At 56.2% G+C, this 56,784-nt stretch carries 50 protein-coding genes, 4 tRNA genes, 4 rRNA genes and 2 pseudogenes (2 of these 60 only partly in view); 40 read left to right on the top strand and 20 right to left on the bottom strand.

Annotated elements, in window-relative coordinates; genetic code table 11:
- The 3 genes in view from EA20_RS0104265 to metN are tightly spaced (at most 32 nt apart) and all read right to left on the bottom strand, a layout consistent with a single transcriptional unit that may run on beyond the window.
- A protein-coding gene (locus EA20_RS0104265) for a MetQ/NlpA family lipoprotein (protein ID WP_024965649.1) crosses the window boundary here: on the bottom strand, window positions 1–384 show its 5' end (the start). It extends 432 nt beyond the left edge of the window; the window shows 384 of its 816 coding nt (coding positions 1–384); it begins with the start codon at window positions 382–384; its stop codon lies off the left edge, out of view.
- 32 nt (window positions 385–416) lie between these two features.
- On the bottom strand, window positions 417–1,070 hold the full coding sequence (locus EA20_RS0104260; protein ID WP_024965648.1) for a methionine ABC transporter permease MetI: 654 nt from the start codon (window positions 1,068–1,070) through the stop codon (window positions 417–419).
- Window positions 1,063–2,094, bottom strand: a complete 1,032-nt coding sequence (gene metN / locus EA20_RS0104255) for a methionine ABC transporter ATP-binding protein MetN (RefSeq protein ID WP_024965647.1) — start codon at window positions 2,092–2,094, stop codon at window positions 1,063–1,065. Before metN ends, EA20_RS0104260 begins: the two co-directional genes overlap by 8 nt.
- A 181-nt stretch (window positions 2,095–2,275) precedes the next feature.
- Between metN and gmhB the strand changes: the two genes are divergently transcribed.
- From gmhB to EA20_RS0104215, 8 genes are all read left to right on the top strand, one after another.
- Entirely contained in the window at window positions 2,276–2,836 is a 561-nt protein-coding gene (gmhB, locus tag EA20_RS0104250) for a D-glycero-beta-D-manno-heptose 1,7-bisphosphate 7-phosphatase (protein WP_024965646.1), read from the top strand.
- A 409-nt stretch (window positions 2,837–3,245) separates the two neighbouring features.
- A 16S ribosomal RNA gene (locus EA20_RS0104245) occupies window positions 3,246–4,787 on the top strand.
- Between the two features lie 89 nt (window positions 4,788–4,876).
- A tRNA-Glu gene (locus tag EA20_RS0104240) sits at window positions 4,877–4,951 on the top strand.
- A gap of 218 nt (window positions 4,952–5,169) precedes the next feature.
- Window positions 5,170–8,072: ribosomal RNA gene (locus tag EA20_RS0104235) — 23S ribosomal RNA — on the top strand.
- A 211-nt stretch (window positions 8,073–8,283) separates the two neighbouring features.
- Window positions 8,284–8,399 (top strand): 5S ribosomal RNA (rrf, locus tag EA20_RS0104230).
- 51 nt (window positions 8,400–8,450) lie between these two features.
- Window positions 8,451–8,526: transfer RNA gene (locus tag EA20_RS0104225), tRNA-Thr, on the top strand.
- Between the two features lie 113 nt (window positions 8,527–8,639).
- A 5S ribosomal RNA gene (gene rrf, locus EA20_RS0104220) occupies window positions 8,640–8,755 on the top strand.
- Together the 16S, 23S and 5S rRNA genes with 3 tRNA genes alongside form the textbook arrangement of a ribosomal RNA operon.
- Before the next feature lie 100 nt (window positions 8,756–8,855).
- Window positions 8,856–8,932 (top strand) — tRNA-Asp (locus tag EA20_RS0104215).
- 102 nt (window positions 8,933–9,034) lie between these two features.
- On the opposite strand, the gene yafC is transcribed toward EA20_RS0104215, so the two are convergent.
- Window positions 9,035–9,940 (bottom strand): DNA-binding transcriptional regulator YafC, encoded by a 906-nt coding sequence (gene yafC / locus EA20_RS0104210; RefSeq protein ID WP_024965645.1) that lies wholly within the window; start codon window positions 9,938–9,940, stop codon window positions 9,035–9,037.
- A gap of 290 nt (window positions 9,941–10,230) precedes the next feature.
- On the opposite strand from yafC, the gene EA20_RS0104205 reads away from it, so the two are divergent.
- Together EA20_RS0104205 and EA20_RS0104200 are read left to right on the top strand one after the other, a co-directional pair.
- Window positions 10,231–11,034, top strand: a complete 804-nt coding sequence (locus EA20_RS0104205; RefSeq protein WP_024965644.1) for an endonuclease/exonuclease/phosphatase family protein — start codon at window positions 10,231–10,233, stop codon at window positions 11,032–11,034.
- 79 nt (window positions 11,035–11,113) lie between these two features.
- Window positions 11,114–11,881, top strand: coding sequence for a class I SAM-dependent methyltransferase (locus EA20_RS0104200; protein ID WP_024965643.1), 768 nt, complete (start codon window positions 11,114–11,116; stop codon window positions 11,879–11,881).
- Between the two features lie 89 nt (window positions 11,882–11,970).
- Here the strand turns inward: EA20_RS0104200 and mltD are convergent, their stop codons facing one another.
- Entirely contained in the window at window positions 11,971–13,335 is a 1,365-nt protein-coding gene (mltD, locus tag EA20_RS0104195) for a murein transglycosylase D (protein ID WP_024965642.1), read from the bottom strand.
- A gap of 71 nt (window positions 13,336–13,406) precedes the next feature.
- Complete coding sequence (gene gloB / locus EA20_RS0104190; RefSeq protein WP_024965641.1) at window positions 13,407–14,162, bottom strand: hydroxyacylglutathione hydrolase; 756 nt, start codon at window positions 14,160–14,162, stop codon at window positions 13,407–13,409.
- Window positions 14,163–14,206: 44 nt separating this feature from the next.
- On the opposite strand from gloB, the gene EA20_RS0104185 reads away from it, so the two are divergent.
- Window positions 14,207–14,944: a class I SAM-dependent methyltransferase gene (locus EA20_RS0104185; RefSeq protein WP_024965640.1), complete on the top strand. Its 738-nt coding sequence runs from the start codon at window positions 14,207–14,209 to the stop codon at window positions 14,942–14,944.
- On the opposite strand, the gene rnhA is transcribed toward EA20_RS0104185, so the two are convergent.
- The gene (gene rnhA / locus EA20_RS0104180) at window positions 14,929–15,396 is read right to left on the bottom strand and encodes a ribonuclease HI (RefSeq protein ID WP_024965639.1); all 468 of its coding nucleotides are present in this window, start codon (window positions 15,394–15,396) and stop codon (window positions 14,929–14,931) included. The two genes, EA20_RS0104185 and rnhA, sit on opposite strands and share 16 nt — an antisense overlap.
- 51 nt (window positions 15,397–15,447) lie before the next feature.
- On the opposite strand from rnhA, the gene dnaQ reads away from it, so the two are divergent.
- Both dnaQ and EA20_RS0104170 read left to right on the top strand, forming a co-directional pair.
- Window positions 15,448–16,182: a DNA polymerase III subunit epsilon gene (gene dnaQ, locus EA20_RS0104175; protein WP_024965638.1), complete on the top strand. Its 735-nt coding sequence runs from the start codon at window positions 15,448–15,450 to the stop codon at window positions 16,180–16,182.
- Between the two features lie 134 nt (window positions 16,183–16,316).
- Window positions 16,317–16,393 (top strand) — tRNA-Asp (locus EA20_RS0104170).
- A 121-nt stretch (window positions 16,394–16,514) separates the two neighbouring features.
- Here EA20_RS0104170 and EA20_RS0104160 read toward each other — a convergent pair.
- The gene (locus tag EA20_RS0104160) at window positions 16,515–18,005 is read right to left on the bottom strand and encodes an NCS1 family nucleobase:cation symporter-1 (RefSeq protein WP_024965637.1); all 1,491 of its coding nucleotides are present in this window, start codon (window positions 18,003–18,005) and stop codon (window positions 16,515–16,517) included.
- Between the two features lie 139 nt (window positions 18,006–18,144).
- On the opposite strand from EA20_RS0104160, the gene EA20_RS0104155 reads away from it, so the two are divergent.
- The 3 genes from EA20_RS0104155 to puuE are packed head-to-tail and all read left to right on the top strand — an operon-like array spanning window position 18,145 to window position 20,595.
- Window positions 18,145–18,864, top strand: coding sequence for a GntR family transcriptional regulator (locus EA20_RS0104155; RefSeq protein WP_024965636.1), 720 nt, complete (start codon window positions 18,145–18,147; stop codon window positions 18,862–18,864).
- A complete protein-coding gene (gene hpxA, locus EA20_RS0104150) occupies window positions 18,864–19,601 on the top strand; it encodes an allantoin racemase (RefSeq protein WP_038381524.1) in 738 nt (245 codons plus the stop codon). Before EA20_RS0104155 ends, hpxA begins: the two co-directional genes overlap by 1 nt.
- A gap of 34 nt (window positions 19,602–19,635) precedes the next feature.
- Window positions 19,636–20,595, top strand: a complete 960-nt coding sequence (gene puuE / locus EA20_RS0104145; RefSeq protein WP_024965634.1) for an allantoinase PuuE — start codon at window positions 19,636–19,638, stop codon at window positions 20,593–20,595.
- A 44-nt stretch (window positions 20,596–20,639) separates the two neighbouring features.
- On the opposite strand, the gene hpxZ is transcribed toward puuE, so the two are convergent.
- From hpxZ to EA20_RS0104125, 4 genes are read right to left on the bottom strand one after another with little or no spacing between them, the layout of a single operon-like run.
- The gene (hpxZ, locus tag EA20_RS0104140) at window positions 20,640–21,023 is read right to left on the bottom strand and encodes an oxalurate catabolism protein HpxZ (protein ID WP_024965633.1); all 384 of its coding nucleotides are present in this window, start codon (window positions 21,021–21,023) and stop codon (window positions 20,640–20,642) included.
- Window positions 21,020–22,423 (bottom strand): AtzE family amidohydrolase, encoded by a 1,404-nt coding sequence (locus tag EA20_RS0104135; protein ID WP_024965632.1) that lies wholly within the window; start codon window positions 22,421–22,423, stop codon window positions 21,020–21,022. Before EA20_RS0104135 ends, hpxZ begins: the two co-directional genes overlap by 4 nt.
- On the bottom strand, window positions 22,420–22,608 hold the full coding sequence (gene hpxX / locus EA20_RS0104130; protein WP_024965631.1) for an oxalurate catabolism protein HpxX: 189 nt from the start codon (window positions 22,606–22,608) through the stop codon (window positions 22,420–22,422). The genes EA20_RS0104135 and hpxX overlap by 4 nt, the downstream gene beginning before the upstream one ends.
- A 12-nt stretch (window positions 22,609–22,620) precedes the next feature.
- Entirely contained in the window at window positions 22,621–24,210 is a 1,590-nt protein-coding gene (locus tag EA20_RS0104125; protein WP_024965630.1) for a gamma-glutamyltransferase family protein, read from the bottom strand.
- A 204-nt stretch (window positions 24,211–24,414) separates the two neighbouring features.
- Between EA20_RS0104125 and EA20_RS0104120 the strand changes: the two genes are divergently transcribed.
- From EA20_RS0104120 to EA20_RS0104080, 10 genes and pseudogenes are all read left to right on the top strand, one after another.
- On the top strand, window positions 24,415–25,254 hold the full coding sequence (locus EA20_RS0104120; protein WP_024965629.1) for a MurR/RpiR family transcriptional regulator: 840 nt from the start codon (window positions 24,415–24,417) through the stop codon (window positions 25,252–25,254).
- A 272-nt stretch (window positions 25,255–25,526) separates the two neighbouring features.
- On the top strand, window positions 25,527–26,312 hold the full coding sequence (locus tag EA20_RS0104115) for a transporter substrate-binding domain-containing protein (RefSeq protein WP_024965628.1): 786 nt from the start codon (window positions 25,527–25,529) through the stop codon (window positions 26,310–26,312).
- A gap of 9 nt (window positions 26,313–26,321) precedes the next feature.
- Window positions 26,322–26,987 (top strand): amino acid ABC transporter permease, encoded by a 666-nt coding sequence (locus EA20_RS0104110; RefSeq protein WP_024965627.1) that lies wholly within the window; start codon window positions 26,322–26,324, stop codon window positions 26,985–26,987.
- Window positions 26,984–27,643 carry an amino acid ABC transporter permease gene (locus tag EA20_RS0104105; protein WP_304413237.1) on the top strand — a complete coding sequence of 220 codons (660 nt, stop codon included), beginning with the start codon at window positions 26,984–26,986 and terminating at the stop codon, window positions 27,641–27,643. The genes EA20_RS0104110 and EA20_RS0104105 overlap by 4 nt, the downstream gene beginning before the upstream one ends.
- Window positions 27,624–28,358, top strand: a complete 735-nt coding sequence (locus EA20_RS0104100) for an amino acid ABC transporter ATP-binding protein (protein ID WP_024965625.1) — start codon at window positions 27,624–27,626, stop codon at window positions 28,356–28,358. The genes EA20_RS0104105 and EA20_RS0104100 overlap by 20 nt, the downstream gene beginning before the upstream one ends.
- 30 nt (window positions 28,359–28,388) lie before the next feature.
- Window positions 28,389–29,627, top strand: a complete 1,239-nt coding sequence (locus EA20_RS0104095; protein ID WP_024965624.1) for an alanine--glyoxylate aminotransferase family protein — start codon at window positions 28,389–28,391, stop codon at window positions 29,625–29,627.
- Window positions 29,627–30,865: pseudogene (gene hpxK / locus EA20_RS19520) on the top strand (allantoate amidohydrolase); the annotation flags it as partial. The gene EA20_RS0104095 and the pseudogene hpxK, both read left to right, overlap by 1 nt.
- On the top strand, window positions 30,845–31,405 hold the full coding sequence (gene uraD / locus EA20_RS21065) for a 2-oxo-4-hydroxy-4-carboxy-5-ureidoimidazoline decarboxylase (protein ID WP_235192632.1): 561 nt from the start codon (window positions 30,845–30,847) through the stop codon (window positions 31,403–31,405). The pseudogene hpxK and the gene uraD, both read left to right, overlap by 21 nt.
- Entirely contained in the window at window positions 31,402–31,737 is a 336-nt protein-coding gene (gene uraH, locus EA20_RS0104085; protein ID WP_024965622.1) for a hydroxyisourate hydrolase, read from the top strand. Before uraD ends, uraH begins: the two co-directional genes overlap by 4 nt.
- A 100-nt stretch (window positions 31,738–31,837) precedes the next feature.
- A complete protein-coding gene (locus EA20_RS0104080) occupies window positions 31,838–33,166 on the top strand; it encodes a nucleobase:cation symporter-2 family protein (protein WP_024965621.1) in 1,329 nt (442 codons plus the stop codon).
- Window positions 33,167–33,215: 49 nt separating this feature from the next.
- On the opposite strand, the gene EA20_RS0104075 is transcribed toward EA20_RS0104080, so the two are convergent.
- On the bottom strand, window positions 33,216–33,989 hold the full coding sequence (locus tag EA20_RS0104075; RefSeq protein ID WP_024965620.1) for an amidohydrolase: 774 nt from the start codon (window positions 33,987–33,989) through the stop codon (window positions 33,216–33,218).
- Complete coding sequence (locus tag EA20_RS0104070) at window positions 33,977–35,137, bottom strand: pyridoxal phosphate-dependent aminotransferase (protein ID WP_024965619.1); 1,161 nt, start codon at window positions 35,135–35,137, stop codon at window positions 33,977–33,979. Before EA20_RS0104070 ends, EA20_RS0104075 begins: the two co-directional genes overlap by 13 nt.
- Before the next feature lie 169 nt (window positions 35,138–35,306).
- Between EA20_RS0104070 and EA20_RS0104065 the strand changes: the two genes are divergently transcribed.
- From EA20_RS0104065 to EA20_RS0104055, 3 genes are read left to right on the top strand one after another with little or no spacing between them, the layout of a single operon-like run.
- Window positions 35,307–35,921, top strand: coding sequence for a methylthioribulose 1-phosphate dehydratase (locus EA20_RS0104065; protein WP_024965618.1), 615 nt, complete (start codon window positions 35,307–35,309; stop codon window positions 35,919–35,921).
- The gene (gene mtnC / locus EA20_RS0104060; RefSeq protein WP_024965617.1) at window positions 35,918–36,607 is read left to right on the top strand and encodes an acireductone synthase; all 690 of its coding nucleotides are present in this window, start codon (window positions 35,918–35,920) and stop codon (window positions 36,605–36,607) included. The genes EA20_RS0104065 and mtnC overlap by 4 nt, the downstream gene beginning before the upstream one ends.
- Window positions 36,604–37,146, top strand: coding sequence for an acireductone dioxygenase (locus tag EA20_RS0104055; protein WP_024965616.1), 543 nt, complete (start codon window positions 36,604–36,606; stop codon window positions 37,144–37,146). Before mtnC ends, EA20_RS0104055 begins: the two co-directional genes overlap by 4 nt.
- Before the next feature lie 169 nt (window positions 37,147–37,315).
- On the opposite strand, the gene EA20_RS0104050 is transcribed toward EA20_RS0104055, so the two are convergent.
- Window positions 37,316–37,624 carry a PTS lactose/cellobiose transporter subunit IIA gene (locus tag EA20_RS0104050; RefSeq protein WP_024965615.1) on the bottom strand — a complete coding sequence of 103 codons (309 nt, stop codon included), beginning with the start codon at window positions 37,622–37,624 and terminating at the stop codon, window positions 37,316–37,318.
- Between the two features lie 188 nt (window positions 37,625–37,812).
- Here EA20_RS0104050 and EA20_RS0104045 point away from each other — a divergent pair, with 188 nt between their 5' ends.
- The 5 genes from EA20_RS0104045 to EA20_RS0104025 all read left to right on the top strand — a co-directional run bounded on the left by EA20_RS0104045 (window position 37,813) and on the right by EA20_RS0104025 (window position 42,260).
- Window positions 37,813–39,147 (top strand): PTS sugar transporter subunit IIC, encoded by a 1,335-nt coding sequence (locus EA20_RS0104045; RefSeq protein WP_024965614.1) that lies wholly within the window; start codon window positions 37,813–37,815, stop codon window positions 39,145–39,147.
- 9 nt (window positions 39,148–39,156) lie between these two features.
- Window positions 39,157–40,584, top strand: coding sequence for a glycoside hydrolase family 1 protein (locus EA20_RS0104040; RefSeq protein ID WP_024965613.1), 1,428 nt, complete (start codon window positions 39,157–39,159; stop codon window positions 40,582–40,584).
- 9 nt (window positions 40,585–40,593) lie between these two features.
- Window positions 40,594–40,911 carry a PTS sugar transporter subunit IIB gene (locus EA20_RS0104035; protein WP_024965612.1) on the top strand — a complete coding sequence of 106 codons (318 nt, stop codon included), beginning with the start codon at window positions 40,594–40,596 and terminating at the stop codon, window positions 40,909–40,911.
- A 117-nt stretch (window positions 40,912–41,028) separates the two neighbouring features.
- Entirely contained in the window at window positions 41,029–41,802 is a 774-nt protein-coding gene (locus tag EA20_RS0104030; RefSeq protein ID WP_024965611.1) for an FCD domain-containing protein, read from the top strand.
- Window positions 41,803–41,807: 5 nt separating this feature from the next.
- Complete coding sequence (locus EA20_RS0104025) at window positions 41,808–42,260, top strand: GNAT family N-acetyltransferase (RefSeq protein WP_024965610.1); 453 nt, start codon at window positions 41,808–41,810, stop codon at window positions 42,258–42,260.
- A gap of 12 nt (window positions 42,261–42,272) precedes the next feature.
- On the opposite strand, the gene galR is transcribed toward EA20_RS0104025, so the two are convergent.
- Entirely contained in the window at window positions 42,273–43,274 is a 1,002-nt protein-coding gene (gene galR, locus EA20_RS0104020) for an HTH-type transcriptional regulator GalR (RefSeq protein ID WP_024965609.1), read from the bottom strand.
- 225 nt (window positions 43,275–43,499) lie between these two features.
- On the opposite strand from galR, the gene EA20_RS0104010 reads away from it, so the two are divergent.
- The 4 genes from EA20_RS0104010 (at window position 43,500) to lplT (ending at window position 51,267) form a co-directional block, all read left to right on the top strand.
- Complete coding sequence (locus EA20_RS0104010; RefSeq protein ID WP_024965608.1) at window positions 43,500–45,779, top strand: molybdopterin guanine dinucleotide-containing S/N-oxide reductase; 2,280 nt, start codon at window positions 43,500–43,502, stop codon at window positions 45,777–45,779.
- Between the two features lie 265 nt (window positions 45,780–46,044).
- Window positions 46,045–47,766: a penicillin-binding transpeptidase domain-containing protein gene (locus tag EA20_RS0104005; RefSeq protein ID WP_024965607.1), complete on the top strand. Its 1,722-nt coding sequence runs from the start codon at window positions 46,045–46,047 to the stop codon at window positions 47,764–47,766.
- Window positions 47,767–47,909: 143 nt separating this feature from the next.
- Entirely contained in the window at window positions 47,910–50,069 is a 2,160-nt protein-coding gene (aas, locus tag EA20_RS0104000; RefSeq protein ID WP_024965606.1) for a bifunctional acyl-ACP--phospholipid O-acyltransferase/long-chain-fatty-acid--ACP ligase, read from the top strand.
- Window positions 50,062–51,267, top strand: coding sequence for a lysophospholipid transporter LplT (lplT, locus tag EA20_RS0103995; protein WP_024965605.1), 1,206 nt, complete (start codon window positions 50,062–50,064; stop codon window positions 51,265–51,267). Before aas ends, lplT begins: the two co-directional genes overlap by 8 nt.
- Before the next feature lie 147 nt (window positions 51,268–51,414).
- Here the strand turns inward: lplT and EA20_RS0103990 are convergent, their stop codons facing one another.
- From EA20_RS0103990 to mutH, 4 genes and pseudogenes are all read right to left on the bottom strand, one after another.
- A complete protein-coding gene (locus EA20_RS0103990) occupies window positions 51,415–52,455 on the bottom strand; it encodes an NADP(H)-dependent aldo-keto reductase (RefSeq protein ID WP_024965604.1) in 1,041 nt (346 codons plus the stop codon).
- A 193-nt stretch (window positions 52,456–52,648) separates the two neighbouring features.
- Window positions 52,649–52,864 (bottom strand): YgdI/YgdR family lipoprotein, encoded by a 216-nt coding sequence (locus EA20_RS0103985; protein ID WP_024965603.1) that lies wholly within the window; start codon window positions 52,862–52,864, stop codon window positions 52,649–52,651.
- Between the two features lie 161 nt (window positions 52,865–53,025).
- Window positions 53,026–53,365: pseudogene (locus EA20_RS0103980) on the bottom strand (hypothetical protein).
- Window positions 53,366–53,427: 62 nt separating this feature from the next.
- Window positions 53,428–54,114 (bottom strand): DNA mismatch repair endonuclease MutH, encoded by a 687-nt coding sequence (mutH, locus tag EA20_RS0103975; RefSeq protein WP_024965601.1) that lies wholly within the window; start codon window positions 54,112–54,114, stop codon window positions 53,428–53,430.
- Window positions 54,115–54,799: 685 nt separating this feature from the next.
- On the opposite strand from mutH, the gene rppH reads away from it, so the two are divergent.
- Both rppH and ptsP read left to right on the top strand, forming a co-directional pair.
- The gene (gene rppH, locus EA20_RS0103970; protein ID WP_024965600.1) at window positions 54,800–55,324 is read left to right on the top strand and encodes an RNA pyrophosphohydrolase; all 525 of its coding nucleotides are present in this window, start codon (window positions 54,800–54,802) and stop codon (window positions 55,322–55,324) included.
- Between the two features lie 12 nt (window positions 55,325–55,336).
- On the top strand, window positions 55,337–56,784 hold the 5' portion of the coding sequence (gene ptsP / locus EA20_RS0103965; RefSeq protein ID WP_024965599.1) for a phosphoenolpyruvate--protein phosphotransferase. It continues 799 nt past the right edge of the window; the window shows 1,448 of its 2,247 coding nt (coding positions 1–1,448); it begins with the start codon at window positions 55,337–55,339; its stop codon lies off the right edge, out of view.

Raw genomic sequence — 56,784 nt, 5'->3', positions numbered from 1 at the left:
TTGCAGTTCGTCCAGCGATTTGATTTTTTTAGAATAGCCCGCAATAGGATAGACGAAAGTATTCGCTACCGAGACCAGCTTGTAGCCTCGGTCTTTGATCTGCTGATCAAGATAAGGTTTATGCTGGAAAGCATTCAGGTCGATATCGCCTTTGCTTAACGCTTCATTCGGCAGGACATAATCGTTGAAGGTAACCAGTTCAACATCCAGACCATATTTGTCTTTAGCAACCTGTTTAGCAACTTCTGCAACCTGCTGTTCAGCACCCACAATGACGCCAACCTTAATATGGTTTGGATCCTTTTCTTTCTGATCGCATCCAACCAGCGCTAATGTACCAATCAGCGCACCCACAGCGGCAAATGTTTTAAAGTTAAAAGACATATCCCTTCCTTAATGTTCTTAACGAGCAGTAATTACCTGTGAGTTACCGCGCGTACGATGCGGTCGCCACAGAATTGAATTAAATAGACCAAAACTACTAACAGGATCAGTACAGTATTCATTACGGTCGCGTTATAGCCAATGTAGCCGTATTGAATGCCGATCTGACCAAGACCGCCAGCACCAACGGCGCCGCCCATTGCAGAATAGCCGACCAGCGTAATCAACGTAATTGTCGCAGCATTAATCAGCCCCGGCAGCGCTTCCGGTAGCAGAACCTTTTTCACAATCTGTAGCGGGGTGGCACCCATCGCGCGCGAGGCCTCGATCAGGCCATGCGGCAGTTCCATCAAGGTATTCTCGACCATGCGCGCAATAAAGGGTGCGGCGCCAATCGTCAGCGGCACTATTGCCGCCTGCAAGCCTATAGAGGTGCCGACGATCATCCGCGTGAACGGAATCATCCAGACCAGCAGGATAATAAAAGGAATGGCGCGGAAGATATTCACCAGCGCTGATAAAAAACGATACAGCGCACGATTCTCAACAATCTGTCCGGGACGCGTCACATAAAGCAGTACGCCCAGCGGCAGCCCAAGTACAAAACCAAAGAAACCGGAGACGAAGGTCATCACCAGGGTTTCCCATACGCCGCGGGCCAGTAACCACATCATTGCCTCAGACATAACCCAATACCTCCACCTTTACATGATGCTCCTTCAAAAACGTGATGGCGGCCTGCGTGTCAGCGTCGGTACCGTGCATCTCGGTCAGCATGATGCCGAATTTCACTCCACCGGCGTAATCCATCTGCGCGCTGATAATATTGTTATTCACGTTAAAGCGACGGGCCGACTCGGACAGCAGCGGCGCATCGACCGACTGGCCTGTGAATTCCAGCTGCAGCAGTGGAACCTGCTCAGGCTGCCTTTCTGGCGACAGTCGTGAAGCGTAATCCTCAGGAATATCCAGATGCAGCGTCGACTGAATAAATTGTTGAGCCAGCGGCGTCTTTGGATGCGAGAACACTTCGCTCACTTTATCTTGCTCAATCAGCTCACCCTGACTGATCACCGCCACCTGGTCGCAGATGCGCTTAACAACATCCATCTCATGAGTGATCAGCAATATCGTAATGCCCAACCGACGGTTAATGTCCTTCAGTAAGGCCAGAATCGAGCGGGTGGTTGCCGGATCCAGCGCGCTGGTGGCCTCATCACAGAGCAGAACTTTCGGGTTACTCGCCAGTGCACGGGCGATAGCGACACGCTGTTTCTGACCGCCAGAAAGATTGGCCGGCCAGGCGTCATGCTTATCTCCCAAACCAACCAGCTCCAGCAGTTCGCTGACACGTTGGTTAATTTCGCTGCGGGAAAGTTTACCCAGCTCAAGCGGCAGCGCCACATTGCCGGCGACGGTGCGGGAATTCATCAAGTTAAAATGCTGGAAAATCATGCCGATTTGACGACGGGCCAGTGTCAGATCACCCTCAGAAAGCTGCGTCAGCTCTTGATTATCGACCAGTACATTACCTGAAGTGGGGCGCTCAAGAAGATTCACACAGCGGATCAGGGTGCTTTTACCCGCGCCCGATGCGCCAATCACGCCGTAGATTTGCCCGGCAGGCACATGCAGGCTGACATCTTTCAGCGCTGTAATGGTGCGTGTACCTTGCTGGAACACTTTGGTGATATTTGAAAGTTTTATCATTTTATTGTCGTGAAGCAATTATCCGTGGCGTGTAATTTAGCGCGCCTAACAGCGCGTGAGTTGCGAGTGGATGTTAAGGCATCCAGACGTCTAAATCAATGAGAGTCATGTAATCTGACATTCTCGCTGTCACCCTAATCATGCGATACTCTAAGGCAACATAAGTAGCAGGAGTCTCTACGTGACTGATAAAGTCCCCGCAATTTTTCTGGATCGTGATGGCACGATGAACGTCGATAAAGGTTATGTCCATGAAATCGACAACTTTCAGTTTATTGATGGCGTCATTGATGCCATGAGAGAACTGAAGGAAATGGGCTATGCATTGGTGATGGTAACCAATCAGTCCGGTATCGCCCGTGGCCTTTATACGGAAGATACCTTTATGCAGCTGACCGAATGGATGGACTGGTCGCTGGCAGATCGCGATGTCGATTTGGATGGCATCTATTTTTGTCCTCATCATCCTGAAGCCGTCGTTGAAGAGTATCGTCAGGCGTGCAACTGCCGTAAGCCGCAGCCAGGTATGCTGCTTCAGGCAAAGGACGAACTGAACATTGATATGTCGGCGTCTTATATGGTTGGTGACAAAATTGACGATATGCTGGCGGGAAAAGCGGCGGGCGTGGGTAAAACAGTCCTGGTCCGTAGCGGCAAGCCCGTAACAGAGGAGGGCGAAAAAGCCGCAGATTGGGTAATAGATAGCCTGGCTAACCTGCCTGCCCGCCTTAAGGCGCAGTAAAAAACAGCGTTATGGGTGAAGTTTCGCCGAACGATAAAAAAGTTCATCTTTCTGCTTGCCTTCCCCCGGCGCATCCCTATAATGCGCCTCCATCGACACGGAACAACGGCTTACATGCCGCCGGGTTGAGAGGTTCAGGAAGCTGAGCCGCCAGAGAAAAACTTCTGAAAAAGAGGTTGACTCTGAAGGAGGAAAACGTAAGATACGCCACCTCGCAGTAAGTCGCCAAGGCGCTTACCGCAACGCTCTTTAACAATTTATCAGACAATCTGTGTGGGCACTCGCAGGATTGATATCAGCGTCTCCGGACGCAAAAAATATCAAGTCTTAAGAGTGAACACATAATGAAATTCATTATGAGTGTTTTACACTTGAGCATCGCTTAACGTGTTTAAGCAAATCAAGCTTTTAATTGAAGAGTTTGATCATGGCTCAGATTGAACGCTGGCGGCAGGCCTAACACATGCAAGTCGGACGGTAGCACAGAGGAGCTTGCTCCTTGGGTGACGAGTGGCGGACGGGTGAGTAATGTCTGGGAAACTGCCCGATAGAGGGGGATAACTACTGGAAACGGTAGCTAATACCGCATAACCTCGCAAGAGCAAAGTGGGGGACCTTCGGGCCTCACGCTATCGGATGTGCCCAGATGGGATTAGCTAGTAGGTGGGGTAATGGCTCACCTAGGCAACGATCCCTAGCTGGTCTGAGAGGATGACCAGCCACACTGGAACTGAGACACGGTCCAGACTCCTACGGGAGGCAGCAGTGGGGAATATTGCACAATGGGCGCAAGCCTGATGCAGCCATGCCGCGTGTATGAAGAAGGCCTTCGGGTTGTAAAGTACTTTCAGCGGGGAGGAAGGCGGTGAGGTTAATAACCTTACCGATTGACGTTACCCGCAGAAGAAGCACCGGCTAACTCCGTGCCAGCAGCCGCGGTAATACGGAGGGTGCAAGCGTTAATCGGAATTACTGGGCGTAAAGCGCACGCAGGCGGTCTGTCAAGTCAGATGTGAAATCCCCGGGCTTAACCTGGGAACTGCATTTGAAACTGGCAGGCTAGAGTCTTGTAGAGGGGGGTAGAATTCCAGGTGTAGCGGTGAAATGCGTAGAGATCTGGAGGAATACCGGTGGCGAAGGCGGCCCCCTGGACAAAGACTGACGCTCAGGTGCGAAAGCGTGGGGAGCAAACAGGATTAGATACCCTGGTAGTCCACGCCGTAAACGATGTCGACTTGGAGGCTGTTCCCCTGAGGAGTGGCTTCCGGAGCTAACGCGTTAAGTCGACCGCCTGGGGAGTACGGCCGCAAGGTTAAAACTCAAATGAATTGACGGGGGCCCGCACAAGCGGTGGAGCATGTGGTTTAATTCGATGCAACGCGAAGAACCTTACCTACTCTTGACATCCACGGAATTTAGCAGAGATGCTTTAGTGCCTTCGGGAACCGTGAGACAGGTGCTGCATGGCTGTCGTCAGCTCGTGTTGTGAAATGTTGGGTTAAGTCCCGCAACGAGCGCAACCCTTATCCTTTGTTGCCAGCGATTCGGTCGGGAACTCAAAGGAGACTGCCGGTGATAAACCGGAGGAAGGTGGGGATGACGTCAAGTCATCATGGCCCTTACGAGTAGGGCTACACACGTGCTACAATGGCGCATACAAAGAGAAGCGACCTCGCGAGAGCAAGCGGACCTCACAAAGTGCGTCGTAGTCCGGATCGGAGTCTGCAACTCGACTCCGTGAAGTCGGAATCGCTAGTAATCGTGGATCAGAATGCCACGGTGAATACGTTCCCGGGCCTTGTACACACCGCCCGTCACACCATGGGAGTGGGTTGCAAAAGAAGTAGGTAGCTTAACCTTCGGGAGGGCGCTTACCACTTTGTGATTCATGACTGGGGTGAAGTCGTAACAAGGTAACCGTAGGGGAACCTGCGGTTGGATCACCTCCTTACCTGAAGATACTTTCCCGCGTAGTGTCCACAACAGATTGTCTGATAGAAACGTTAGAGCAAGACGGCTGCGAAGTCGTGACACTTCTGTGTCCCCTTCGTCTAGCGGTTAGGACTCCGCCCTTTCACGGCGGCAACAGGGGTTCGAATCCCCTAGGGGACGCCACTTGCTTGGTGACAGGTGAAAGGTGTCTCCACGAAATATCTCAAAACTGGCTTACGAGCCATGTCTGAGATATTTGCTCTTTAACAATCCGGAACAAGCTGAAAATTGAAACGACACACTGCGTTTATCCTCCGTAATAAGGATAAACAGACCGGTGTGTTCGAGTCTCTCAAATGCTTACAGCACACAGTATCCTGCGGGACGCTTGTGGGTTGTGAGGTTAAGTGACTAAGCGTACACGGTGGATGCCCTGGCAGTCAGAGGCGATGAAGGGCGTGCTAATCTGCGATAAGCGTCGGTAAGGTGATATGAACCGCAACAACCGACGATACCCGAATGGGGAAACCCGGTGCATTTATGCATCATCGCAACATGAATACATAGTGTTGCGAGGCGAACCTGGGGAACTGAAACATCTAAGTACCCAGAGGAAAAGAAATCAACCGAGATTCCCCCAGTAGCGGCGAGCGAACGGGGAACAGCCCAGAACCTGAATCAGTTTGTGCATCAGTGGAAGCGTCTGGAAAGTCGCAGGGTACAGGGTGATACTCCCGTACACGAAGATGTGCTTACTGTGAGTTCGATGAGTAGGGCGGGACACGTGATATCCTGTCTGAATATGGGGGGACCATCCTCCAAGGCTAAATACTCCTGACTGACCGATAGTGAACCAGTACCGTGAGGGAAAGGCGAAAAGAACCCCGGCGAGGGGAGTGAAACAGAACCTGAAACCGTGTACGTACAAGCAGTGGGAGCCTCTTTTATGGGGTGACTGCGTACCTTTTGTATAATGGGTCAGCGACTTATATTCTGTAGCAAGGTTAACCGTATAGGGGAGCCGCAGGGAAACCGAGTCTTAACTGGGCGTTAAGTTGCAGGGTATAGACCCGAAACCCGGTGATCTAGCCATGGGCAGGTTGAAGGTTGGGTAACACTAACTGGAGGACCGAACCGACTAATGTTGAAAAATTAGCGGATGACTTGTGGCTGGGGGTGAAAGGCCAATCAAACCGGGAGATAGCTGGTTCTCCCCGAAAGCTATTTAGGTAGCGCCTCGTGAACTCATCTCCGGGGGTAGAGCACTGTTTCGGCTAGGGGGCCATCCCGGCTTACCAACCCGATGCAAACTGCGAATACCGGAGAATGTTATCACGGGAGACACACGGCGGGTGCTAACGTCCGTCGTGAAGAGGGAAACAACCCAGACCGCCAGCTAAGGTCCCAAAGTCATGGTTAAGTGGGAAACGATGTGGGAAGGCACAGACAGCCAGGATGTTGGCTTAGAAGCAGCCATCATTTAAAGAAAGCGTAATAGCTCACTGGTCGAGTCGGCCTGCGCGGAAGATGTAACGGGGCTAAACCATGCACCGAAGCTGCGGCAGCGACACTTATGTGTTGTTGGGTAGGGGAGCGTTCTGTAAGCCGTCGAAGGTGGACTGTGAGGTCTGCTGGAGGTATCAGAAGTGCGAATGCTGACATGAGTAACGATAAAGCGGGTGAAAAGCCCGCTCGCCGGAAGACCAAGGGTTCCTGTCCAACGTTAATCGGGGCAGGGTGAGTCGACCCCTAAGGCGAGGCCGAAAGGCGTAGTCGATGGGAAACAGGTTAATATTCCTGTACTTGGTGTTACTGCGAAGGGGGGACGGAGAAGGCTATGTTGGCCGGGCGACGGTTGTCCCGGTTTAAGCGTGTAGGCTTGTGTTCCAGGCAAATCCGGAACACTTAAGGCTGAGGCGTGATGACGAGTCACCACGGTGATGAAGCAACAAATGCCCTGCTTCCAGGAAAAGCCTCTAAGCATCAGGTAACACGAAATCGTACCCCAAACCGACACAGGTGGTCAGGTAGAGAATACCAAGGCGCTTGAGAGAACTCGGGTGAAGGAACTAGGCAAAATGGTGCCGTAACTTCGGGAGAAGGCACGCTGGCGCGTAGGTGAAGGGACTTGCTCCCGGAGCTGAAGCCAGTCGAAGATACCAGCTGGCTGCAACTGTTTATTAAAAACACAGCACTGTGCAAACACGAAAGTGGACGTATACGGTGTGACGCCTGCCCGGTGCCGGAAGGTTAATTGATGGGGTTATCGCAAGAGAAGCTCCTGATCGAAGCCCCGGTAAACGGCGGCCGTAACTATAACGGTCCTAAGGTAGCGAAATTCCTTGTCGGGTAAGTTCCGACCTGCACGAATGGCGTAATGATGGCCAGGCTGTCTCCACCCGAGACTCAGTGAAATTGAACTCGCTGTGAAGATGCAGTGTACCCGCGGCAAGACGGAAAGACCCCGTGAACCTTTACTACAGCTTGACACTGAACATTGAGCCTTGATGTGTAGGATAGGTGGGAGGCTTTGAAGCGTGGACGCCAGTCTGCGTGGAGCCAACCTTGAAATACCACCCTTTAACGTTTGATGTTCTAACCTGGCGCCGTAATCCGGCGTGGGGACAGTGTCTGGTGGGTAGTTTGACTGGGGCGGTCTCCTCCTAAAGAGTAACGGAGGAGCACGAAGGTCAGCTAATCACGGTCGGACATCGTGAGGTTAGTGCAATGGCATAAGCTGGCTTGACTGCGAGAGTGACGGCTCGAGCAGGTGCGAAAGCAGGTCATAGTGATCCGGTGGTTCTGAATGGAAGGGCCATCGCTCAACGGATAAAAGGTACTCCGGGGATAACAGGCTGATACCGCCCAAGAGTTCATATCGACGGCGGTGTTTGGCACCTCGATGTCGGCTCATCACATCCTGGGGCTGAAGTAGGTCCCAAGGGTACGGCTGTTCGCCGTTTAAAGTGGTACGCGAGCTGGGTTTAGAACGTCGTGAGACAGTTCGGTCCCTATCTGCCGTGGGCGCTGGAAGATTGAGAGGGGTTGCTCCTAGTACGAGAGGACCGGAGTGAACGCACCACTGGTGTTCGGGTTGTCATGCCAATGGCATTGCCCGGTAGCTAAGTGCGGAAGAGATAAGCGCTGAAAGCATCTAAGCGCGAAACTTGCCTCGAGATGAATCTTCCCTGAGACTATAAGTCTCCTGAAGGGACGTTGAAGACGACGACGTTGATAGGCCGGGTGTGTAAGCGCAGCGATGCGTTGAGCTAACCGGTACTAATGACCCGTGAGGCTTAACCTTACAACACCAGAAGCGTTCTGGTGAGCGTTATGAGAGACGCAACAATTTTCAGCCTGTACCGGATAGAGAATTAGCGGAAACGAAAGATTTTGCGCTGAGGCAAGGCGGCAAGCGCCGGAAAGGAAGGAGCATACTCAGGTATGTGACTGACTTTGCAAGCGCAGGCAACGCGGCATCAGTGAAAAAGATTCGTTTCGTGCACCAAGATTTGCCTGGCGGCTGTAGCGCGGTGGTCCCACCTGACCCCATGCCGAACTCAGAAGTGAAACGCCGTAGCGCCGATGGTAGTGTGGGGTCTCCCCATGCGAGAGTAGGGAACTGCCAGGCATCAATTTAGACAATAAGCGTGTCTTTTCCGCTTGTTGTAAGTAACAAAGTGCTGATATGGCTCAGTTGGTAGAGCGCACCCTTGGTAAGGGTGAGGTCCCCAGTTCGACTCTGGGTATCAGCACCACTAATTAACTTGTATCAAGTTAAGATTTAGCGGGAACAGAAAATTTGCACTGTAAAGGCGAGAACGCCTGATAAGTATCAGTCCAAAGGCTTTGTTTCATGCAGCAAGATTTGTCTGGCGGCTGTAGCGCGGTGGTCCCACCTGACCCCATGCCGAACTCAGAAGTGAAACGCCGTAGCGCCGATGGTAGTGTGGGGTCTCCCCATGCGAGAGTAGGGAACTGCCAGACATCAATTCAGACCAGCCTCTGGTCATGACCTTCCAGTGACGTGGAAAGGGCGAAACACCTGATATCAGAAGCAACATTCTGAATTCAGTACAGAATCGGTGGAGCGGTAGTTCAGTTGGTTAGAATACCTGCCTGTCACGCAGGGGGTCGCGGGTTCGAGCCCCGTCCGTTCCGCCACTTAAACAGTGAGCCCTGAGTCATAAGACTCAGGGCTTTTTTGTGATCTGGTTTTGGCTTAGTCGCGCATATCCCGCTTACGCTGGTTCTTTCTTCTATTCTTCAATCCTGCCGGCGCTGCTCCGTTTTTATCCACTCACTCATAAAATCAATAAATGCCCGGATGCGCGTACTGACTGCGCGATCGCTGTAATAGACCGCATTGAAAGGCATTTCAACCGGTAGCCGTTGCTCTGTCAGCAGCTCGATCAATCTGCCAGATTCAATATCCTGGTCAATCATATAATCGGAAAGGCAGGCTATGCCATTCCCGGTCAGGCAAAGCTGTCTGAGCGTTTCACCGCTGTTTGAGGTGACAGCCGGATTTATTTCATAAAGTTGCCCATCTTTCTGCGATACCGGCCAGCGATTCAGACTTTGAGGTTCCACAAAGCCCAGGCAGTGATGAACGTTTAGTTCCTCAGCCTGTTGAGGTACACCATGTCGTTGAAGATAGGCGGGGCTGGCCACGATTTTCCTGTAGCTGGTAAAAAGATGACGGGCACGCAGGCTGGAATCCGTCAGGTTACCGGCACGGATGGCGATATCAACTTTGCGTTCAATCAGATTGATGAAAGTCTCTGAAGAAACCAGCGACAGCCTGACGTCAGGATAGCGTTCGCGGAAAGCATTCACCATCGGCATCACCAGGTGTAGTACAACCGGCGTAGCGGCATCAATGCGCAAAAGCCCCTGCGGCATGTTTCGACTTTCCATTAACTCATTTTCTGCGGCGGCCATCTCCTGCAGAATATGCTGTACTCGCCGGAAGTACGTTTCTCCTTCCTGGGTAAGCTTAACTTGTCTGGTGGTACGGGTGAGAAGCTCCACGCCAAGCTTCGTTTCCAGTTTTTTTACCGCACGACTTACCGCGGAATTCGCCATTTTAAGCTGCTCTGCCGCCCGGCTGAAACTACCGCTTTCCACCACGGCAACAAAAATTTGCAGTTCTTCTGACGTCGCCCGCATGATCACTCCTTTCGCAAAATCCCAGCTGCACAGTTTTTGGTTTTGCTATTTAAACATGCACTCACAGATAGCACCATTGCTGGCGGTAAAGTCGCACCGGCTTTGCAAATCGTCGTAAACAGGATGGTTTATCTCAGCGTAAAAGCAGGCAGTTTTACCAGGCCTGTTTGCATTTGCTTACCAGTCACTCTGACGTTAATTAGCAGGCTCTGATTGAAACTCCGCCTTAAAGCCCCTATAACTGAATGACTAAGCGTGATCGTTAGCGGTAACAATAGCCAGGCGGTAAAGTGCGTAAAAAGACCTATGCCATGAGATATGTAGCGGGGCAGCCAGCGGAACGGATATTTCCGCCTGGTGCGATGCTGCACGTTGGGCAGGCCCTGCCTCCAGGCGAACCTTTAACAACAGAGTCGGCGTTGCGCGTGCTGGTATGGAACATTTTTAAGCAACAGCGTGCAGACTGGCTCTCTGTATTACAGAACTTTGGCAAAGATGCGCATCTGGTGTTGCTACAGGAAGCGCAGACCACGCCGGAACTGGTTAAATTTGCTACCAGCAACTACCTTGCGGCCGATCAGGTTCCTGCGTTTGTGCTGCCTCAGCATCCCTCAGGCGTTATGACGCTCGCCTCTGCACACCCTGTTTATTGCTATCCGCTGCGTGAGCGTGAGCCGCTCCTGCGGTTAGCGAAATCCGCGCTGGTGACTGCTTATCCGCTTCCCAGCAATGAGATGCTGATGGTCGTGAACATCCATGCCGTCAATTTTAGTCTGGGCATTGACGTCTACAGCAAACAGTTGGGACCTATCGGTGAGCAGATCATCCATCATCAGGGGCCGGTGATTATGGCCGGGGATTTCAATGCCTGGAGTCGTCAGCGAATCAACGCGCTCTACAACTTCGCCCGCGACATGGGGCTTGAAGAGGTAGGGTTCACCGACGACCACCGCCGTAAAGCGTTTGGCAGACCTCTCGATTTCGTTTTCTATCGCGGTATGGGCGTAGCCAAAGCGTCCGTTCTGGTGACGCGCGCCTCCGATCACAATCCGCTACTTGTCGAATTCCATCCCGGCAAGCCTTCGCTCCTCTGAGGAAATGCTGGCCTGCCTCCATGGGCAGATCGGCAATATAGTCTGCCCACCACTGAAAACCGTAATAAGGGAATTAACGATGGCAATGGGGCATCATGAGCATGTTAATAACCAGTTCGGCGCCCAGGCAGACGCCTATCTGAACAGCGCTGTACATGCCGGTGGGCGCGATCTCATACGACTGGGCGAACGTCTTGCGGAAGAGAAGGCGGCCAGCGTGCTGGACCTGGGCTGTGGCGGAGGGCATGCCAGCTACGTTGCCGCTCAGCACGTTAGCAGCGTTGTGGCTTATGATCTTTCGTATGAAATGTTAGAGGTGGTCAGGGCAGAGGCAAAAAAGCGGGGTTATACACACTTAACCACCACGCAGGGTTACGCTGAGAAATTGCCTTTTACAGATGAACAGTTTGATATCGTTATCAGCCGCTATTCTGCGCATCACTGGCATGACGTAGGCAGCGCCCTGCGTGAGGTTAAACGTGTACTTAAACCACGAGGGCGGGTTATTTTTATGGATGTCAGCTCGCCGGGACATCCACTGCTTGATATCTGGTTACAGACGGTTGAAGCGCTACGGGATACCTCCCACGTCCGGGATTATTCGCCCGGCGAATGGCTGTCGATGCTGACAGACGCCGGGCTGGCAATCAGCGCGGTCAGTCAGGACCGGCTGGCATTAGCGTTTCCGGAGTGGATTGAACGGATGCGTACGCCAGCGGTAATGGTCGAAGCGATCAGAGCCTTGCAGCAAGCAGCGTCTGAAGAGGTACAGCGTTATTACTCCCTTCAGCCAGATGGCAGTTTTAGTGCCGATACGATCTTTATCGAGGCGGTAAAAACAGCCTGACAATTCCGTAAGCGCGGTAATACCACGACAGGATCGTGAAGCATAAAAAAAGCCAATCCGGAGATTGGCTTTTTTAACAGGCTAACCTGTTAACTTTGAGGTGTGCTGCTGTTGGTCACAAACAGCGTCAGCTTATCGCCAGGACGGATATTCTCCGATCCTCCACTGTTCCAGCGCATCACATCCTTCAGGTTTACCCCATGACGTTTAGCGATGCTGGCCAGAGAATCACCTTTACGGACTTTATAGGTGATGCTGTTGCCATTATCGGCCAGGGTGGTGGCGCTGCCGCCGCCCAGACTCAACGTTTGTCCTGGTTTAATAACCGCGCCACGCAGGTTATTCGCCTGCTGTAACGCTTTAACGGAGACGTTATTACGCTGCGCAATGCTGGACAGGGTGTCACCGTTACGGACCTTGTAGGTCTTGCCGCCACCGTTTTTCGCCAGCGCAACCGGCTGCACCGCTAAAATATCACCGCTCGCCAGAGAGTTGCGTAACTTCGCAACGTTCGACTTCGGCACCATAATATAGTGAGGCCCGTTCGGTGCTGTTCTGCCGCGCTTGTAACCCGCGTTATAATTTTTCAGCTTGCTGACCGACATACCGGCCATCTCGGCCGCCTGCGTCAGTTCAATCGGCTGACCCACTTCAACACGCGCCAGAGCACGGGTCTTATTGGGGGTCGGTAAACGGATGCCGTAACGCTTGTTGTGCTTGAGAATATCGCCCAGCGCCAACATCTTCGGTACGTAAATTGTCGTTTCTTTCGGCAGCGAGAGCGACCAGAAGTCCGTCGGCTTACCGCGGGCTTTATTCGCTTTCATGGCTTTGAGCACCCGACCTTCTCCGCTGTTATAGGCGGCGATGGTCAGTAACCAGTCACCATCGAACATGCGGTTCATGCGCTGCATAATATCCAGCGCTGCGCGGGTCGAGGCGACAACATCACGACGCCCGTCATACCACTGGGTCTGTTTCAGACCATAATTTCGCCCCGTCTGCGGCACTATCTGCCAGATGCCGGCAGCATTGGCGGAAGAAGTGGCATGGGGATCAAAAGCGCTCTCCACTATGGGTAGTAGTACCAGTTCCATCGGCATATTACGTTGCTTAATCTGCTCGACTATCCAGTACATATACGGCTCTGCCCGTAATGTTACATCGTGGAGATAGCTCTTGTGTCTCAAATACTTCTGTTTCTGTTCGCGTACCCGTGCATTATCCGGGACCTTCATCTTCAGCTCGTCACCAATGAAATTCCACAGGTTTTTATCCTGCGTCAGGCTCGTTCCATCATCCTGCCAACGCGGTGATAACAACCGATCCGTGTCTTTCTCATTACTCGCTGAAGACAAGCTCTGTGCATGCTGTTCGGGCTGAGTGGCATCATGCTGAGATGCCTGGCACCCGGCCAGCAAGACTGAGGCGAGTAATATCGCTTTAGCCTTCATGTGTGTATCAATTTGTCGCTTAAAAGACGAGCAACTATACGTGCTCGTCTTGCCCAACACAACCTGAAAAATCAAAAATGGTCTTTCTTCTGACGTAAGGCTGAAAATATCTCCCACTCATCCCTTTGCAGAGAGTCTTCGAAAGAAACAGCCTGTATATCAGCCTCTTGTGTTCTCAGGAAAACGTTAATCTGCCGCTCAAGCGACAGCGTTGTCGGTAATGTAACCTGCTTTTTTGCCCGTAACTCTTTAATTTTAAGATAATACGCCGATATCCCGGCATCCTGGGGTAAAAGCGTCGCAGCAAACTTCATATTTGATAAGGTATATTCATGCGCACAGCAAACCAGCGTCTCTGCGGGAAGTTGATTAATCTTTTGAAAAGATGAGAACATTTGTTTAGCCGTGCCCTCAAATAACCGTCCACAGCCGCCAGAAAAGAGCGTGTCGCCACAGAAAAGATAAGGCGCGCTGTAATATGAGATATGTCCTAAAGTATGGCCGGGCGTCGCCATCACACGAAACTCAAGATCCAAAATTTTGATATGGTCATCTTCCTTTACCACTGCGGTGGTCCCCTTGTTTACCGTCTCTTCAGGGCCATAGACAGTCAGTTCAGGAAAATGAGACAGCAGCTCTTTCACGCCGCCAACGTGATCGTGATGATGATGGGTAAGGAGAACAGCTACGGGCTGCCAGCGATTTTTTTTCAGCATCGCCAGTACTGGTGCCGCTTCGCCTGGATCGACAATCAGACACTGACCATCCTCGTTATTTAATGTCCAGATGTAGTTATCATCGAGTGCCGGAATACTGGTAAGATTCATCATCGCCTCACTGAATGGTCGAAATGGAAAGAAGATGGTAAAGCATGAAGCCTGCTAAAACACGCCAAATTCGTCATGTGCCGTACGCCTGGGGGGAGATGCCCTGGGGGGAGTTTTACCGTGATGCGCTGACCCGGCATCTGCAACCCTGTCTGGCTAAGATATATGGCTTCCATCTTCTGAAGATTGGCCCTCTCAGTGCGGAAATCGATACTGAGGCCTGTGCAATATCCCATCAGGTCAACGTGGGGCTGCGCGGCGACAATCTGCAGGTCATTGCCGATCCGATGAGCCTGCCTTTTGAATCCAAATCGGTTGACGCCTGCCTGCTGGCCCACTGTCTCGCCTGGAGCAGCGATCCGCACCACATTCTGCGTGAGGTGGATAGAGTACTGATAGACAATGGCTGGATGATTATCAGCGGATTTAATCCCTTCAGCGTGCTGGGGATTGGCAAACTTATTCCCGGTCTTCACCGGCGTGTTCCCTGGAACAGCAGAATGTTTACGCAGATGCGGCTAATGGACTGGCTGGGCCTGCTGAATTATGAAGTCGTGCAGCGCACCCGTTTTCAGGTGCTGCCCTGGAATCAGCAGGGCGGGAAAGTGATCAGTACGCATTTTCCGGCGCTGGGATGCCTGAGCATTATTGTGGCACGTAAGCGCACCTTCCCGCTGACGATGAATCCGGCTAAAAAGAAGGTCGCGAAGAACCGGATCAGAGCGGCGGTGGGCGCGACCAGTCAGTATCACGCCCGGCAACGCGATCAGGAAGCGGACTGATAGCCGATATCTTCAAAGGCCGGACTACCGGCCGCCGCGCGGGCCAGCTCGTCACAGCGTTCGTTCTCTTCATGGCCGGCGTGGCCTTTAACCCACTCCCAGCGGATCTGATGATGGCTGAGCGCGGTATCGAGGCGCTTCCATAAATCGACATTCTTCACCGGCTTCTTATCTGCCGTTTTCCAGCCGCGCTTTTTCCAGTTATGGATCCAACTGGTGATCCCCTGACGGACGTACTGACTGTCTGTGCTGATGACGACATCGCATTGCTGCGTTAAGGCTTCAAGTGCCACAATTGCGGCCATCAGCTCCATGCGGTTATTGGTCGTCAGAAAATAGCCGGCGCTGAAGGTTTTTTCATGCTGACCATAGCGTAAAATGGCACCGTAACCGCCCGGGCCAGGATTGCCAAGGCACGAACCATCGGTGAATATTTCTACCTGCTTAGGCATCTCTGGTAGACTCCCTGCTGAAAAATGCCAAGTCTGACATAAACGGGTCCTATGAGCACAGTAAATACAACGCGTCAGATCGTTCTCGATACTGAAACCACCGGTATGAACATGATAGGCGTGCACTATGAAGGGCATCGTATCATCGAAATTGGTGCCGTTGAGGTCGTGAACCGCCGCCTGACGGGCAATAACTACCACGTTTATCTGAAACCCGATCGGCTGGTCGATCCCGAAGCCTTTGGCGTCCACGGTATTGCCGATGAATTTCTGGCCGACAAGCCCACCTTTGCGGATATTGCCGATGAGTTCCTCGCCTACATCAGCGGGGCGGAATTAGTCATCCATAACGCGCCCTTTGATATCGGCTTTATGGACTATGAATTTGCCAAACTCAATCGCGATATCCCCAAAACCGAGACCTTCTGCAAGATTACTGACAGCCTGGCGATGGCGAGAAAGCTCTATCCGGGCAAGCGAAACAGTCTGGATGCGCTCTGCTCGCGCTATGAGATAGATAACAGTAAGCGAACGCTACACGGCGCGCTGCTTGACTCCGAAATCCTGGCCGAAGTTTTCCTGACCATGACCGGCGGACAGACTTCACTCGCCTTCTCTATGGAAGGCGATCGTCAGCAGCAGAGCAATGGCGATACCGTTTACCGTGTTGCGCGCCCGGCGTCAGGCCTGCGGGTGGTCGCCGCCAGCGCAGAAGAGATCGCTGCCCATGAATCGCGCCTGGATTTGGTAATGAAAAAAGGCGGAAGCTGCCTCTGGCGGGCTTAAATGCGCGAAGCACAGAAGAAAATGTGTCATTGGGTGAAAAAACAGGCAGTCGGTCAGAGAGTGGAATAAAAAGCGTTGACGCCCGAATCGCCTCACCGTAATATTCGCCCCGTTCCCGACGGGGAACAAAGCGCGGAGCGGTAGTTCAGTTGGTTAGAATACCTGCCTGTCACGCAGGGGGTCGCGGGTTCGAGCCCCGTCCGTTCCGCCAAGTATCCAGAAAGCCTGATGCAGCAATGCGTCAGGCTTTCGTCGTTTCTGCGCCGTATAAAACTGCCATCGCCCGCAGAAACGACAAAGCCCGCCGCTATTTTTATGGGTGAAGCTATCCATCACTTCTCAACGGCCACCTTACCTGCATAGGCAGTGGTGCTGACCAGACGTTCTTCGCGCGCAATCCAGCGATAGCAACCTGCTGAAAGCGCCGCGCCGATAAACCAGCTGAAGTTGGCGATCGCGTGAAGGGAAGGGATAAAGCTGAGAGTCAGGCCAATCAGCACGGCAGGCACCAGCGCCGCGATGGCTTTGGGATTAAAGCCGCCCCGATACCAGTATTGACCTGCCGGCGTAGCGTTAAAGAGATCGTCTACCGACACCTTCCCACCTTTAATCAGATAGAAATCACACAGCAAAATCCCAAACAGCGGACCGATAAAAGCGCCCAGCACGTCGAGCGTATAATGGATCAGTTCCGGTGACTGAAACAGATTCCATGGGGTCAGCAGGACGGAGCCCACAGCCGCGATCATTCCACCGGTACGAAAGCTGATCCTCTGCGGTGAGCAGTTCGAAAAGTCGAAAGCCGGAGAGACAAAGTTGGCGACAATATTAATGCCGATAGTGGCGATAATCATGGTCAGCAGACCAATAGCGACCGCCACATCGCTGCCCACCAGACTGACGGTCTCAATCGGATCGGTGATCATTCGGCCAAACAGGGATTGCGTACCGGAGACGATAACCACGGTGACCACGGAAAACAGCAGGAAATTAAACGGCAGGCCCCAGCGGTTGCCACGCCGGATATCGCTCATGCTTTTACCATAGCGGGAGAAGTCACCAAAATTCAGCAGCGGGCCGGAAAAGTAGGAGACGACCAGCGCGGTTGCGGTAAGCATCTGCCAAGCCTGTTCGCTGCCGGAAAGTGACTTGCTGGCCAGCGTCAGCGAGATACCCTCAAAGCCGGTCTTGTATACAATCCATCCCGCCAGCGCCACCATCACGACATACACAGCCGGCCCGGCAACATCAATAAAGCGCTTAATGGCGTTCATCCCATGCCAGAACACCATCGCCTGGGCAAACCACATAATGCCAAAGCAGATCCAACCGAGCTGCGACAGGCCCAGCCAGGCGCTCTGAGTCATCGGGGCGAGCGCAGGCCAGAACTTCAGGGAGACAAGCATCAGGGCATTGGCAGCAAGATAGGTCTGTATCCCGTACCAGGCGAAGGCGATCAGGCCACGGATTATCGCCGGGATGTTTGCGCCAAACACGCCAAATGCCTGACGGCAGATAACCGCATAAGGTACACCCGCCATCTGACTTGGTTTCGCCACCAGGTTCGCGCAAATCTGAACGATGCAAATTCCGGCCAGCAGGCAGAGCAGCACCTGCCAGCTGGCCAGCCCCAGCGTGAAGAAGCTGGCGGCGACCACATAGCCGCCCATGCTGTGCACATCAGACATCCAGAACGAGAAAATATTATACCAGCCCCAGCTTTGATGGCGCGTCGGGGCCAGATCTTCATTGCACAGTCTTGGGCTGTAGTGGGCGCGGGCTTCAGCCGACGCCGCCGGTGAGACATTTTGATTATTTGGCATGAAACCTGCTCCATATGATCACCCCCAGTTGGGCTGGGGAGAACATTGCAGGATTCAGGCCAGAGATGATTTCTTGTATACAAAAAGTGCACTGAATGTACAGGAGCGGTGACGAAATTGATCGCTAGCGGAGTGAATGATGATAGCTGAAACCGGCCACAAAACGGCCTCAGACCTGATGGGAAAGGATGAAGCGATCTATCAGGCGCTGCTGTCAGCCATGGTTGAACATCAGCTGCCGCCCGGGAGCCGGCTGCCCGAAGAGGCGCTCTCAGAAGTCTTTGGCGTCAGCCGCACCGGCATTCGCAAAGTGCTCCAGCGCCTTGCGGTAGTGCAAATGGTGGTTTTACTGCCCAGACGCGGTGCGCAGGTTGCCACGCCCTCCGTTGAGGAAGCACAGGAAATCCTCCAGACCCGCTCGCTTATCGAGTGCGCCAATCTGCCTCAGGTGCTGGCCCGCTGTCAGCCGACGCACCTGGCCGCGCTGAAAAAGGTGATTCAACAAGAGCAGCAGGCGCATACCAATCGTGACGGCCCCGCCGCCATCCGTTACTCAGCGGCCTTTCATATTCAGCTCCAGGCTATCGCGGGCAACCAAGTTCTCACGGAGATGGTGGCGCGCCTGACGCAGCGCTCATCGCTGGTGATTGCGGCCTGGGGCGCGCCCTGGCAGCAGGGATGTCGCTGTCACGATCATGAAAAGCTGACCACCCTGATTGCAGAAAAAGCGTGCGGTCCGCTTACGGACGCAATGCAGCAACATTTCACGCATATTCTGGCAAGCCTGCGTTTTGAACGCGGGGGTGAAACTGTGCCGGACTTTGCCCGCTTATTCGCAGGAACAGGAGCAAACGAATGATGTCAAAACAGATTATTCAGGTGATCAATCCCAACACCAGCGTGGCCATGACTGCCACTATTGGCGCGGCTGCCCGTGCCGTGGCCGGGGCGCAAACGGAAATTATTGCGGTGAATCCTGCGCAGGGCGTGCCGTCGATTGAAGGGCATTTTGATGAGGCGGTTGCAGCGATAGGTGTCCTGGAACAGATAAAAGCGGGGCGGGCGCAGGGTGCCAGCGGCCACATCATCGCCTGTTTCGGCGATCCCGGTCTGCTGGCCGCCCGTGAACTGGCGCAAGGGCCGGTCATCGGTATCGCTGAGGCGGCGATGCATATGGCGACGATGGTGGCGACGCGCTTTTCCATCATCACCACGCTGCCCAGGACGCTGATCATCGCCCGGCACCTGCTGCGACAATATGGTTTTGAACACCACTGCGCCGCGCTTCACGCGATCGATCTACCGGTTCTGGCACTGGAAGATGGCAGCGGCCTCGCTCAGCAGAAAGTGCGGGAAGGCTGCCTGAAAGCGAAAAGGGAAGATGGCAGCGGCGCCATTGTGCTGGGCTGCGGCGGTATGGCAACGCTTGCCGCGGAGCTGACGCGTGAACTGGGGATCCCGGTTATCGACGGCGTCGGTGCGGCGGTGAAAATGGTGGAATCCCTTGTGGCGCTTGGGCTATCGACCAGCAAGCATGGCGATTTAGACTTTCCCGTACGAAAAAGCCTGTCGGGTCAGTTTGAACGCCTAAACTAAAATTAAGAAACGGCCCGACAACAGGACCCTCCCGATGACAGAAGCGAACGAAAAAAAAGAGTACAGCTTTAATAAAGGCTATCCGCGCGACCTGCGGGGCTATGCAGGTAATCCGCCCGATGCAGCCTGGCCGGGCCAGGCGCGGATCGCCGTGCAATTTGTGCTGAATTACGAAGAGGGCGCGGAAAACAGCGTGCTGCATGGCGATACCGGTTCTGAACAGTTCCTGTCAGATATTATTGGCGCGGCAAGTTACCCCGATCGTCATATGTCGATGGAGTCATTATATGAATATGGCTCGCGGGCGGGATTCTGGCGCATCCATAACGAATTTCGCCGGCGCGACCTTCCGCTGTCAATTTTTGGCGTGGCGATGGCGCTGGCCAGACACCCCGATGTTGTGGAGGCGATTAAACAGGCTGACTACGATGTGGTCAGTCACGGCTGGCGCTGGCTGCACTATCAGGCGATGGATGCCAAAACGGAGCGCCAGCATATCCAGCTGGCGGTAGACACGCTAACCGATCTCTTTGGCAAGGCGCCAACGGGCTGGTATACAGGGCGCGACAGCCCGAACACCCGCCGGCTGGTGGTGGAGCAGGGCAGTTTCAGCTACGACAGCGATTATTACGGCGACGATCTGCCGTTCTGGATGCCGGTCACCTGTCAGGATGGAACGGTGAAATCACATCTGATTATCCCCTATGCCCTTGATACAAATGATATGCGCTTCGCCACGCCGCAGGGCTTCAACTCGGCCGAACAGTTTTACACTTACCTGAAGGACAGTTTTGACGTGCTCTATCAGGAAGGTGAAACCTCGCCTAAGATGCTCTCGATTGGCATGCACTGCCGTCTGCTCGGCAGGCCCGGACGCTTCAGGGCACTACAGCGCTTTCTGGACTATCTCCAGCAGCACGATAATGTCTGGATCTGTACGCGTCAGCAGATTGCGGAACACTGGATGGCGAAGCACCCGGCTCCGCAGAGTTGAACGGATAACTGCCGCGCTGCCGCTTACTGGCGGCAGTGTCTGGCTCAGTTCATCAGGCTGACCTGAGCGGCAACTATCCGCCAGCCGTCGGGCAGCCTGACCCAGGTCTGCTGCTGACGGCCCGTTTTTTCACTACCTTCCCGCGTAAACTCCGTGCTGCATACGGCGTAATCCTCGCCGAAAGTGACAATGGTGGTATTGCTTAACTGCCGTATCAGTCCGGCCGAAGGGCGGGAGGCGCGAAACGCCCTGATCGCCTCAATACCGTACAGATTTTCTCCGGCACCGAGCCGTACGGTTCGTTCATCATGCCAGAACAGCTCATCGAGCACTGTCGTATCGTTGCTGACCAGCGCCGCCTCATAGCGGTAAAAGGCGGCAGTGACCTCTGCCACCGTCGCCGGAAGATTTATCGCCATTTTGCTCAACTTGTTGCCTCCAGAGTAGCGGGGATCGCCTTTGCGATGCCCATTTGTTCCAGCGTCCAGGCTGCCCGCAGGCAGACTTCCTCTCTGAAAGGCGCAGCGATCAGTTGCAAGCCGATCGGCAGGCCGCCAGGCGTTTGTAGCGGAACGGTGGTCACCGGCAGGCCCAGAAAGGAAATCGGCTGCGTCAGCATGCCCATACTGGCGCGGATCGGCAGATCGCTATGATTAATACGCATGGTTTCCTGACCCACCAGCGTGGCGCTTTGCGGCGTGGCGGGCGCGATAAGCAGATCAAACTCATCGAACAGCGGCATGACCTGCTGCCTGAAATAGTGGCGAAAACGCTGCGCCTGCACGTACCAGGCGGCAGGGATCATCGCGCCCGCCAGCAGTCGCTCACGCGATAGCGGCTCAAATCGTTCCGGCATCTGCCGTAGCGCCGGAAGATAGTGATTGCCCCCTTCGGAAGCGGAAATAATAAACGCAGCGGTACGTGCCAGCGCGGCGTCAGGGAACGTAACTTCATCCTGCACGTTAAGCGCCTTTGCCGCCACCGCAACGGCGACCCGCGCCTCATCGCTGCACCAGGTCTGAAAGTATCCGCCGAGAACGGCGCAGCGCAGCCCTTCACCACCCTGAGCGAGCCGTGGCTGGACCGCATTAACTGGTGTTTCAGCCTGAAAGCCATCCAGCGGATCGCGACCCTGTAGCGCATCATAAACCGAGGCGAGATCGTCAGCTGTGCGGGCAAAAGGGCCGATATGATCAAGGCTGGCGACAAAAGGGTGGGTACCGCTGCGGGAAAGGCGGCCAAAGGTTGGCTTGAGGCCAAAAATGCCGCAGAGCGACGCAGGAACCCGGATAGAACCGTTGGTATCTGAGCCGAGTGAAAAATGGACCAGCCTGGCCGCCACCGCTGCCGCCGAACCGCCCGACGATCCGCCCGCTACCCGGTTCAGATCGTGCGGATTTCGCGTGGCACCGTAATGGCTGTTTTCAGTAGTAAAACCATAGGCATAGGCGTCCATATTCAGCATGCCGGAGAGCAGGCCGCCCGCTTGCCGTAATTTATGCACCGCCCAGCTGTCAACCGCAGCGGCAGGACGGTCGCTGAATAAACGGGCGCCAGCCAGCGTTGTCTCCCCGGCGACGTCAAACAGGTTCTTAACCGCATAAGGAATACCCGACAGCGGGGGCAGCGGCCCGCCCGCCTGGCGCAGACGATCTATATGATCGGCCTCACTGAGCATGCGATCCCGGGTAATCTGCGTCCAGGCGTTTACTGCCGGATTATGTTTCTCGATCTCAGTAAGCGTCTGCCGGGCGATCTCATGTGCGCTGATTTCGCCGTGACTTAATGCGGAGCGCAGCCCGGCAATGGAAAAAGCGGCAAGGTTCATGCTTTGTAGACTCCCGCGATTTCCTGGCGCTCATCGAGCGGAAACGCCATCAGCGGTTCTGCCATGGCGGCGATGCGGGTAAACTGAATATAGAGTTCAGCGCGTCGCTCATCATTTAACGTAACGCCCATTACCTGCTCCATATGCAGCAGCCAGGCGGCCCAGTCGGGCGAAGTATCGTTCATCTCTTTCTCCTGTTAAAAACCGGCAGCGCTGCCGTTGCTGCGGGGATCGTATGCGCCTTCCAGCATGCCGTTGGCATGGCGGACAATGGCGCCCGCATGGCCTACGGCCTCGCTGAAGTCGGGTAATTTCTCCACCTCATGACCCAGCGCCCGAAGCCTGTCGAAGGTTTCCTGTGAAAAACGCCCCTCCAGCTTCAGCGAGTCGGAGGCCTGTCCCCAGGTACGACCCAGCAGCCAGCGTGGCGCGCTGACGCACTGTTGCAGCGGCAGCCCCTGGACCACATGGCGGGTAAAAATGGCGGCCTGCGTCTGTGGCTGGCCGTCGCCGCCCATGGAGCCATAGACCATGGTGCGTCCGTCATGCAGACGGGCCGCCGCCGGGTTCAGGGTATGAAAAGGCTGTTTGCCGGGCGCGAGCGCCAGTAAATGCTCAGGATCGAGGCTGAAAGCCGCGCCACGGTTCTGCCAGGTGACGCCGGTGCCGCGCAGCACCACGCCGCTACCGAACTCATGGTAGATGCTCTGGATAAAGGAGACGGCCAGGCCGCTGCTGTCCACCACGCCCATCCATACCGTATCGCCCGGCCCCTTACCGGCTCCCCAGGGCGCGGCCCGGTTCTCGTCAATTTTGGCCGCCATCGTCGCCAGCACGTCAGAATCGAGCAGCGTCTGCATCTCTTCCTGCATATGCAGCGGATCGGTGATATAGCGATCGCGTAGGCTGAACGCTAACTTGGTGGCTTCGACAATACGGTGAATCGTCTGCGCCTCATCGGCCTCTTTCATATTCAGGTGGCGGGTAATGCCGAGAATTGCCAGGGAAACCACCCCCTGCGTTGGCGGCGTCATATTAAAGACCTCGCCATGCTCATGCTGGATCCGCAGCGGCGTGCGGCGCCGGGCACGATGCTGGTTAAGATCCTCAAGCGTGACGGGCATACCCAGGCGGGCCATCTCCGCAGCAAACCGTTCAGCCAGCGGTCCACGGTAAAAGCTGTCCAGCCCCTGGGCGCTCAGTTCGCCGAGGGTGGCGGCCAGGTCTGGCTGGGTGAAGCGGCTGCCGGCTCGCGGGATTTCACCGCCGGGCATAAATGTAGCGGCAAAGCCGGGTTGATCGATAAGCTCATGGAATTTGCTGGTGGTCGCGTCAGCCTGGGACTGGGTAACCGGAATTCCTTCCGCCGCGTAGCGGGTGGCATCGTCGAGCAGGCGGGAGAGCGGCAGCGTCGGGCTGCCGTACCACTGTTTCGACACCGTAAGTGCTTCTGCCCAGCCGCTAACGGTTCCCGCTACGGTCAGTGCGGATGCCGGCCCGCGATGGGGGATCTGCTTCGCGCCGCCGTAAAAGGCAAAATCGGCCAGCGAGCCAGCCGCGCCGCTGGCGTCAATGGCGACAGGATCGCCTTCTGGCGGCACAATCAGCCAGAAACCGTCGCCGCCCAGGCCGTTCATGTGCGGATAGACCACCGCAATCGTCGCCGCAGCGGCCACCATGGCCTCAATGGCGTTACCGCCTTCTCGCAGTATTGCCAGCGCGCTCTGGCTGGCCAGATGATGAGGCGCTACGGCCATGCCGAGCGGCGCGATATGACTCTGAATCATTCCAGTCTCTTTTTGCCGGGGAAAAAGAATGAGTAAAGCAAGAGCTGTTCCAGTTTGCCTGGATAAGGGCGTTCAGCTTCGTAAAAAAGGCGGACAAAATAAAAAGCTCAGCACCTGGCCGTTGCCCGCCGCGTTTTTTTAGCCACCAGGCACGTTATTTGTATATGCTGACTCTTCTGAAACAAAAGTTACAAGGCCAGCGTAATGAAGCAGCTTGATGAGCGTCTGAAAAGCCATTATCCGCAGCTCTCCCCGCAGGAGCAGCGCGTTGCCGACTTTATCTTCGACCACTTCAACGATCTGATCAGCTATAACAGCGCTGAACTGGCGCGGCTTAGTGGCGTATCAAAAGCCACGGTCAGCCGGCTGTTTAAACATCTCGGTTATGAGAAATATAAAGAGATGCGCGACGAACTGCGCACGCTGCGTCAGAGCGGCATGCCGCTTACCGACAACCGTGACGCCGTACAGGGCAACACGCTGCTTGCCAGGCATTATAAGCAGGAGATGGCCAACCTGACCCGCTGGGTGAACGATCTGGATGCGGCGCAGTTTAACGATGTGGTAAGGCAGCTCGCGGTCAGTAAACGCATATTTATTATCGGGATGCGTAATTCCTACCCGCTTGCGCTACATCTCCGGCAGCAGCTGCTTCAGGCAAGGGGTAACGTTCAGCTTCTGCCTCAGCCGGGACAAACGTTATCGGAAGAGCTGGTGGAGCTCACGCCTGAAGATACGGTCGTGGTGCTGGCCTTTCGCCGCCGTCCGCGCCTGATCAAACCGCTGCTGCTGCATCTGCAACAGGCGGGCATTCCTTCGCTGCTGATTTGCGAACCCGGTGCGCAAAGCGTGATGGCGCTGGCCCACTGGCAGCTCTGCGCACCGCTGGACAGCGTCTCGGCCTTTGACAGCTATGGTCCGGCCAACAGCCTGATTAATCTGCTGGCGAACGCGCTGCTGCATCAGTTATTAAGCGAAGGGCGCCAGCGTATTCACCAGATTGCGGCGCTGTATGGTCATCTGGATGAGCTGGAACAACGCTGATGGGGCACCATTTTGGTGCCTTGCTTCTTTTTGGTTACTGGAAAATTTCCCCGTCAGGGCGGAGGCGCTTCGTTATGATGCGATCTGCTGAGAAACGTCTGTTCGGGGAGAATGCCTGCTCTCCTCGTTAACACTCCGTTTACTCTCCTCTTTTCTGCCCGATAGTAAGCCCGATGATAAATTCCATCATTTGCATGCTTCGCTGGCACATTAGTTGCAAATGCTTATTTCAGGGATCTTTCGTTTCACGTTAAGTCACCGGGGAAGAGAAAATGAAAAAAGCATTACTGGCAATTGTAGGTGCGGCGCTGATGTTCTCTCAGTTATCCGCTGCGCGGGCAGACGCGTTACAGGATATTGAGAAGCGCGGCGTATTGCGGGTTGCGATTCCGCAGGACTTCCCGCCATTCGGCTCGGTGGGCACCGATCTACAGCCGCAGGGCTATGACATCGACATGGCAAAATACCTGGCGCAGAAGATGAAACTTAAGTTACAGCTGGTGCCGGTAACCAGCGCAAACCGCGTGCCTTATCTGCAAACGGATAAAGTGGATCTGGTTATCTCCAGCCTCGGTAAAAATCCGGAGCGGGAAAAAGTCATCGCCTTCAGCCGCCCCTATGCGCCGTTCTTTCTCGGCGTATTTGGGCCAAAAGAGGCTACGCTGACATCTGCCGCAGATCTGAACGGTAAGTCGGTTGGCGTAACGCGCGGCGCGGTGGAAGACATGGTGCTGAGCAAAGTGGCACCGGCGGGAACCGAACTGAAGCGTTATGAAGATAACAACACTACGCTCTCAGCCTGGCTCTCTGGCCAGGTAGAGTATGTTGCTACCGGTAACCTGGTGGTGGCGGCGATCGCCCGCCAGAATCAGGAAAAAGCGCCGGTGGCGAAATTCATGCTGAAGGACTCTCCCTGCTTTATCGGCATGCGTAAGGGAGAGCCGGCCCTGAAGGCGAAGGTGGATGCGCTGATTGAACAGGCGATGGCGGATAAAACGCTCAATGCCCTCTCTGAAAAATGGCTGAAAGCGCCACTGCCTGCCAGCCTCGGCGCATAAGGGCGGGCGATAATGGATCAACTCGATTTTACCGCACTCTGGCCCTACTGGCCGGAACTGCTGGCCGGCCTCTGGATCACCGTCCAGCTTACCGTGCTGGCGACGCTTGGCGGCGTGGCGCTGGGGATACTGGGCGCAGCGTTGCGCAGCGGCCGCCCCTCGCTGGTCAGCCGCCTGTGGGGAGGTTACGTTGAGCTGATCCGCAATACGCCGTTCGTGGTTCAGCTCTTTTTTATCGTCTTCGGCCTGCCGAATCTTGGGCTGAAGCTGACGGCAGGCGAGGCTGCGCTGCTGGCGATGCTGATAAACCTGGGGGCTTACAGCACCGAGATCATCCGGGCAGGCATCCAGGTGACGCCAAAAGGGCAGTGGGAAGCGGGGCGCGTGCTCGGCCTGACGCGCAGCCAGACGTTTCTGCGCGTGGTGCTGCCACCTGCGCTAAAACGGATTTATCCGGCACTGGTCAGCCAGTGCATTATCGTGATGCTGGGTTCGTCAGTGGTATCTCAGGTTTCTTATGAGGAGCTGACTTTTGCCGCAAACCTGATCCAGTCGCGCACTTTCTTAAGCTTTGAAGTCTATCTGGTAACCACGCTTATCTACCTTCTGCTGTCGGTGATGCTGCGACAGCTGCTGATGGCGGCGGGCCGCAAATGGCTGGGAGTGTCCTCATGATGACCACCTTTACCGACTGGGACATTCTGCGCAACCTGCTGCTGGCGGCACGCTGGACGATGTTGCTGTCACTGACCGCTTTTGTGGGCGGAACGCTGGTGGCGCTGCCGCTGGTGATGCTGCGCCTGAGCGGGCGACGCGGGCCGCGTTGGCTGATCCGTGGCTACACCGAACTCTTCCAGGGCACCCCGCTGCTGATGCAGCTCTTCCTCGCTTTCTTCGGCGTGGCCCTGTTCGGTATTAACGTTTCGCCGTGGACAGCGGCGTCGCTGGCGCTGACGTTTTATACCAGCGCCTTTCTGACGGACATCTGGTACGGCAGCATCAACGCCCTGCCGAAAGGACAGTGGGAGGCGTCGCGCTGCCTGGGTCTTAATGCCGGCCAGACGCTCTGGCGCGTTATTCTGCCGCAGGCGCTACGTATTGGCATTGCGCCCACGGTGGGTTTTGCCGTTCAGGTGGTCAAGGGCACCGCGCTGGCCTCTATTATCGGTTTTGTCGAGCTGACCAAAGCGGGCACCATTCTCAACAATGTGACTTATCAACCTTTTAAGGTGTTCGGGCTGGTGGCGCTGGGCTACTTCCTGATCTGTTATCCGCTGTCCCGTTACAGCCAGTACCTGGAGAAAAAATTCAATGCCGCTCATCACCATTAATCAGGTACAGAAGTACTACGGTGACAATCACGTGCTGAAAGGCGTGGATCTCGATGTGGATATGGGCGAGGTCATCTCGATCATTGGCCGCAGCGGTTCAGGAAAAAGTACGCTGCTGCGCTGCATGAATGGCCTGGAGGGCTATCAGGAGGGCAGCATCAAACTGGGCGGCATGACCATTACCCATCGTGATTCACAGGCGCGTGACATCAGCCGTTCCATCGGCATGGTGTTCCAGAATTTCAATCTGTTCCCGCATATGACCGCGCTGGAAAATGTCATGCTGGCACCAAGGCGCGTATTGAAAATGAAAGAAGCCGAATGCCGATCGCTGGCCGTGCGGATGCTGGAAAAAGTGGGGCTTGGTGACAGAATGGACTATTCCCCGGCAAATCTCTCCGGCGGTCAGCAGCAGCGGGTGGCGATTGCCCGCGCGCTGGCGATGAACCCCAAAGTCCTGCTGTGTGATGAAATCACCTCGGCGCTCGATCCCGAGCTGGTCGGTGAAGTGCTTAAGGTGCTGGAACAGTTAGCAAAGGAGGGCATGACCCTCATTCTGGTGACCCACGAAATGAATTTTGCCCGCGAGGTGGGCGACCGCGTGGTGTTTATGCATCAGGGACGCGTCTGGGAGCAGGGCGACAGCAAAACGCTTTTTGCCCGGCCGCAGACGCAGGAACTGAAACAATTTATCTCGTCGGTGCGTTTTAACTGAGCGCCGGAGCGACAAAAGAAGGAGTAACAGATGGACGTAACCCGCCTTTCCCAGATCAACCCTCCGCCACGGCTGCTGATGGGGCCAGGTCCTATCAATGCGGATCCCAGGGTGCTGCGCGCCATGTCCAGCCAGCTGATTGGTCAGTACGATCCGGCGATGACGCACTACATGAACGAAGTGATGGCGCTCTACCGTGGCGTGTTTCGCACCGGAAACCGCTGGACGATGCTGGTTGACGGCACCTCTCGCGCGGGAATTGAAGCGGTGCTGCTTTCGGCGATCCGTCCCGGCGACAAAGTTCTCGTGCCGGTATTTGGCCGCTTCGGTCATCTGCTGTGCGAAATTGCCCGTCGTTGCCGCGCCGAGGTTCACACGATAGAAGTGCCCTGGGGCCAGGTGTTCACCCCTGATCGCATTGAAGATGCGATCAAATCGGTGCGTCCGCGCCTGCTGTTGACGGTGCAGGGCGATACCTCCACCACCATGCTACAGCCGCTGGAAAATCTGGGGGCAATTTGTAAAAAATATGGCGTGCTGTTCTATACCGATGCTACCGCCTCGCTGGCCGGGAATGCGCTGGAAACGGATGCCTGGGGGCTGGATGCCGTTTCTGCCGGTATGCAGAAATGTCTGGGCGGCCCGTCCGGGACCTCACCTGTCACGCTCAGCCCGCAGATGGAGGAGGCGATCCGCCGCCGGAAATGCGTGGAAGAGGGGATCCGCACGGCGGCTCATCAGGATGGCGATGAGGAGATGATCTACTCCAACTATTTCGATCTCGGTATGATCATGGATTACTGGGGACCAGAGCGGCTTAACCATCACACAGAAGCCACCACCGCGCTTTTTGGCGCCCGGGAGTGTGCCCGGTTGATCCTCGAAGAAGGGCTGGATGAAGGGATTGCCCGCCACAAACTGCACGGTGATGCCATGCTGAAAGGCATTCAGGCGATGGGGCTGGAAACGTTTGGTGACCTGAAGCACAAGATGAATAACGTGCTGGGCGTGGTCATTCCACAGAACATCAATGGCGATCGGGTCCGTCAGCGGATGCTGGAAGATTTCGGCATCGAAATCGGCACCTCTTTCGGGCCGCTGCATGGCAAAGTCTGGCGCATCGGCACCATGGGGTATAACGCGCGTAAAGACTGCGTCATGGTTACCCTCAGCGCGCTGGAATCGGTCCTGAACGGTCTCGGCTTCAGGACGCCGCAGGGCGCGGCGATGCAGGCCGCCTGGGACCATTACGGCAGCGGGGCGCGCTGATGAAGGCGGCAGAGGTCCGCGAGGCCGCAGCCCGCGTGATGGCCCGCTGCGACGCGCTGGCTGGCATTAGCGAAACGCCGGGAAGCCTGACGCGCGTTTACCTCTCTCCGGAACATCTGCGCGCCAATGCGCTGGTAGGGGAATGGATGGCGGCGGCGGGGATGACGGTCTGGCAGGACAGCGTCGGCAATATCTGTGGCCGCTATGAGGGGCGACAATCCGGCGCAACGGCGCTGCTGCTCGGTTCTCACCTGGATACCGTCCGTAACGCGGGCCGCTACGACGGCATGCTCGGCGTGCTGACAGCGATTGAAACCGTTCAGGCGCTGCACCAGCGGGGCGAGCGACTGCCGATGGCCATCGAAATTATCGGTTTCGGTGACGAGGAGGGAACGCGGTTTGGCATTACCCTGCTAGGCAGCCGCGGCATAACGGGCAGCTGGCCGGAAAGCTGGCTCAGCCATCCTGACGGTAACAGTATTACCGTGGCGCAGGCGATGGCGGACGCCGGGCTTCGCAGTGAAGCGGTACACCAGGCGGCGCGCAGGATGGAGGAGATCGCGGCCTATCTGGAACTGCATATTGAGCAGGGGCCGTGCCTGGAGCAGGAAGGGCTGGCACTGGGTGTGGTGACCGCAATCAACGGCGCCCGTCGCCTTAACTGCCGGTTTACCGGTGAAGCGGGCCACGCCGGAACGGTGCCGATGGCGCAGCGCAAAGATGCGCTTGCCGCCGCCGCAGAATGGATGCTCTTTACGGAGCAGGCGACACCAAAGCATCACCCACAGCTGGTGGCGACGGTGGGCACGCTATCCTGTTCGCCCGGCGCGGTGAACGTTATTCCCGGCGAGGTGACGCTCTCGCTGGACGTACGGGGGCCTGAGGATCGTGCGCTGGCTGAACTGCTCTCAGAATTGCTGACCCAGGCGGAAGCTATAGCACTGCGCCGGGGATTGCGCTTCACCGCCGATGAGTATTACCAGATCCCTGCCACAGGCTGCGATATAAAGCTGCAGCAGGCGCTGACCCGCGCGGTTACTGAGGTGCAGGGCCGCAGCCTGTCACTGCCAAGCGGTGCCGGTCACGACGCCATTGCGATCGCAGAGCGCTGGCCGGTGGGGATGCTGTTTGTCCGCTGCGCAGGAGGGATCAGCCATCATCCCGCCGAATCGGTTAGGGAAAAGGATGTCGCCCTGGCGATTCAGGCTTATCTGAAAGTGGTGTGTGAGGTTGCCGGCGCTGACCATTTTCCGCAGGAAAAGCCCCTCAATGTTCACGTCAGCGCCACGCTGACCGCCTTCAATCAGGCCACTGTGGAGGATGCCCGTCATCAGATTGCCCACTGCGTGGCGCTCAGCGACTGGCGTAACGCCATGGTGGCTGGCCGGCCCTATGCGTCGCTGGAGTCCCTGCTGCTGACGGCTGATGAGCTGGCCCGGACGTGGGACGGCGAGGCGCTGAGTCAGGCGCTCTCGGCCCATCCACGGATCGGTGAAAAGCCGCCAGGAGCGGGGAAAGAAGCCGATTTGTCGAGACGCGAGCAGTCCAGCGTCAGCGACACGGATTCCGCGCTGAATCAGGCGTTGCGGGCAGGTAATCTCGCCTATGAGCAGCGGTTCGGCCAGGTTTTTTTAATTCGTGCCAGCGGCCGCAGCGGCGAAGAGATCCTTGACGCACTGGAACGACGTCTTGCCAACGATGCACAACAGGAGCAGCGGGAAGCGCTAAACCAGCTGCGTGAAATCACCTTGCTACGCCTGAAGGAGACGTTTCAATGAGCACTGTCAGTACGCATATTCTGGACACGGCGCTGGGCATCCCTGCGGCTGGCGTGGCGGTTTCGCTGGCGCGCAAGCGCAATGCAGGCTGGCTGCCGGTGGCGCAGGGCTGTACCGATGCTAACGGGCGAATCGCAGGACTGACGCCGGAAGCCCTGCCGCCGGGTCTCTATTGCCTGACGGCGGAGATCGGTGACTATTTTGCCGCCAGCGAGCGCGAGGCGCTCTACGTCAGCGCCCGGATTGATTTTAAGCTGCCCGAATCCGGCGGTCATTACCACCTGCCTTTTCTGATATCGCCCTGGTCATGGTCGACCTATCGCGGCAGTTAATAGTCAGCATTTCTCTCCCCGTTCGGCGGCGATTGGGACGGTGCTGAACGGAAGGTATCCTTAATGCCTGCGGCAGCAGGCCACGCAGAAAGGTGACATGATGAGCGTCAGGCCAGAAGATACGCGTTATCCGGCAGGGAAAACCTTTGCCTGGGGATTGCAGCACGTGCTGACCATGTATGGTGGCATCATCGCCCCGCCGCTGATTATTGGTTCTGCGGCGGGACTGGAGACGGAGGCGCTGGCGATGCTGGTCACCGCTGCGCTTTTCGTCAGCGGATTTGCCACGCTGCTTCAGGCGCTTGGGCTGCCCGGCTTCGGCGCGCGACTGCCGCTGGTACAGGGCGTTTCCTTTGCTGGCGTCGCCACCATGGTCACGCTGGTGACCACTGGCGGGGGGCTGCCGGTGGTATTTGGTGCCGTCATGGCATCTTCTCTGATTGGACTCCTGATCGCGCCGTTATTCGCGCACATTATCCGTTTTTTCCCTCCCGTCGTCACCGGAACGGTAATTACGGTGATTGGCCTGTCGCTGATGCCGGTTGCCGCCCGCTGGGCGATGGGTGGCCAGCCCGGCGCGGCGGACTGGGGTGCGCCTTCCAATATCGGCCTTGCCGCGCTGACGCTGGGGATGGTACTGCTGCTGAACCGGGTGGGCAGCAGCGCGATCAAACGGCTCGCCGTCTTGCTGGCGATAGTCTCCGGCACGCTCTATGCGGTCATCAGCGGTAAAGCGCACTTTGCCACGGTATTGCAGGGTGACAGCGTGGCGCTGCCGGGCATACTCACTTTTGGCCTGCCGGTATTCGACGGGGTTGCCATACTTTCAATGACCCTGATTGTGCTGGTTCTGCTGACGGAAACCACCGCCGGGCTGATCGCCATCGGCGAAATTGTGGAAACCGACGTGGACGGTAAACGCATTGCCCGTGGGCTGCGCGCCGATATGCTGACCAGCGCGCTGGCGCCCTTTTTTAACTCTTTTCCACAGAGCGCCTTCGCGCAGAATATCGGGCTGGTGGCGATAACCGGTATCAAGAGCCGCTACGTGGTGGCCGCAGGTGGGGTGATCCTTGTGCTGCTCGGCTGCCTGCCGGTGCTGGGACGTATCGTGGCGGCAGTGCCTTTGCCAGTGCTCGGCGGGGCGGGCGTGGTGTTGTTTGGCACCGTGGCAGCCAGCGGTATTCGCACGCTGGCGAAGGTGGAGTACCGGGAGAATATGAATCTGGTGATTGTGGCGACCTCGATCGCGTTCGGCATGATCCCGATCGTCATGCCTGCCTTTTACGATCGGTTTCCCGGCTGGGTTCACACCCTTTTTCATTCCGGCATCAGCGCCGCCTGTCTGGTCGCCGTCACGCTGAATCTTCTGTTTAATCGTGTAGATAAACGCGTTGTCAGTACCGGCGCGCCTCAGGAACGAACCTGACGGCGTGGCGCCGTTTTCTGGGGCAGAACACGGCGCTTATGCAGGAGAATCAATCGTTCAGGCTGAACGCATCCGCATCGCGCCAGGCGGGGAAGCGTTCGCGGTAGTCACACAGCGCATCCAGCGACAGTTCGGCGTTCAGCACAGCGGGCTGATGCGGTTCGCCTGCCGCCAGTATCTCGCCCTGAGGGGTAATAATCCGGCTGTCGCCGCTGTAGTGATGCTGATTCCCGTCGCTGCCGACGCGGTTACAGCCCGCCACATAAGCCTGATTCTCAATCGCTCTGGCGAGCAGCAGCGCCTGCCAGTGAGCGGCGCGCGGTGCAGGCCAGTTGGCGACATACAGCGCCAAATCGTAATCACCACGGCTGCGGGAAAAGATCGGAAAGCGCAGGTCGTAACAGATTTGCGGCAGGATCCGCCAGCCGCGCCACGCGATAATTTCCCGACGATCGCCGGCCAGATAGTGATGGTGCTCATCCGCCATGCGGAACAGATGCCGCTTGTCGTAGCGATACACCTCACCTTCCGGCGTCACCAGCAGAAAACGGTTAACCGCACCCTGTTCCGTCTGGATTGCTGCACTGCCGCCGACCATAGCATCAGCGGCCTGCGCTTTTTCGTGCAGCCATGCAATCACGCGCGCTTCAGGCAGCGAGCTTTTCGCCGCCTCCATCGCAAAGCCGGAGGTAAACATTTCCGGCAGGACGATCAGATCGCGATCGATAAGGCCGCTCAGGAGGTTATCAAAAAAACGCAGGTTCGCTTCGCCGTCCATCCAGACCAGCGGCTGCTGTAACAGAGTAAGTTTCAAAGTTGACACAGGCGCTCCGCGGCAGCGTCCAGCGTGGCTTCCTGTTTGGCGAAGCACAGGCGGATCAGTTTATGAGGGAAGGGATCGGCGCAGAATACCGACAGCGGAATCGCCGCCACGCCCGCTTCTTTTGTCAGCCACTGACAAAAGGCGACATCGTCCAGATCGGAGATAGCGCTGTAGTCCGCCAGCAGAAAATAGGTGCCTTCACAGGGCAGGATTTCAAAGCGGCTGTTCGCCAGTGCCTGAACAAAGCGGTCACGCCGCGCCCGGTAAAACGTAGGCAGCGTCTGATAATGCTCCGGTTCAGCGTTCAGCATATCCGCCAGCGCCAGCTGTGCCGGGGTGTTCACCGAAAACGTCAGATACTGATGGACCTTACGCACTTCTGACGTCAGCGCCGCCGGGGCGACGCAGTAACCCACCTTCCAGCCGGTCATATGAAATGTTTTGCCGAAGGAGGAAACGGCGATGGCGCGTTCGCGCAGTTCAGCATGCGCCAGCACGCTTGCATGGCCCGCGTCGGCAAAGCAGATATGTTCGTAAACCTCATCACTCAGCACGTAAATTTCCTGCGCACGGACCGCCTGCCACAGCGCATCAATATCGCTTTTCTGCCAGACGGTAGCGGAGGGATTATGTGGCGTATTGAGGATCACCAGACGGGTCCGTGAAGAGAGCTGGGCGGCGAAGGCCTGCCAGTCGACGCGAAAAGCGGGTGGCTGCAGAGCGATGCGTTTCATCACGCCACCGGCCAGGGTTACGGCAGGCGCATAGCTGTCGTAGCTGGGATCAAAACAGATCACCTCATCGCCCGGACGCACCAGCGCGGTAATCGCCGCATAGAGCGCTTCTGTCGCGCCAGCGGTCACCGTCACGTCGCTGTTGCTGTCCGGCAGATGGCCGTAAAGGGCGGCGGTTTTCGCCGCAATCGCTTCGCGCAGCGGAGCCACGCCGGTCATCGGCGCATACTGATTTGCGCCTTCGCTGACATGATGTGCCAGGCGGGATTTCAGGTAGGTGGGGCCGTCAAAATCGGGAAATCCCTGGGAGAGGTTGATGGCGTTGTGCTGCTGCGCCAGGGCACTCATCTGCGTAAATATCGTCGTGCCAAGCGCAGGCAGTTTGCTCTCTGGCACCAATGACGTCTGGCTCATGGTTAACTCACCTTGCGAAACGTTATCTGAATTCGCCACTGTTGAGTGGGAATGGTTAAAGCTCTGTTGCTGCCACTATAGCGTCGATGCTAGTATTTGGCAATCAAGACGCTTAGACGTCTAAATGCAGTCGCGAGGCGGGGCTAAGCCGGTGACGATAAGGAGTTTTATGAGCCTGAACAGAGAATTGGAGCAACTGGTCGCCGCCTGCCACTGGATAGGCGGGAAAGGCTGGGCGCCCGCTACCGGCGGCAATATGTCGATACGGCAGGGTGAGGACTTCTGCCTGCTGAGCGAATCCGGTAAAGATAAAGGCGCACTGACCTGTGACGATTTTATTCAGGTGGAAATCGCCACCAATCGTGTGCCGTCGGGTCGCAAACCTTCGGCGGAAACCGGCCTGCATACGCTGATTTACCGGCTGTTTCCCGATGCGGGCGCGGTGCTGCATACCCACACGGTCAACGCCACGGTGCTCTCTCGCGTTGAGAAAAGCCCCGCACTGCTTCTGCAAGGCTACGAAATGCAGAAAACGCTCGCCGGGCAAAGCTCGCATCTTGATGCTGTTTCTGTTGCGATCTTCGATAACGATCAGGATATTGAGGCGCTGGCAGCGCGTATTGCCCGCTTTGCGGCGCAGTCGCCGTTACGCTACGGGTTTCTGCTGCGCGGCCACGGACTGACCTGCTGGGGCAGGGATGTGAACGAGGCCAGACGCCATCTTGAGGGGCTGGAATTTCTCTTCCAGTGCGAATTACAACGTCGTGTGCTGGAGGCAAAATGATCCGCGCGATTGTCACCGATATAGAGGGAACGACCAGCGATATCCGCTTCGTTCATAACGTGCTTTTCCCTTACGCCCGTGAAAATCTGGCGGCGTTTGTGGCGGGTTTCCAGCACCGTGACGATGTGGCTGGTGCGCTCGCCGATTTACGCGATGAGCTGGGTCAGCCGGAGGCGAGCGTGGAGGATCTGATCAGCGCGCTGTTCAGCTTTATGGACGAAGATCGCAAATCCACTGCGCTGAAGGCCCTGCAGGGCATGATCTGGCGCGATGGCTATCTGAGCGGACGCTTTACCGGCCACCTTTATCCTGACGTGCTGCCTGCGTTAAAAGCCTGGCAGCAGCAGGGCATCGATCTCTATGTTTACTCTTCCGGATCGGTCGCCGCGCAGAAGCTGCTGTTTGGCTACAGCGACGAAGGGGATATCACCGCGCTGTTCAGCGGCTATTTCGATACGCACGTGGGAGCCAAGCGCGAAACAGGCTCCTACCGGACTATCGCTGCCGAAACCGGACTGGCGCCCGACGCGCTGCTGTTTCTGTCGGATATTCGTCAGGAGCTGGATGCCGCCCGCGAGGCCGGCTGGCATACCTTACAGCTGCTGCGTGGCGAAGCGGACAGCGCAAGCCGCCACCGGCAGGTAAACTCATTTGATCAGATCAACCTGGAGGCGTTTTCCCAATGAGTGCACTGACTATTTTTACCGACAGCGAAGCAACCACGCCCGTCTGGCAGAGCAGTGACGCCGACGCGATCCGCCAGAAGCTGAACGGCAAAGGCGTACGCTTTGAACGCTGGGAAGCCGATCGCGATCTGGGTGCCGATCCCACGCCGGAAAAGGTGATTGCAGCGTACCAGCACGCCATCGACCGGCTGGTGGCGGAAAAGGGCTACCAGAGCTGGGATGTGATCAGCATGCGCGCTGACAACCCTCAGAAAGAGACGCTGCGCACTAAATTCCTTTCTGAACACACTCATGGCGAAGATGAAGTGCGCTTTTTTGTCGAGGGCGCGGGGCTGTTCTGCCTTCATCTTGATGGCCATATTTATCAGATTTTGTGTGAAAAGAACGATTTGATCTCCGTTCCGGCCGGTACGCCGCACTGGTTTGATATGGGATCGGCCCCCCACTTTACGGCGATACGTATCTTCGACAATCAGGAAGGCTGGATCGCCAGGTTTACCGGCGATACGATTGCCGATGCTTATCCGCGCCTTCCCTGACAGCATGCCGCTTTCAGCCTTAACGCTCTTGAGGCGTTAAGGCCTGAATTTCCTGCCTGCCGATCGTTCAGGCGTCAGGTCAGCGGTAGCGCGTGGGATAATAACGTTGCCTCCGCTCACCTGAAGCCCGATCGCCGTTTTATCCGTACGTTGCATGTCGGGCGCGCTGTCAGCTAAACATCTCTTTACGCAGCAAAACGATCTCCTCCGCCAGATCGCGGCAGAGCATCGCGTTCATCAGATGATCCTGCGCATGCACCAGGATCAGCGTCACCGGCACTTTGCCACACCCTTCATCCGCACCAATCAGCTGGGTCTGAATATGATGCGCGCCTTTTGATGCCTCGAGCGAGGCGGCGAGCGCGTCGTCAGCCTGTTGCCACTCCCGCCTGCGTGCGCACTGGATTGCATTCATCGCATGTGAACGCGCCTCGCCCGCATTTATCAACAGCTCCATCATCGTTTGCTCAAAATCCATCACCGCCTCCGCTTATTGGCATGCCAAATATTGGTATAACATCCTATCGGAATACCAATATTCGCTTCTGCGTGTTCAGTCACAGAAAATTAAGTGGGTTTGTTTACTTTTGGTATGCCACGAGAACAAAATTTCGCCAGCGTATAAAACACTGGGATGCCCGATCACTTACTTCTGAGGTACGACGCATGTCTTTACAGAATCGACTTATCGACTCTCTGGGAAGTTTTGCCACCAAATTCAATAGTTACCGTTACATCATGGCGATAAAAGCCTCCTTTATCACCCTGATGCCGGTGATCATCGTTGGCGCGTTCTCGGTACTGATGTCCAATATGGTGCTGGACAGTAAAAACGGCCTGGCAAGCTTTCAGGCGCTCAGCTTTCTGGCCGAGCTGAAGCCGATCACCACCAGCATTAACTACGCCACGCTGAGCTTCCTCAATATCGGCGCCGTTTTTCTGATCGGCATTGAGCTTGGGAAAATTAACGGCATTAAAACGCTTTTTCCCGGTCTGCTGGCCATCATCTGTTTTATCGCCGTCACCCCGACCACATTGACGATGCTGGTTGAAGGGCAGATGCAGGTTGTGACCGACGTGCTGGCGAAGCAGTTCTCGGACACCAAAAGCCTGTTCCTCGGCATGTTTATTGCCATTCTCTCAGTTGAAATTTACTGCCGTCTGGAAAATGTCGATAAGTTGAAAATCAAAATGCCGGATACGGTCCCGCCCAATGTTGCGGCCTCTTTTTCGGCGCTGATCCCGGCAATTATCACCGTCACCGCCATCGCCACGTTCGGCTTTATCTTCCATCGCGTTACCGGCATGTATCTCTACGATGCCGTTTACAAAGTGGTACAGGAGCCGCTGGAATCGGTCGTACAGAGCCTGTGGGGTATCCTGCTGCTGATGTTTGTCGCCCAGCTGTTCTGGGTTATCGGGATTCATGGTAACCAGATGGTGAAACCGATCCGCGAGCCGCTGCTGCTGGGCGCGATCCTGGTCAATATGAATGCGTTTGAGCAGGGCCTCGAAGCGCCAAATATCATCACCATGCCATTCTGGGATGTCTATATGAGCATTGGCGGCTCCGGTCTGACCATCGGCCTGCTCAGCGCGGTCATGCTGGCCACCAAACGCAAAGAGATGCGGGAAATCGCCAAGCTTTCCTTCGGTCCCGGCCTGTTTAACATCAATGAACCGGTCATCTTCGGTATGCCGATTATGCTCAACCCGATCCTGGCGATCCCTTTCATCATCACGCCGCTGGTTACCGGCACCATTGGCTACTTCGCCACGGTGATGGGATTTGCCGGTAAGGCCGTGGTAATGGTGCCCTGGACCACACCGCCGATTATCAACGCCTGGCTTTCCACTGCGGGATCGATGGGTGCCGTGGTGACACAAATTATCTGCATACTGGTTTCCATTCTGATCTATCTGCCGTTCGTCAAGATCGCCGCACGTCGTGCAGAAGCAGCAGAAGCGAAAGCGATGCAGCCCGAAATGGTTCAGAACTGAGGAGGAAGGATGAGCAAGCAGACGATAACTATTCCTGATGACTTTATTCTGGGCGCTGCTGCATCGGCGTGGCAGACCGAAGGCTGGAGCGGGAAGAAGGCGGGGCAGGATTCTTATCTGGATGCCTGGTATAAAAACGATCGCCACGTCTGGCATAACGGCTACGGCCCGGCGGTCGCCACCGATTTTATCAACCGTTATAAAGAAGATGTGGCGCTGATGAAGGCGGCGGGATTAACGCACTACCGCACCTCGATCAACTGGGCGCGCTTTCTGACCGACTATGAAAATGTCGTGGTGGATGAAGACTATGCCGCTTATTACGATCGGCTGATCGATGAGCTTCAGGCGCAGGGAATTGAACCGATGCTCTGCCTTGAACATTACGAACTGCCTGCGGCACTGCTGGAAAAATATGACGGCTGGGGTTCCAAAAAAGTCGTGGAGCTTTACGTTCGCTACGCGGAAAAAGTGTTTGAGCGTTATGCCAGCAAAGTGACGCGCTGGTTTACCTTTAATGAGCCGATTGTGGTGCAGACCCGCGTCTATCTGGATGCGTTACGCTGGCCTTATGAACAAAACACCGATAAATGGATGCAGTGGAATCACCATAAGAACCTTGCAACGGCCAAAGTGGTCAAGCTGTTCCGTGACAAAGGGTACAGCGGTACGGTAGGCACGATCCTTAATCCAGAAGTCACCTATCCCCGCTCCAGCGCGCCCCACGACGTGAAAGCCGCTGAAATTTACGATCTGTTTTTTAACCGCGTCTTTCTCGACCCGGCGATCAAAGGCGAGTATCCCGCAGAACTGCTGGCGCTGCTGGCGAAGCATCAGGTGCGCTGGGAATACGACGACGAGGAGCTGTCGCTGATCGCTGGCAATCGGGTCGATGAAGTGGGCATTAACCTCTACTATCCGCACCGGGTAAAAGCGCCTTCACGCGCCTGGAACCCGGAAACGCCGTTCCATCCAGCCTTTTATTATGAACATTTTGACCTGCCGGGCCGCAGGATGAATAAGTCGCGCGGCTGGGAAATTCAGCCCCGTATTATTTACGACATGGCGATGCGGTTAAAAAATGAGTATGACAATATTCCCTGGTTTGTGGCCGAAAACGGCATGGGTATCGAGGATGAAGCGCAGTTCAAAAATGCGGAAGGCCAGATTCAGGATGATTACCGCATCACCTTTATCGGCGAGCATTTACACCAGGCGTTAAAGGCGCGGGCTGATGGGGCGAACTGTCAGGGCTATATGCTCTGGGCCTTTACTGACAACGTTTCGCCAATGAACGCTTTTAAGAACCGCTATGGCCTTATCGAGATCGATCTGGAGAACCAGCGCCAGCGCCGGATGAAAAAGTCGGCACACTGGTACCGGCAGCTTCGCGACACGCACCAGCTGACCATTAACATTGATGATGAAGAGAAATAGGGAGTCGCAATGAAACGTATCGTACTGGCCTGCGCGGCAGGCATGTCCACCTCCATGGTGGTGACCCGGATGGAAAAAGAAGCAGCGGCGCGTGGGCTGGAGTATCAGATCTACGCTATTCCTGAGCAAAATCTGCGTGATGAACTGCAAAGCTGTGGCGCTGATGTCGTTGTGGTGCTGCTGGGGCCGCAGGTTCGCTTCAAGCTGGATGAGAATCGCAAGCTCACCGACAGCTATCAAATCCCGATCGCGGTGATCGATTCCGTAGCTTATGGCACGCTCAACGGTGCAAAAGTCCTCGATCAGGCGCTGGCTTTGGTAAACTAGGGCGGTAAACCCGTTTGTGGCGGGCCGGAGAGCATCTGGCCCGTCAAAAGAAGGCCAGGTAATGCGGCGCTGCGCGGCGGGATAGTGATTGTCGTCAACGAGTTAAAGGTGGATGAAGTGGAAAAGGGCGCGCCGGGACAGGACAAAAAGCAGTATCAGGAAATTGGGCAACATCTGCGCCAGCAAATTATCGACGGAGACTATCCCGTCGGGTCGCGGTTGCCTCCCGAACGGCATATTGCCGAAAGCTGGGGCGTGAGCCGGACAATCGTGCGTGAGGCGCTGCTGATGCTGGAACTGGAAGGCACCGTCGATATTCGTCAGAGTTCCGGCGTTTACGTGATGCGTATTCCTTCAGAAAGCAGCGATGAAGAAGAGGCGTTTTTCCGCAGCGACGTGGGGCCGTTCGAGATGCTCCAGGCGCGTCAGCTGCTGGAGAGCAACATCGCCGCCTTTGCTGCCAAAATGGCAACCAAAGCCGATATTGAAAACCTTAAGCGCATTCTTGAGCAGGAACAAAGGGCGATTGCCGTTAACGATGAAAGCCAGGATAACGACAAGATGTTTCATCTGTTACTGGCAGGCGCGACACAAAACCAGATGCTGCTGGACACGGTGACCAGTATCTGGCGCCATCATGAAAACAGCCCATTGTGGCAGCAGCTTCGCAGCCATATCGAAACCCGCGCTTATCGCCTGAAATGGCTGGGCGAGCATCAGACCATTCTGGCGGCACTACGCCGCCGTGACGTGCTTGGCTCCTGGCAGGCGATGTGGCAGCACCTTGAAAACGTTAAAAATTCCCTGCTGGAGCTGTCGGATGCGGATGCGCCCGATTTCGACGGCTATCTGTTTGAATCTGTCCCTATTTTCCAGGGCAAGCTGGTGTGACTGCACTGACCATCGTGCCGCTGAGCGAGGCGCTCGCGCACCAGGAACAGATCACTGACTGGCTCTACACGGCATTTGGTGCCGCTAACAACCGGGATTTTTTTGCCAGCATCCTGCAAAGCAGCCTCAGTGGATACGATCTTCCGCTCACTTTCGTCGCCCTTGATGGCGATCGCGCGGTGGGAACGGTGGGATTGTGGCGCTGCGATCTGATCAGCCGTCAGGATCTTTTTCCCTGGCTGGCAGCGCTCTACATTGATGAAAGCTACCGTGGGCGTGGGCTAAGCGGGCAGCTTCAGCAGCACGTGATGGCTGAAAGCCGTCAGCGCGGCTACCGGGATCTCTATCTCTATTCCGCCTGTGCAGACTATTACGAACGCTTTGGCTGGCGATATATCGGCGATGCGCTGGATTATCCGGACACTCAGGTTCGCCTCTATCATCATTCTCTGCGGTAACGCACCCGGCCATCAGCCAGGCGAGCCGACGGAGTGGCGTCGTACCAGGGTTGGGCTGAACATATTGGTCACCTCCGGCAGCGGCTGTCCGTTTGCCAGCGCCAGCGCCAGTTCGGCCGCCTGCTGCGCCATGGTGACAATGGGATAACGCACCGTTGTGAGCCGTGGACGCACGTAGCGCGAGACCAGCACATCATCAAAGCCAATCAGCGACATCTCTTCCGGTACCCGCACCGCATTATCGCTCAGCACCGCCAGCGCGCCCGCCGCCATGGAATCGTTATAGCAGGCGACGGCAGTGAAGTTTTTTCCCCGGCCAAGCAGTTCGGTAATCGCCTGCTCACCGCCGACCTCATCAGGTTCTCCCAGCGCTACCAGGCGATCGTTGCAGGGCAGATTATGCTCCTTCAGCGCATCGTAATAGCCTTGCAGGCGCTCTTCGGCATCGGAAATAGCATGGTTGGAACTGATCCAGGCGATATTCGTATGGCCCAGCTGGATCAGATGACGGGTAGCCAGCCATGCGCCGTAACGATCGTCCAGCGCAATACAGCGATCTTCAAAGCCCGGCACCGTGCGGTTAAGCAATACCATGCCGGGGATCTGCTTCATTAAGCCAATCAGTTCTGCGTCAGGGATCTTTTTAGCATGGACGATCAGCGCACCGCAGCGGTGACGGATCAATTGTTCAATCGCCTGCCGCTCTTTTTGCTCATTATGGTAACCGTTACCAATCAGCAGAAAGTTTCCGGTTCCATAGGCGACTTCTTCCACCGCTTTGACCAGCGCACCGAAAAAGGGATCCGAAACATCGCCCACGACCAGCCCCATCGTTTCGGTCGACTGTTGGGCCAGGGCGCGCGCGTTGGCGTTCGGATGGTAATGCAGCGCTTCCATCGCCTCGGTTACAGCCAGCCTTGAGGCTTCGCTCGCCTTAGGAGAATGGTTAATCACTCGGGAAACGGTGGCGACGGAAACGCCGGCAAGTCTGGCAACATCCTTAATGGTAGCCATAGGGTAAGGGGCCTTCCTGGGTAAGCGTTTACATGGCGGTAAGTGTTGCGGAAATTCCGGACGACTTCAAGCAGACAGAATGCCAGCGCTGTCGCAAAGCTGAAAATTCTCCCGGCCTGGCGGAGGACGGCGGCAAGCGGGACGCTCAGCGGCTAAAGGCGCAGGACGCTGAAAAAATGGTATTCTGATTTTCCTGTAAAAAGTTAACGCCTGCCGGACACGCACATGACTCTGAAAAAAATACCGCATCTCGCCCACTGGGGCGCCTTTAACGCCGTGGTGGACGCGGACAAACTGCTGCGCTGTGAACCCTTCTTCGCCGATCAGGATCCTTCTCCGATGCTGAATACTATTCCGGAGCTGGTCTATTCCGATAAGCGTATTCGTCAGCCTATGGTGCGGCGTTCCTGGCTTAAATCGCGTGAGAAGAGCGACAGAACGCTGCGCGGGCGTGAAGACTTTGTCGCGGTGGACTGGGAAACCGCGCTGGATTTGGTGGCGGAAGAGAACCGCCGCGTGCGCGATCGCTACGGTGCCGCCGGCATTTTTAATGGCTCTTACGGCTGGTCCTCCGCCGGTCGCGTCAACCACGCCCGTACCCTGGTACGCCGCTTCTATTTTCAGGGTGGCGGCGGTATCGATCAGCAGGGAAACTATAGCTGGGGAGCCGCACAGTTCTTTTTGCCTTATGTGATCGGCACTTATATGCCGCTGACCGGCCGCGTCACCGACTGGCCGCAGGTGATTGAACACTGTGAGATTTTTATCGCCTTCGGCGGCCTGGCGCTGAAAAATGGTCAGGTCGCCTCGGGAGGGGCAGGGCAGCACAGCCTGAAGCCCGCGCTGCTTCAGCTGGCGGCAAAGGGCACCAAAGTGATCAATATCAGCCCGATGCGGGATGATTGCCCTGAGTTCGTTAACGCGGAATGGATCCCGATCCGTCCGAATACTGACGTGGCGCTGATGCTGGCGATGGGGTATGAAATTGAACGCGCTGGCGCCGCAGACAATGCGTTTCTGGAGACGCACTGCGTCGGTTACCCTCAGCTCCGTCGTTATCTGCTCGGCGAAGAGGATGGCACGCCAAAAACCCCGCAGTGGGCAAGCGAGATCACCGGCATTCCTGCCTTACGCATTGAACAGCTGGCGAAACAGCTTATGGGTAAGCGCAGTTTTATCACCTGTTCCTATGCCGTGCAGCGGGCACATCGCGGCGAGCAGCCTTACTGGATGATGATCGCCCTCTCCGCTATGCTGGGCCAGCCAGGCCTGCCGGGCGCCGGTTTCTCCTTCGGTCACGGCTCAATGAATAGCGTGGGGAACCCCCGTATTGAAGGACCGGCGCCAATGATGTCGACCGGCGTCAACCCGATTGCCGATCGGGCCATTCCCGTCGCCCGCATCAGCGATATGTTGCTCAACCCTGGCGCGCCGTACAGCTTCCAGGGAGAGACGCATCACTATCCCGATATTCACCTGATCCACTGGGCGGGCGGCAATCCTTTCCACCACCATCAGCAGCTTAACCGGCTGGTCGAGGGCTGGCAGCGGCCAGATACGGTCATCGTTCAGGATATCGTCTGGACGCCAGCAGCACAGATGGCGGATATCGTGCTGCCGGTTACCACCTCGCTTGAGCGTAACGACATCGGCGGTTCCTCCCGCGATCGCTTTGTGCTGGCGATGCATCAGGCGATCAAGCCGCAGCATCAGGCCCGTAACGACTTCGATATCTTTGCCGACCTGGCGGAACGGCTGGGCTACCGGGAGACCTTTACCGAAAACCGCAACGAAGCGCAGTGGATCGAGCATCTCTATCAGCAGTGCGCCGCCGCTCACGAGCGTAAGGGCTTACGCTGGCCTGATTTCCAGAGCTTTTGGGATCAGGGGTACGTGGAAGTGCCTGAAGGTGAAAAACCGTTCATCTTTATGGAGAACTTCAGACAGGACCCGGTGGCGCATCCCATCAACACTGCCAGCGGTAAAATCGAACTTTTCAGCGAGACGATCGCAGGCTATCAGCTTGAGGATTTTGCGCCGCACCCGGAATGGCAGCCGCCGAAAGAGTGGCTGGGCGCTGACCTCAGCGAACGCTTCCCGCTGCATATGATCTCCATTCAACCTGCCGACCGGCTGCACAGTCAGATGGACGCCACGCCATCGGTACAGGCGGCCAAAACGGCCGGACATGAGACGCTGTGGATGCATCATAATGATGCCGCGCCGCGTGGTATTGCGGATGGCGATGAAATTGAAGTGACAAACAGCCGTGGCCGTATGCTGGCCGGTGTCAGGCTGACCGATGGCGTTACGCCGGGCGTGGTGCTGATCGCCACCGGCGCCTGGTTCGATCCGGGATTTGGTCAGGCCTGGCAGCCTTACGATCGCGCCGGCAATCCCAATGTGCTGACGCTGGATATCGGTACCTCGTCGCTGACCCAGGGACCCAATGCGATGAGCTGCCTGGTGGAGATACAGAAAGCCAAAATGTGCAAAAGTGTATAAGAATCACACGCCTGGTTACACTTTGCGGACAACTGTTGCGAATGCTGGCTGGCGAAGCGGTAAGCCGGATTGCTACAGTTTCAGTCCCAGAGGTATTGATGGGTGAACATCAAAACAGTTTTCAGACTTTGTTTCACCAACCTGCGCAGATGCGCAGGTTTTTTTTGCCCATAATCACGATCGGAAACAGGGTTTTCCCGTTTTCTCTGGCGCATTATGGATCTCGATCTTTGCCCATAACTCAGCCAACCACAGCAGAAAAATCATGTCGCGCGTAAAAAAATCAGGTGCAAAAGGTGCCGCCAGCTCGCCGTTTAATCTTATCCGGTTCCGTATCATCTGTCTGGGCGTCGTCGGTTGTATGCTCCTGCTGCTGGGCTGGGTGGCTGATTTACAGCTTATTAATCATCCGATGCTGGAAAAAGAGGCGGACCAGCGGTCGCTGCGTATCGTCACGCTGCCCACCAACCGGGGAACGCTGCTGGACCGTAACGGAGAAGCGCTCGCACTGAGCGTGCCGTCCCGGGATATCATTGCCGACCCGAAGCGCGTACTGGAAGCCAAACCTGATTTCAGTAACGCCAAGTGGCTTTATCTTGCTAACGCGCTTGAGCAACGCCCTGAACAGATCGCCCGGCAAATCGAAGCGAATCCACGGCGGCGCTTCCTTTATCTGGGCCGAAAAATTGAGCTGGGGATTGCCAAAGATATTGCTCAGCTTCATCTTCCCGGCATCAGCTCACAATATGATGACAGCCGCTTCTATCCGATGAGCGATGCCACGGCACCGCTGTTAGGCATTGTCGGTGCTGATAATAAGGGGCTGAACGGGCTGGAAAAAAGCTTTGATAAGGTGCTGGTTGGGACGCCTGGCGTGGAGAAGTACCGTCAGGATGCGGATGGCAATATCGTCGCCATGCTTGACTACCAGCCTCCCCGCCAGGCACCAACGGTGCAGCTCAGCATTGATAAGTTCGATCAGTACACTATGTATACGGCCCTGCGCAACGGAGTACTGCTCAACAAGGCGGATTCCGGCGCGGCGGTGATGATCAAAATCGATACCGGCGAAATTCTGGGGATGGCTTCTTACCCTTCTTTCAATCCTAATAATTTCGTCGATGTTTCTCCCGCCCAGATGCGCAATGTGGCGATCAATGACAGTTTTGAACCCGGCTCTACCGTGAAACCGCTGGTGGTCATGGAAGGGCTGGCGCGTAAACTGGTGCGGCCCGACTCGGTGCTGGACACCACGCCTTATCGCGTTAATGGTCATCTGATCCGCGACGTCGGACACTGGCCGCGTCTGACCATGACCGGCATACTACAAAAATCGAGCGATATCGGTGTCTCCCATATTGCGCTCGCCATGCCGGCAGAAGCGCTGGTAAAAACCTACCAGGCATTTGGCCTGGGCAAGCCAACCGGACTGGGGCTGACCGGCGAGAGCGTGGGCTACTTCCCGCTGCACCGCGAGCGCTGGGCTGATATTGAGCGGGCGACCTTTTCCTTTGGCTATGGTCTGCGCGTTACGCCGTTACAGATTGCCCGCGAATACGCCACCCTGGGCGCTTTTGGTCTCTACCGCCCCCTCTCGATCACGAAAGTCACCCCGCCGGTAATGGCCAAACGCGTGGCCGATGAGCAGACGGTACGCGCGGTTGTGCATATGATGGAAAGCGATGCGTTGCCGGGCGGAAGCGGGGTACGTGCCGCCGTGCCGGGCTACCGTCTGGCGATCAAAACCGGTACGGCTGAAAAGATGGGGGAGAGCGGTAAATATGATGGCGGTTATATTAACTATACCGCTGGCGTGGCACCCGCCAGCCATCCGGAGGTGGCGCTGGTGGTGGTGGTCAATCATCCTGGCGGAAATGAGCACTTTGGCGGCACGGTCGCCGCGCCGATATTTGGTAATATCATCGGGCCGGTGCTCAAACATATGAATATCGCGCCCGATGCGCTTTATGCCCGACACAGCGGCTGATACGTTGAAGTAACAGGCGATTCGCCGTGTAGCAATGCGGCGAATGCTTTTTAAACATCCTGCAAATATTCCCCTCCGAACATTGAGTTGTTTTCCCCAATCCGGCATGGTTATAGCCACCATTGTGCTGCTATGGAGCTGGCATGCTTTTCTCTTTCCTCCGTCTGGTCTTCAGCCTGCTTTACCGCACGCGACTGAAGGGCGATCTTTCCCCGCTCTCACGCGAGAAAGTGCTGATTGTTCCAAACCATATGTCGTTTCTTGACGGCGCGCTGCTGGCGGCTTTTCTGCCGGTAAAACCGACATTTGCGATCTACGGCTCGATAAGCGATCGCTGGTATATGCGGCTGGTACGCAAATATGTGGATATTGTCCCGCTCGACCCCACCAGGCCGATGTCGGTTAAGCGGCTGATTAAAGAGATAAACCAGGGACGCCCCGTGGTGATATTTCCGGAAGGGCGTATCACCGTTACCGGTTCCCTGATGAAAATTTATGATGGCGCCGGCTTTGTCGCCGCCAGAACCCAGGCAACTCTGGTGCCGGTACGCATTGAAGGCGCTGAGTTCACGCCGTTTGGCCGCCTGGCAGGGGTATTTAAGCGCCGCCTCTTTCCGCATATCAGCCTGACCCTGTTGCCCGCCACGCAGATCCCGATGCCGGAGGCGCCAAAAGCACGCGAGCGCCGCAAGCTTGCCGGTGAGCATTTGCATCACATTATGATGGAAGCCCGCATGGCGGTGCGGCCACGCGAAACGCTGTATGAAGCGTTTCTGGCTGCCCGCACGCGTTACGGCCTGTTTAAGCCCTGCATTGAAGATATCAATTTCAGAGCGGACAGCTACACCGGGCTGCTGAAAAAAGCGCTCGGCGTGGGACGTATTCTGGAGCGCTATACCGCACCAGGCGAATATATCGGTCTGCTGCTGCCTAACGCGACGGTATCCGCCGCCGCTATCCTGGGCGCCTCCATGCGGGGCCGCGTGCCCGCGATGCTGAACTATACCGCTGGCGTCAAAGGCCTCAGCAGCGCGCTGACCGCATCTAAGGTGAAAACGGTCTTCACTTCTCGGCAATTTCTGGATAAGGGAAAGCTCTGGCATCTGCCGGAAGAAGTGACGCAGGTGCGCTGGATCTATCTTGAAGATCTGAAAGATACCGTCACTTTCCAGGATAAGCTCTGGATAGTGAGCCGCCTGTTGCTGCCCCGTCTGGCGGCAGTCAGCCAGCAGCCGGAAGAGGCGGCAATGGTACTTTTCACCTCAGGTTCAGAAGGGCATCCCAAAGGCGTGGTGCATTCGCATAAAAGCCTGCTGGCAAACGTGGAGCAGATCCGTACCGTGGCGGATTTTACTCCTCGCGATCGCTTTATGTCAGCGTTGCCGCTGTTTCACGCTTTTGGCCTGACCGTCGGGCTGTTCACGCCGCTGATGACCGGGGCGCAGGTCTTTCTCTATCCCAGCCCGCTGCATTATCGCGTGGTGCCGGAACTGGTGTATGACCGCAACTGTACCGTTCTCTTTGGGACTTCCACCTTCCTGGGTAACTATGCCCGATTCGCCAACCCTTATGATTTCGCCCGCCTGCGCTATGTGGTTGCCGGGGCGGAAAAGCTTCAGGAAGCCACGCGCCAGACCTGGATGGATAAATTCGGCATCCGCATTCTGGAGGGCTACGGCGTGACGGAATGTGCGCCAGTAGTGGCTATCAACGTGCCCATGGCGGCAAAAAACCATACCGTGGGGCGCATTTTACCGGGCATGGATTCGCGGCTGATCTCGGTGCCGGGCATTGAGCAGGGCGGACTGCTGCAGCTACGCGGGCCAAATATCATGAAAGGTTATCTGCGCGTCGAGCATCCCGGTGTACTGGAAACGCCACGGGCGGATAACGGCGAAGGCCAGCTGGAGGAGGGCTGGTACGATACGGGTGACGTCGTCAGCTTTGATGAACAGGGCTTCTGCCAGATTGAGGGACGCGTAAAACGCTTCGCCAAGATCGCCGGTGAGATGGTTTCGCTGGAAACAGTCGAGCAGATTGCGCTCAAAGCCTCAGCGGATAAGCAGCATGCGGCCTCAATGAAGCCAGACGGCAGCCGGGGCGAAGCGCTGGTGCTTTTCACCACTGACAGTGAACTTAACCGGGAGCAGCTTCTGCGCGCCGCACGTGAGCTGGGGGCGCCGGAGCTGGCGGTGCCGCGTGATATCCGCTTCCTGACGCAGCTTCCCCTCCTCGGCAGCGGCAAGCCCGATTTCGTCACCCTGCGCAGCATGGCGGAGCAGCCGGAGAAAACCGATGCGTGAACCCCACTCTGATGGACTGTTTTCACGGGGAATGCTGGCGGTGATTGCCGCCCAGTTTCTCTCGGCATTTGGTGATAATGCCCTGCTTTTCGCCACGCTGGCGGTCCTGAAACAGCAGCTCTATCCCGACTGGAGCCAGCCGGTGTTGCAGATGGTGTTTGTAGCCACTTACATCCTGCTTGCACCCTTTGTCGGCCAGGTGGCGGACAGCTTTCCCAAAGGGCGCGTGATGATGTTTGCCAACGCCCTGAAGCTGCTGGGGGCGCTAACCATCTGCTTTGGTTTCGATCCTTTTATCGGCTACGGTCTGGTCGGCATCGGCGCAGCGGCCTATTCTCCGGCGAAGTATGGCATCCTGGGTGAAATTACCAGCGGTGATAAGCTGGTGAAGGCAAACGGCCTGATGGAGTCGTCAACCATTGCCGCCATTCTGCTGGGGTCTATCGCTGGCGGCATTCTGGCGGACTGGCATCTGCTGGGCGCGCTGATCGCCTGCGTGGTGGCTTACGGGCTGGCGGTTGCGGCCAATATGCTGATACCGGTGCTCGCTGCGGCCAGGCCGGGGCAGGCGTGGCATCCCGGTAAAATGTCCATCAGCTTTTTCAGCGCCTGCCGGACGCTCTGGCGGGATGGTGAAACGCGCTTTTCGCTGGTCGGCACCAGCCTGTTCTGGGGCGCGGGCGTGACGCTGCGTTTTCTGCTGGTGCTGTGGGTGCCGGTGGCGCTCGGCATTACCGACAATAAAACGCCTACCTTACTGAATGCGATGGTGGCGATAGGCATCGTGGCCGGCGCGGTGGCGGCAGCGAAGCTGGTGACGCTGAAAACGGTTGGACGCTGTATGCCTGCCGGGGTGCTGATCGGCGTGGCGGTTATCTGTTTTTCATTACAGCATACCAGCGCGGGCGCTTATGGACTGCTCATCGTTATCGGTATGCTGGGCGGTTTTTTTGTGGTGCCGCTTAATGCGCTGCTGCAAATGCGGGGGAGGGAGAGCGTGGGCGCTGGGAATGCTATCGCGGTACAGAACCTGGGTGAAAACGGCGCGATGCTGCTGATGCTGGGATGCTATTCACTGGCGGTGAAGCTGGGTGCGCCGCCGGTGGCGACTGGCGTGGGTTTTGGCGCGCTGTTTGCGCTGGCGATTGCGGTCCTCTGGGGCTGGCAGCTGGCGCAGAAGCGCACAAAAAGCGTCTGACAAACGGCCGGAGCGGCGCAACGTTCTGCGGCGCTTCCGCTATGGAGATAACCCACGCTTACCGATGTTTCCCGCGCCCGAGGCGCGGGATGCATTACGCTTTAACGACGCTCGATATGCTCAGGCCACCGGTCCGGATTGTGGCGATCAGGGCGCGGGGAACGGATAACGCTGGTGAATCGCCTCTAATGCCTGCATCACTTCACTGTCCAGCGTCAGGTTATAGCTGTCGATATTGGTCTGTAGCTGCGCCAGCGTGGTGGCGCCCAGCAGGGTGCTCGCCACAAAAGGCTGCTGACGGACAAAGGCGAGTGCCATCTGGCAGGGATCGATACCGTGCTGCTTAGCCAGCGCCACATATTCCGCGGTGGCCAGCTGCGCCTGCTCGCCGCTGTAGCGGGTAAAACGGCTGAACAGCGTATTGCGCGCCCCGGCGGGTTTCGCGCCATTCAGGTATTTTCCGCTCAGCGTGCCGAAGGCCAGACAGGAGTAAGCCAGCAGTTCCACGCCTTCATGCTGGCTGATTTCCGCCAGCCCGACCTCGAAACTGCGGTTAAGCAGGCTGTAGGGGTTCTGAATGCTGACCATGCGGGGAAGCTCATGTTTTTCCGCCAGTTGCAGATAGCGCATCACGCCCCACGGCGTTTCGTTCGAGACGCCGATATAGCGGATTTTTCCGGCCCGAACCTGCTCGTTCAGCGCTTCAAGCGTTTCCAGCAGGGTTACGGTGCTGGTCGCATCATTATATTGATAGTTCAGCTTGCCAAAATAGTTGGCGGGGCGTTGCGGCCAATGCAGCTGATAAAGGTCAAGATAGTCGGTATTCAGGCGCTTCAGGCTGGCATCCAGCGCTTCGCGGATGTTTTTGCGGTCCAGCGCCTGATTGGGACGGATGGTGGCGTCACTGCCTCTGCCCGGCCCGGACACCTTAGACGCCAGCACAATCTTGCCACGGTTGCCCCGTGACTTCAGCCAGCTGCCAACATACTTCTCAGTTAAGCCCTGGGTTTCCGGCCGCGGAGGCACCGGATACATCTCTGCGACATCAATCAGGTTTATGCCTGAACGCATCGCCAAATCTAACTGCGCATGGGCATCGGCTTCGCTGTTCTGCTCACCAAACGTCATGGTGCCCAGCCCCAGACGACTGACTTCCAGAGTGCTGTGGGGGATACGGTGATAGTGCATTTGCCGGCTTCCTTTTTTCATTATTAAACGTGGAACCTGAGCACCATGCATAACTTACCTGCCGTAACGTCGCGGCACATGCTCAGATCCGGCTATCGACTATAACCGCCGTAGGCAGCAGGGGGAAGGGGGGAATTATCGGGAAGTGCGTGCTTCGCCACCTGAGCAAAAAGGGCAGGTGGCGAAGGGCAATTTAGCGTTCAACGATGGAGGAAATTTCATCCCCATTGATTTGCAGTTCGTGTCCCGTTCCGTCGGTATATTTTACCAGGCCGGTTTCTTCATCAATTTCAGGTTTGCCCTGCGTCATAATCATTTTGCCTTCCTTAGTCGCCATGACGTAATCGCTGCTGCACCCGCTGACCAGCATACTCAGTGCCAGTGCCGCCGCGCCAAACATATATCTCATTCTCTGCTCCTGAAGATGGTTGCAATAGCCTAGTAATAACGTATTTAAGCCGCCAGCGTAACCTCATAACTCTGAAAACAGGCCGCAAGCACGCCACGCCATTGACATTTTTCGTAAAGTGATATTACAAGCGTAAAGCGCAGCGCCCGGCCTGGCTACTATCAGCCGCTACGCTTTTTACTTCGCCTGAGATTGAGGAACTCCACCGCCACAGAGAAGAACATGGCGAAACAGAGCCAGGCTTTGGGCACCTGCACATGAAAGCTTGCAAGGATTAACGTAAATCCCACCAGCATCAGAAATGAGAGTGCCACTATCTTGATAGTCGGGTGACGTTCAACGAATTCGCCGATGCGACGGGCGGCGTTTTGTTGATGTGCCGGCAGTCTGGCCATCACCAGCGTGAGGGAAAATAATATTATCCATACCGAGAACGATCTCCAGGCTAGACAGCGTTCCCAGCGCCAGCCAGGCATTGGGATCGGCTATCCAGTCAAACATAACTCCTGCGTCCTTAGAAAAAGCGAAAAAAGAACGCATCCTGTCGTTAAGCCGCTAAGTGCCTACAGTAAAAAATGGCGTGCCAGCAGGGGACCGGTGAAGCTCTTCTTAAGATAAAAGCCGCGCGGCAGCGTCATCACAGGCTGGCCGTTTTCGCCGATCCCTTCGGTCAGCGCACGACTGTTGGCGGCCTTGGGCCGGATTTGCAGCACTTCGCCATGACGGGCGGTGATCTGTCCGATCTGGCCCAGCACGATCATATCCATTAGCTCCTCCCAATCCCGGCGTAGCAGCTCCTCTTCTTCTTTACTGGGACTCCAGAGCAGCGGCGCACCCACCCGTCGCTGGGCCAGGGGGATCAGTCTGTCACCCTCCACCGGCACCCACAGAACGCGGGCCAGTTTGTGGCGAACGTGGCTGGTCTCCCACACCACGCCGCTATTGCCGGTCAGCGGGGCAACGCAGACGAAGGTGGTTTCCAGCGGGCGGCCCGTTGCATCAACCGGAATCGTTTTTAACTCCACGCCAATCTCAGCAAAGTCCTGTTCCGGCTTGCTGCCCGCACTGGCCCCCAGATAACGCTCAAGCAGCATGCCGACCCAGCCTTTGTCCCGTTTCAAATCGTTGGGTATCGGCAGATGGGCATGCAGCGCAAGCTCGCCCAGCGTATAGCCCGCAAGCTGGCTGGCCCGCTCAAGCAACTGCGTCTCGTTTTCCGGCGGCGGCACCGGAAGAAAGGACTGCGTCATAATCTTACCCACACTGTACAAAAATTAACCACACTTATCCCGCTCGCCTCACAGGCCGGAAATGTCGGGAATGAAGCGCAATAATAGCATGATAAATCATGCGTTTTTTTCATCGCGCCGTGAGACTTAGTTTAGCGGCTAAAGGTTATGCCCTGTTTGACACTGGCAATGAACAGGATCTTACACCCTGTTATCCACAGAAAAATGGGATAAGTGCTTTCGTTGCTGACCACTGGTTCGATTTACAGCCTTGACGCCGTGACTTTTCTGCCATTTTTGCTCTTAAGTGCGCAAGTAAACGGCATAAGCTGTGGATAAATTAGCGGGTGATGGATCTTTCGCCACCTGCGGATCTTCTGGAGATGACAGTCGTATGAAGGCGAAATAAATTCCCGGTATAACCCGATAAAAGTCATTCTTTATAAAGGGTTGAGTAATGCTGTACAGATGCGCCATCAGCGCGTTAAGAAAGTTTTCCCCATCTGTTAACCGGGTTCTGCACATAGCTATCCACAGAAAACGTGAATAAGATCGCGAAACTCGCCCCTCTTCTGTTTATAACTTTGACTTTAACTGTGAGTTATCCCGTAAGAAGCAAGCGAAAAGGGGATAAACCAGTGGTTTACCGTCTGTAAGGAGTGTGAAACAATCAGAACATCCAGATTTTTTAGTTTGAGGTAGTCCAGTGATCGATGATGATGGCTACCGCCCGAATGTTGGTATCGTAATTTGTAACAGGCAGGGACAGGTGCTGTGGGCCAGACGTTTTGGTCAACACTCCTGGCAATTTCCGCAGGGCGGGATTAATCCCGGGGAAACAGCGGAACAGGCCATGTACCGCGAACTCTTTGAGGAAGTTGGTTTGCACCGTAAGGATGTCCGCATCCTTGCCTCTACCCGAAACTGGTTACGATATAAATTGCCAAAACGTTTGGTGCGTTGGGACACAAAGCCGGTCTGTATCGGCCAGAAACAGAAGTGGTTTCTTCTGCAGTTAATGTGCAATGACGCAGATATCAATATGCAGACCAGCAGTACGCCGGAGTTTGACGGATGGCGCTGGGTCAGCTTCTGGTATCCGGTGCGCCAGGTCGTCTCCTTTAAACGTGACGTCTACCGCCGGGTAATGAAGGAGTTTGCCAGCGTGGTGATGCCGCTCCAGGAGAGTACCGTACAGCGAAATGCACCCTGGCGCCGGAAGCGAGGTTAAGCCATATAGATGATGCTCACACAGCTGCGCGAAATAGTGGAAAAAGTGGCCGGCGCCCCCCGGCTTACCGAAGCGCTCGATATCCTGGTCAATGAGATTTGCCTGGCGATGGATACCGAAGTCTGCTCGGTTTACCTCGCCGATCACGATCGCCGCTGCTATTACCTGATGGCGACGCGCGGGCTGAAAAAGCCGCGCGGGCGTACCGTCGCGCTGGCCTTTGACGAAGGGATCGTCGGGCTGGTGGGCCGTCTCGCGGAGCCGATTAACCTGGCCGATGCGCAGAGCCATCCCAGCTTCAAATATATTCCTTCCGTAAAAGAAGAGCGTTTCCGCTCGTTTCTCGGCGTGCCGATCATCAGCCGCCGCCAGCTGCTCGGTGTGCTGGTGGTGCAGCAGCGTGAGCATCGCCAGTTTGATGAAAGCGAAGAGTCTTTCCTGGTCACGCTCGCCACGCAGATGGCGGCTATCCTCTCCCAGTCCCAGCTTAACGCGCTGTTCGGGCAGTACCGGCAAACGCGCGTCAAAGCGATAGCGGCGGCACCCGGCGTTGCGGTGGCGCCCGGCTGGGTCGATGTCACCCAGCCTTCACTCGATACTATTTTTGCCGCCTCGACGCTCGATACCCAGCGCGAACGCGAACGTCTTTCGCTGGCGATGGATGAGGCCTCAAGCGAGTTCAGGCGGTACAGCAAACGTTTCAACGCCAGCGTGCATAAAGAGAGCGCGGCAATCTTCGACCTCTATTCCCACCTGCTCAGCGATGCCCGCCTGAAAAAAGATCTCTATGCCGAGATTGATGCCGGATCGGTGGCCGAGTGGGCGGTGAAGAAAGTCATAGAGAAATTTGCCGCCCAGTTTGCCAGCCTTCAGGACAGCTATCTGCGTGAACGCGCCGGCGATCTGCGCGTGCTGGGGCAGCGGCTGGTGTTCCATCTTGATGACACCATGCAGGGAACCAACGCCTGGCCGGAACGCTTCGTGCTGGTGGCGGATGAACTGACGGCCACGATCCTGGCCGAGCTGCCGCACGATCGTCTGGCTGGCGTGGTAGTCAGAGACGGCGCATCAAACTCTCACGCGGCAATCATGGTGCGGGCGATGGGCATCCCAACCGTGATGGGAGCGGATATTCAGCCTGAACTGCTGAATGGTCATCTGCTGATCGTGGATGGCTACCGCGGTGAACTGCTGGTCGATCCTGAGCCGCTGCTGGTGCAGGAATATCAGCGGCTGATCAGCGAAGAGAATGAGCTGAGCAAGCTGGCTGAGGATGTGGTGGAACGCCCGGCGCGGCTGAGCAGCGGCCAGACGGTGAAGGTGATGCTCAATGCCGGCCTGAGCGCCGAACATGAAAAAACCCTGGGAAACAAAGTCGATGGCGTCGGGCTGTATCGTACTGAAATCCCCTTTATGCTACAGAACGGCTTCCCTTCAGAAGAGGAGCAGGTCGCCCAGTA

It is taken from the genome of Pantoea sp. IMH (genome assembly GCF_000599885.1).
In the GTDB taxonomy this organism is placed as follows: Bacteria; Pseudomonadota; Gammaproteobacteria; order Enterobacterales; family Enterobacteriaceae; genus Erwinia.
The sequence above is the reverse complement of the archived record's forward strand: the minus strand, read 5'-3'. Positions and strand labels throughout refer to the sequence as shown.

Excerpts from the sequence above, each read along its gene's own strand:
- mutH (WP_024965601.1), bottom strand. The coding sequence starts at position 54,114 with ATGACGCAGTCCTTTCTTCCGGTGCCGCCGCCGGAAAACGAGACGCAG.
- EA20_RS0104260 (WP_024965648.1), bottom strand. The coding sequence starts at position 1,070 with ATGTCTGAGGCAATGATGTGGTTACTGGCCCGCGGCGTATGGGAAACC.
- puuE (WP_024965634.1), top strand. The coding sequence starts at position 19,636 with ATGACAGAAGCGAACGAAAAAAAAGAGTACAGCTTTAATAAAGGCTAT.
- EA20_RS0104115 (WP_024965628.1), top strand. The coding sequence starts at position 25,527 with ATGAAAAAAGCATTACTGGCAATTGTAGGTGCGGCGCTGATGTTCTCT.
- EA20_RS0104070 (WP_024965619.1), bottom strand. The coding sequence starts at position 35,137 with ATGAGCCAGACGTCATTGGTGCCAGAGAGCAAACTGCCTGCGCTTGGC.
- EA20_RS0104040 (WP_024965613.1), top strand. The coding sequence starts at position 39,157 with ATGAGCAAGCAGACGATAACTATTCCTGATGACTTTATTCTGGGCGCT.
- hpxA (WP_038381524.1), top strand. The coding sequence starts at position 18,864 with ATGTCAAAACAGATTATTCAGGTGATCAATCCCAACACCAGCGTGGCC.
- EA20_RS0104080 (WP_024965621.1), top strand. The coding sequence starts at position 31,838 with ATGAGCGTCAGGCCAGAAGATACGCGTTATCCGGCAGGGAAAACCTTT.
- EA20_RS0104155 (WP_024965636.1), top strand. The coding sequence starts at position 18,145 with ATGATAGCTGAAACCGGCCACAAAACGGCCTCAGACCTGATGGGAAAG.
- EA20_RS0104095 (WP_024965624.1), top strand. The coding sequence starts at position 28,389 with ATGGACGTAACCCGCCTTTCCCAGATCAACCCTCCGCCACGGCTGCTG.
- EA20_RS0104010 (WP_024965608.1), top strand. The coding sequence starts at position 43,500 with ATGACTCTGAAAAAAATACCGCATCTCGCCCACTGGGGCGCCTTTAAC.
- metN (WP_024965647.1), bottom strand. The coding sequence starts at position 2,094 with ATGATAAAACTTTCAAATATCACCAAAGTGTTCCAGCAAGGTACACGC.
- EA20_RS0104065 (WP_024965618.1), top strand. The coding sequence starts at position 35,307 with ATGAGCCTGAACAGAGAATTGGAGCAACTGGTCGCCGCCTGCCACTGG.
- dnaQ (WP_024965638.1), top strand. The coding sequence starts at position 15,448 with ATGAGCACAGTAAATACAACGCGTCAGATCGTTCTCGATACTGAAACC.
- EA20_RS0104105 (WP_304413237.1), top strand. The coding sequence starts at position 26,984 with ATGATGACCACCTTTACCGACTGGGACATTCTGCGCAACCTGCTGCTG.
- EA20_RS0104005 (WP_024965607.1), top strand. The coding sequence starts at position 46,045 with ATGTCGCGCGTAAAAAAATCAGGTGCAAAAGGTGCCGCCAGCTCGCCG.
- EA20_RS0104135 (WP_024965632.1), bottom strand. The coding sequence starts at position 22,423 with ATGAACCTTGCCGCTTTTTCCATTGCCGGGCTGCGCTCCGCATTAAGT.
- rnhA (WP_024965639.1), bottom strand. The coding sequence starts at position 15,396 with ATGCCTAAGCAGGTAGAAATATTCACCGATGGTTCGTGCCTTGGCAAT.
- EA20_RS0104100 (WP_024965625.1), top strand. The coding sequence starts at position 27,624 with ATGCCGCTCATCACCATTAATCAGGTACAGAAGTACTACGGTGACAAT.
- EA20_RS0104035 (WP_024965612.1), top strand. The coding sequence starts at position 40,594 with ATGAAACGTATCGTACTGGCCTGCGCGGCAGGCATGTCCACCTCCATG.
- mltD (WP_024965642.1), bottom strand. The coding sequence starts at position 13,335 with ATGAAGGCTAAAGCGATATTACTCGCCTCAGTCTTGCTGGCCGGGTGC.
- yafC (WP_024965645.1), bottom strand. The coding sequence starts at position 9,940 with ATGCGGGCGACGTCAGAAGAACTGCAAATTTTTGTTGCCGTGGTGGAA.
- galR (WP_024965609.1), bottom strand. The coding sequence starts at position 43,274 with ATGGCTACCATTAAGGATGTTGCCAGACTTGCCGGCGTTTCCGTCGCC.
- uraH (WP_024965622.1), top strand. The coding sequence starts at position 31,402 with ATGAGCACTGTCAGTACGCATATTCTGGACACGGCGCTGGGCATCCCT.
- hpxX (WP_024965631.1), bottom strand. The coding sequence starts at position 22,608 with ATGAACGATACTTCGCCCGACTGGGCCGCCTGGCTGCTGCATATGGAG.
- EA20_RS0103990 (WP_024965604.1), bottom strand. The coding sequence starts at position 52,455 with ATGCACTATCACCGTATCCCCCACAGCACTCTGGAAGTCAGTCGTCTG.
- EA20_RS0104055 (WP_024965616.1), top strand. The coding sequence starts at position 36,604 with ATGAGTGCACTGACTATTTTTACCGACAGCGAAGCAACCACGCCCGTC.
- EA20_RS0104045 (WP_024965614.1), top strand. The coding sequence starts at position 37,813 with ATGTCTTTACAGAATCGACTTATCGACTCTCTGGGAAGTTTTGCCACC.
- EA20_RS0104185 (WP_024965640.1), top strand. The coding sequence starts at position 14,207 with ATGAAGCCTGCTAAAACACGCCAAATTCGTCATGTGCCGTACGCCTGG.
- EA20_RS0103985 (WP_024965603.1), bottom strand. The coding sequence starts at position 52,864 with ATGAGATATATGTTTGGCGCGGCGGCACTGGCACTGAGTATGCTGGTC.
- gloB (WP_024965641.1), bottom strand. The coding sequence starts at position 14,162 with ATGAATCTTACCAGTATTCCGGCACTCGATGATAACTACATCTGGACA.
- EA20_RS0104125 (WP_024965630.1), bottom strand. The coding sequence starts at position 24,210 with ATGATTCAGAGTCATATCGCGCCGCTCGGCATGGCCGTAGCGCCTCAT.
- lplT (WP_024965605.1), top strand. The coding sequence starts at position 50,062 with ATGCGTGAACCCCACTCTGATGGACTGTTTTCACGGGGAATGCTGGCG.
- EA20_RS0104200 (WP_024965643.1), top strand. The coding sequence starts at position 11,114 with ATGGCAATGGGGCATCATGAGCATGTTAATAACCAGTTCGGCGCCCAG.
- aas (WP_024965606.1), top strand. The coding sequence starts at position 47,910 with ATGCTTTTCTCTTTCCTCCGTCTGGTCTTCAGCCTGCTTTACCGCACG.
- mtnC (WP_024965617.1), top strand. The coding sequence starts at position 35,918 with ATGATCCGCGCGATTGTCACCGATATAGAGGGAACGACCAGCGATATC.
- EA20_RS0104050 (WP_024965615.1), bottom strand. The coding sequence starts at position 37,624 with ATGGATTTTGAGCAAACGATGATGGAGCTGTTGATAAATGCGGGCGAG.
- EA20_RS0104160 (WP_024965637.1), bottom strand. The coding sequence starts at position 18,005 with ATGCCAAATAATCAAAATGTCTCACCGGCGGCGTCGGCTGAAGCCCGC.
- EA20_RS0104120 (WP_024965629.1), top strand. The coding sequence starts at position 24,415 with ATGAAGCAGCTTGATGAGCGTCTGAAAAGCCATTATCCGCAGCTCTCC.